At 63.9% G+C, this 57032-nt stretch carries 52 protein-coding genes, 1 tRNA gene and 1 pseudogene (2 of these 54 cut by a window edge); 35 read left to right on the top strand and 19 right to left on the bottom strand.

The window, feature by feature from the left end:
- Positions 1-217, top strand: the 3' portion of a protein-coding gene (locus IVA79_RS15835; RefSeq protein WP_247554193.1) for an amino acid ABC transporter substrate-binding protein. Its footprint begins 692 nt before the window's first position; the window shows 217 of its 909 coding nt (coding positions 693-909); its start codon lies beyond the left edge, outside the window; it ends in the stop codon at positions 215-217.
- A gap of 40 nt (positions 218-257) precedes the next feature.
- Here IVA79_RS15835 and IVA79_RS15830 read toward each other — a convergent pair whose 3' ends face one another.
- The 3 genes from IVA79_RS15830 to IVA79_RS15820 form a co-directional block, all read right to left on the bottom strand.
- A complete protein-coding gene (locus IVA79_RS15830; protein ID WP_247554192.1) occupies positions 258-1469 on the bottom strand; it encodes an acyl-CoA dehydrogenase family protein in 1212 nt (403 codons plus the stop codon).
- A gap of 31 nt (positions 1470-1500) precedes the next feature.
- Positions 1501-2610, bottom strand: a complete 1110-nt coding sequence (locus tag IVA79_RS15825; RefSeq protein ID WP_247554191.1) for a glycoside hydrolase family 172 protein — start codon at positions 2608-2610, stop codon at positions 1501-1503.
- 104 nt (positions 2611-2714) lie between these two features.
- Complete coding sequence (locus IVA79_RS15820; protein WP_247554190.1) at positions 2715-4340, bottom strand: long-chain fatty acid--CoA ligase; 1626 nt, start codon at positions 4338-4340, stop codon at positions 2715-2717.
- A 176-nt stretch (positions 4341-4516) separates the two neighbouring features.
- Here IVA79_RS15820 and IVA79_RS15815 point away from each other — a divergent pair, with 176 nt between their 5' ends.
- The 5 genes from IVA79_RS15815 (at position 4517) to IVA79_RS15795 (ending at position 9008) form a co-directional block, all read left to right on the top strand.
- Positions 4517-6370, top strand: a complete 1854-nt coding sequence (locus IVA79_RS15815) for an NAD(P)/FAD-dependent oxidoreductase (protein WP_247554189.1) — start codon at positions 4517-4519, stop codon at positions 6368-6370.
- Between the two features lie 35 nt (positions 6371-6405).
- Positions 6406-7224, top strand: a complete 819-nt coding sequence (locus IVA79_RS15810; RefSeq protein ID WP_247554188.1) for a lytic murein transglycosylase — start codon at positions 6406-6408, stop codon at positions 7222-7224.
- Between the two features lie 198 nt (positions 7225-7422).
- On the top strand, positions 7423-7644 hold the full coding sequence (locus IVA79_RS15805; RefSeq protein WP_247554187.1) for a hypothetical protein: 222 nt from the start codon (positions 7423-7425) through the stop codon (positions 7642-7644).
- Positions 7645-7656: 12 nt separating this feature from the next.
- The gene (locus tag IVA79_RS15800; RefSeq protein ID WP_247554186.1) at positions 7657-8079 is read left to right on the top strand and encodes a hypothetical protein; all 423 of its coding nucleotides are present in this window, start codon (positions 7657-7659) and stop codon (positions 8077-8079) included.
- 431 nt (positions 8080-8510) lie between these two features.
- A complete protein-coding gene (locus tag IVA79_RS15795) occupies positions 8511-9008 on the top strand; it encodes a hypothetical protein (protein ID WP_247554185.1) in 498 nt (165 codons plus the stop codon).
- Positions 9009-9052: 44 nt separating this feature from the next.
- Here the strand turns inward: IVA79_RS15795 and IVA79_RS15790 are convergent, their stop codons facing one another.
- Together IVA79_RS15790 and IVA79_RS15785 are read right to left on the bottom strand one after the other, a co-directional pair.
- A complete protein-coding gene (locus IVA79_RS15790) occupies positions 9053-12241 on the bottom strand; it encodes a multidrug efflux RND transporter permease subunit (protein WP_247554183.1) in 3189 nt (1062 codons plus the stop codon).
- Between the two features lie 178 nt (positions 12242-12419).
- Positions 12420-13664, bottom strand: coding sequence for an efflux RND transporter periplasmic adaptor subunit (locus IVA79_RS15785; RefSeq protein ID WP_247554181.1), 1245 nt, complete (start codon positions 13662-13664; stop codon positions 12420-12422).
- Positions 13665-13860: 196 nt separating this feature from the next.
- Here IVA79_RS15785 and IVA79_RS15780 point away from each other — a divergent pair, with 196 nt between their 5' ends.
- Positions 13861-14463, top strand: coding sequence for a TetR/AcrR family transcriptional regulator (locus IVA79_RS15780; RefSeq protein ID WP_247554179.1), 603 nt, complete (start codon positions 13861-13863; stop codon positions 14461-14463).
- Positions 14464-14524: 61 nt separating this feature from the next.
- Here IVA79_RS15780 and IVA79_RS15775 read toward each other — a convergent pair whose 3' ends face one another.
- Positions 14525-15472, bottom strand: coding sequence for a LysR family transcriptional regulator (locus IVA79_RS15775; RefSeq protein WP_247554178.1), 948 nt, complete (start codon positions 15470-15472; stop codon positions 14525-14527).
- Between the two features lie 113 nt (positions 15473-15585).
- Between IVA79_RS15775 and IVA79_RS15770 the strand changes: the two genes are divergently transcribed.
- Positions 15586-16548, top strand: a complete 963-nt coding sequence (locus IVA79_RS15770) for an MBL fold metallo-hydrolase (protein WP_247554177.1) — start codon at positions 15586-15588, stop codon at positions 16546-16548.
- 14 nt (positions 16549-16562) lie between these two features.
- Here IVA79_RS15770 and IVA79_RS15765 read toward each other — a convergent pair whose 3' ends face one another.
- Positions 16563-18053 (bottom strand): amidase, encoded by a 1491-nt coding sequence (locus tag IVA79_RS15765; protein ID WP_247554176.1) that lies wholly within the window; start codon positions 18051-18053, stop codon positions 16563-16565.
- A 373-nt stretch (positions 18054-18426) separates the two neighbouring features.
- Here IVA79_RS15765 and IVA79_RS15760 point away from each other — a divergent pair, with 373 nt between their 5' ends.
- The 6 genes from IVA79_RS15760 (at position 18427) to IVA79_RS15735 (ending at position 23841) form a co-directional block, all read left to right on the top strand.
- Positions 18427-19644 (top strand): multidrug effflux MFS transporter, encoded by a 1218-nt coding sequence (locus IVA79_RS15760; protein WP_247554175.1) that lies wholly within the window; start codon positions 18427-18429, stop codon positions 19642-19644.
- A 14-nt stretch (positions 19645-19658) separates the two neighbouring features.
- The gene (guaD, locus tag IVA79_RS15755; protein WP_247554174.1) at positions 19659-21056 is read left to right on the top strand and encodes a guanine deaminase; all 1398 of its coding nucleotides are present in this window, start codon (positions 19659-19661) and stop codon (positions 21054-21056) included.
- 15 nt (positions 21057-21071) lie between these two features.
- Positions 21072-22055 (top strand): antibiotic biosynthesis monooxygenase, encoded by a 984-nt coding sequence (locus IVA79_RS15750; RefSeq protein WP_247554173.1) that lies wholly within the window; start codon positions 21072-21074, stop codon positions 22053-22055.
- Between the two features lie 24 nt (positions 22056-22079).
- Positions 22080-22982, top strand: a complete 903-nt coding sequence (locus IVA79_RS15745; protein WP_247554172.1) for a ribonuclease Z — start codon at positions 22080-22082, stop codon at positions 22980-22982.
- 251 nt (positions 22983-23233) lie between these two features.
- A tRNA-Gln gene (locus IVA79_RS15740) sits at positions 23234-23307 on the top strand.
- A gap of 171 nt (positions 23308-23478) precedes the next feature.
- On the top strand, positions 23479-23841 hold the full coding sequence (locus IVA79_RS15735) for a DUF1428 family protein (protein ID WP_247554171.1): 363 nt from the start codon (positions 23479-23481) through the stop codon (positions 23839-23841).
- Positions 23842-23950: 109 nt separating this feature from the next.
- On the opposite strand, the gene IVA79_RS15730 is transcribed toward IVA79_RS15735, so the two are convergent.
- The 3 genes from IVA79_RS15730 to IVA79_RS15720 form a co-directional block, all read right to left on the bottom strand.
- A complete protein-coding gene (locus IVA79_RS15730) occupies positions 23951-24517 on the bottom strand; it encodes an invasion associated locus B family protein (protein WP_247554170.1) in 567 nt (188 codons plus the stop codon).
- A gap of 65 nt (positions 24518-24582) precedes the next feature.
- Entirely contained in the window at positions 24583-27729 is a 3147-nt protein-coding gene (locus tag IVA79_RS15725; RefSeq protein WP_247554168.1) for a multidrug efflux RND transporter permease subunit, read from the bottom strand.
- Positions 27726-28895: an efflux RND transporter periplasmic adaptor subunit gene (locus IVA79_RS15720; protein ID WP_247554166.1), complete on the bottom strand. Its 1170-nt coding sequence runs from the start codon at positions 28893-28895 to the stop codon at positions 27726-27728. Before IVA79_RS15720 ends, IVA79_RS15725 begins: the two co-directional genes overlap by 4 nt.
- A 387-nt stretch (positions 28896-29282) precedes the next feature.
- On the opposite strand from IVA79_RS15720, the gene IVA79_RS15715 reads away from it, so the two are divergent.
- The 6 genes from IVA79_RS15715 (at position 29283) to IVA79_RS15690 (ending at position 35112) form a co-directional block, all read left to right on the top strand.
- Positions 29283-29522, top strand: coding sequence for a hypothetical protein (locus IVA79_RS15715; protein WP_018319817.1), 240 nt, complete (start codon positions 29283-29285; stop codon positions 29520-29522).
- Positions 29523-29745: 223 nt separating this feature from the next.
- Positions 29746-32145 (top strand): TonB-dependent receptor, encoded by a 2400-nt coding sequence (locus IVA79_RS15710; RefSeq protein ID WP_247554724.1) that lies wholly within the window; start codon positions 29746-29748, stop codon positions 32143-32145.
- A gap of 2 nt (positions 32146-32147) precedes the next feature.
- Complete coding sequence (locus IVA79_RS15705) at positions 32148-32837, top strand: Fe2+-dependent dioxygenase (RefSeq protein WP_247554164.1); 690 nt, start codon at positions 32148-32150, stop codon at positions 32835-32837.
- 5 nt (positions 32838-32842) lie between these two features.
- Positions 32843-33823, top strand: coding sequence for a tonB-system energizer ExbB (gene exbB / locus IVA79_RS15700; protein WP_247554162.1), 981 nt, complete (start codon positions 32843-32845; stop codon positions 33821-33823).
- 3 nt (positions 33824-33826) lie between these two features.
- Positions 33827-34282, top strand: coding sequence for a TonB system transport protein ExbD (gene exbD / locus IVA79_RS15695; protein WP_247554160.1), 456 nt, complete (start codon positions 33827-33829; stop codon positions 34280-34282).
- 11 nt (positions 34283-34293) lie between these two features.
- Positions 34294-35112, top strand: coding sequence for a TonB family protein (locus tag IVA79_RS15690; RefSeq protein WP_247554158.1), 819 nt, complete (start codon positions 34294-34296; stop codon positions 35110-35112).
- Here IVA79_RS15690 and IVA79_RS15685 read toward each other — a convergent pair.
- The 3 genes from IVA79_RS15685 to IVA79_RS15675 all read right to left on the bottom strand — a co-directional run bounded on the left by IVA79_RS15685 (position 35100) and on the right by IVA79_RS15675 (position 37202).
- On the bottom strand, positions 35100-35522 hold the full coding sequence (locus IVA79_RS15685; RefSeq protein WP_247554720.1) for a hypothetical protein: 423 nt from the start codon (positions 35520-35522) through the stop codon (positions 35100-35102). The genes IVA79_RS15690 and IVA79_RS15685 overlap by 13 nt on opposite strands.
- Before the next feature lie 62 nt (positions 35523-35584).
- Positions 35585-36265, bottom strand: a complete 681-nt coding sequence (locus tag IVA79_RS15680) for a site-2 protease family protein (protein WP_247554717.1) — start codon at positions 36263-36265, stop codon at positions 35585-35587.
- A 73-nt stretch (positions 36266-36338) separates the two neighbouring features.
- On the bottom strand, positions 36339-37202 hold the full coding sequence (locus IVA79_RS15675) for a LysR family transcriptional regulator (protein WP_247554156.1): 864 nt from the start codon (positions 37200-37202) through the stop codon (positions 36339-36341).
- A gap of 89 nt (positions 37203-37291) precedes the next feature.
- Between IVA79_RS15675 and IVA79_RS15670 the strand changes: the two genes are divergently transcribed.
- A complete protein-coding gene (locus IVA79_RS15670; protein WP_247554153.1) occupies positions 37292-38197 on the top strand; it encodes a DMT family transporter in 906 nt (301 codons plus the stop codon).
- A 2-nt stretch (positions 38198-38199) separates the two neighbouring features.
- Here the strand turns inward: IVA79_RS15670 and IVA79_RS15665 are convergent, their stop codons facing one another.
- The 5 genes from IVA79_RS15665 to IVA79_RS15645 all read right to left on the bottom strand — a co-directional run bounded on the left by IVA79_RS15665 (position 38200) and on the right by IVA79_RS15645 (position 43305).
- The gene (locus tag IVA79_RS15665) at positions 38200-38592 is read right to left on the bottom strand and encodes a GFA family protein (protein ID WP_247554151.1); all 393 of its coding nucleotides are present in this window, start codon (positions 38590-38592) and stop codon (positions 38200-38202) included.
- A gap of 7 nt (positions 38593-38599) precedes the next feature.
- Positions 38600-39346, bottom strand: coding sequence for an SDR family NAD(P)-dependent oxidoreductase (locus tag IVA79_RS15660; protein ID WP_247554150.1), 747 nt, complete (start codon positions 39344-39346; stop codon positions 38600-38602).
- A gap of 19 nt (positions 39347-39365) precedes the next feature.
- Entirely contained in the window at positions 39366-40097 is a 732-nt protein-coding gene (locus IVA79_RS15655; protein WP_247554149.1) for an SDR family oxidoreductase, read from the bottom strand.
- Between the two features lie 137 nt (positions 40098-40234).
- Positions 40235-42064, bottom strand: a complete 1830-nt coding sequence (locus tag IVA79_RS15650) for an IlvD/Edd family dehydratase (protein WP_247554148.1) — start codon at positions 42062-42064, stop codon at positions 40235-40237.
- Positions 42065-42201: 137 nt separating this feature from the next.
- Positions 42202-43305, bottom strand: coding sequence for a LacI family DNA-binding transcriptional regulator (locus tag IVA79_RS15645; protein ID WP_247554147.1), 1104 nt, complete (start codon positions 43303-43305; stop codon positions 42202-42204).
- 201 nt (positions 43306-43506) lie between these two features.
- Between IVA79_RS15645 and ugpC the strand changes: the two genes are divergently transcribed.
- From ugpC to IVA79_RS15575, 14 genes are all read left to right on the top strand, one after another.
- On the top strand, positions 43507-44574 hold the full coding sequence (ugpC, locus tag IVA79_RS15640) for a sn-glycerol-3-phosphate ABC transporter ATP-binding protein UgpC (RefSeq protein ID WP_247554146.1): 1068 nt from the start codon (positions 43507-43509) through the stop codon (positions 44572-44574).
- A 47-nt stretch (positions 44575-44621) separates the two neighbouring features.
- Positions 44622-45941: an ABC transporter substrate-binding protein gene (locus IVA79_RS15635; RefSeq protein ID WP_247554145.1), complete on the top strand. Its 1320-nt coding sequence runs from the start codon at positions 44622-44624 to the stop codon at positions 45939-45941.
- Positions 45942-46005: 64 nt separating this feature from the next.
- Complete coding sequence (locus IVA79_RS15630; protein WP_247554144.1) at positions 46006-46959, top strand: sugar ABC transporter permease; 954 nt, start codon at positions 46006-46008, stop codon at positions 46957-46959.
- Positions 46952-47878, top strand: coding sequence for a carbohydrate ABC transporter permease (locus tag IVA79_RS15625; protein WP_247554143.1), 927 nt, complete (start codon positions 46952-46954; stop codon positions 47876-47878). Before IVA79_RS15630 ends, IVA79_RS15625 begins: the two co-directional genes overlap by 8 nt.
- Positions 47879-47946: 68 nt before the next feature.
- Positions 47947-48933 carry a D-erythronate dehydrogenase gene (denD, locus tag IVA79_RS15620; protein ID WP_247554142.1) on the top strand — a complete coding sequence of 329 codons (987 nt, stop codon included), beginning with the start codon at positions 47947-47949 and terminating at the stop codon, positions 48931-48933.
- A 24-nt stretch (positions 48934-48957) separates the two neighbouring features.
- Positions 48958-49926 carry a sugar kinase gene (locus tag IVA79_RS15615; RefSeq protein WP_247554140.1) on the top strand — a complete coding sequence of 323 codons (969 nt, stop codon included), beginning with the start codon at positions 48958-48960 and terminating at the stop codon, positions 49924-49926.
- 18 nt (positions 49927-49944) lie between these two features.
- Positions 49945-50595 (top strand): bifunctional 4-hydroxy-2-oxoglutarate aldolase/2-dehydro-3-deoxy-phosphogluconate aldolase, encoded by a 651-nt coding sequence (gene eda / locus IVA79_RS15610; protein ID WP_247554138.1) that lies wholly within the window; start codon positions 49945-49947, stop codon positions 50593-50595.
- A 59-nt stretch (positions 50596-50654) separates the two neighbouring features.
- Positions 50655-51824 carry an acetyl-CoA acetyltransferase gene (locus tag IVA79_RS15605; protein ID WP_247554136.1) on the top strand — a complete coding sequence of 390 codons (1170 nt, stop codon included), beginning with the start codon at positions 50655-50657 and terminating at the stop codon, positions 51822-51824.
- A gap of 171 nt (positions 51825-51995) precedes the next feature.
- Positions 51996-52202: a hypothetical protein gene (locus IVA79_RS15600; RefSeq protein WP_247554134.1), complete on the top strand. Its 207-nt coding sequence runs from the start codon at positions 51996-51998 to the stop codon at positions 52200-52202.
- A 120-nt stretch (positions 52203-52322) separates the two neighbouring features.
- Complete coding sequence (locus IVA79_RS15595) at positions 52323-53522, top strand: CoA transferase (RefSeq protein WP_247554132.1); 1200 nt, start codon at positions 52323-52325, stop codon at positions 53520-53522.
- An 11-nt stretch (positions 53523-53533) separates the two neighbouring features.
- The gene (locus tag IVA79_RS15590; RefSeq protein ID WP_247554131.1) at positions 53534-54670 is read left to right on the top strand and encodes a thiolase family protein; all 1137 of its coding nucleotides are present in this window, start codon (positions 53534-53536) and stop codon (positions 54668-54670) included.
- Positions 54667-55026 (top strand): OB-fold domain-containing protein, encoded by a 360-nt coding sequence (locus IVA79_RS15585; protein WP_247554130.1) that lies wholly within the window; start codon positions 54667-54669, stop codon positions 55024-55026. The genes IVA79_RS15590 and IVA79_RS15585 overlap by 4 nt, the downstream gene beginning before the upstream one ends.
- Before the next feature lie 532 nt (positions 55027-55558).
- Positions 55559-56086, top strand: a complete 528-nt coding sequence (locus IVA79_RS15580; protein WP_247554129.1) for a carboxymuconolactone decarboxylase family protein — start codon at positions 55559-55561, stop codon at positions 56084-56086.
- Between the two features lie 26 nt (positions 56087-56112).
- On the top strand, positions 56113-56415 hold the full coding sequence (locus IVA79_RS15575) for a nucleoside triphosphate pyrophosphohydrolase family protein (protein WP_247554128.1): 303 nt from the start codon (positions 56113-56115) through the stop codon (positions 56413-56415).
- Between the two features lie 64 nt (positions 56416-56479).
- Here the strand turns inward: IVA79_RS15575 and glsA are convergent.
- Positions 56480-57032 (bottom strand): annotated as a pseudogene (gene glsA, locus IVA79_RS15570) (glutaminase A); it runs 1294 nt beyond the window's last position.

Raw genomic sequence — 57032 nt, 5'->3', positions numbered from 1 at the left:
GCTGCGGCGTGAGGACGCGCCGTTCAAGGCGCTGGCCGATCGCGCGACGGCGGAGCTCTACGCGAGCCCTGAGATCGAGGTCCTCTACAAGAAATGGCTGCAATCGCCGACGCCGCCGAACGGCCTCAACTACAACGTCCCGATGTCGCCCGCCTTGCGCAACGCCTTCAAGAAGCCGAGCTCCAGCGCCGATCCGGATGTGTACGTAGTGAACTGAGGCGAGGGGCTCGCCACTATGCGGTTGGCGAGCCCAGCTTCTAAACGTTTGAATATTTCTTCAGCTCGAACCACGCGATCTGGTTCCTGTGAACTTCGTCCGGCCCGTCCGCGAGCCGCAGCAGGCGCGCGGTGGCGTAGGCCTGCGTCAGTCCGAAATCGTTCGAGGTGCCGCCGCCGCCATGGGCCTGGATCGCCCAGTCGATGATCTGGCAGGCCATGTTGGGCACGGCGACCTTGATCATCGCGATCTCGGCCTTCGCCACCTTGTTGCCGACCGTGTCCATCGCGTAGGCCGCGTTCAGCGTCAGCAGCCGGGCCTGCTCGATCATGATGCGGGCTTCCGCGATGCGCTCCTGCGTCACCGTCTGCTCGGAGACCGGCTTGCCGAAGGCGACGCGGCTGCGCACCCGGCGGCACATCTTCTCGAGCGTGCGTTCGGATAGCCCGATCAGCCGCATGCAGTGATGGATGCGGCCGGGGCCGAGCCGGCCCTGCGCAATCTCGAAGCCGCGGCCCTCGCCGAGCAGCATGTTTTCCCGGGGCACGCGCACATTGGTGAAGACGACCTCGGAGGCGCGGTCGGGCACGCCGTAGAAGCCGAACACGGGCAGGGGGCGCTTCACCTCGATGCCTGATGTCTCCATCGGCACCAGGATCATGGATTGCTGCTTGTGCCGGTCCGGATTATCGGGATCGGTCTTGCCCATGAAGATGCAGATCTTGCAGCGGGGATCTGTCGCATTGGTCGTGTACCATTTGCGCCCGTTGATGACGTAGTGGTCGCCGTCGCGCACGATCAAGCTCTCGATGTTGGTCGCATCGGATGAGGCAACCGCAGGCTCCGTCATGGCGAAGCAGGAGCGGATCTCGCCCGCGAGCAACGGCTTCAGCCAACGCTCCTTGTCCTTCTCCGAGCCATAGCGCTCTAGTACCTCCATGTTGCCGGTGTCGGGTGCCGAACAGTTGAAGACTTCAGGTGCGAGATGCGAGCGGCCCATCACCTCGCAGAGCGGGGCATATTCGAGATTGGTGAGGCCCGCGCCATGGCTGGATTCCGGCAGGAACAGATTCCAGAGACCTTCCGCGCGCGCCAGCGGCTTCAACTCTTCGACGACGGGATACACTTTCCACGGCCCGAGCTCCTCCGCCTCGCGATAAAACCGCTCCTCGTTCGGATAGATGTGCCGGTCCATGAAGCTTTCGAGCCTGCGCTTGAGCTCGACGACTTTGGGCGACATCGGGTAGAGCATCTCTGGTCTCCTTGATCGATCGGCGACAGGATCAGCCGATTTCGAGATAGTTCGGGCCGGGCAGTTTCGGGAATGGGGCCGTCGGCAGCGTCTGGTACCAGAACGCGACCGAGGCGATGTCGTCCTGCAAGGGAAGGTATTTTCCGTCCTTCGCGCCGGGCAGCCAGCCCAGCGCCTGGATCGTCACCCGCAAATCGGAGCGGAAACGCACGGGATCGGGGATGTGCCAGCGGTACAGGCCGAAGCGCTGCTGCGATTTGTAGACGCCGTCGGGGCGGATCACCTGCGGGAGGCCGGCATAGGGCGTGGTGAATTCCTGGTAGCGCGATTGTCCCTGGCCGCCGTGCGCGACATGGGGATCGAAATTGTAAGCGCCGCAAAAATAGTCCTCGGTGCCGGTGCCGCAAATCGTCGGGAATTCGCCATCGCCGTCGATGAAGAATTTGATCTCGCCTTCGCCCCACCAGCCGTTGTTGTTGACGCCCCAGGCCATGTAGGTGCCGACATAGTGGCCGGCGCCGCTGATGCCGTCGAGGATGGTGTAGACCTCCTTGTAAGGCAGCGGATTGGTGCGACGGAACTGCGCATGGAAATAGCCGCAGTCTTCGGGCACGTCGGTCAGCGCATAGTTGATCTGGTAATAGACCGTGAGCTGCTCCTCGCTGCGGTTCTCCAGCGTAAACCGCGCACGCTTGCGAAACGGCATTTCCCAATAGCAGTTGAAGGCGCGGCCGGGATTGACGCAGACGGCGAGCGAGGACACCTGAGCGAACTCTTCCCATCCGCAGGCGAAGAAATCGCCGGCCGGGCATTCGACGCTCGGCTGTTCCTGGTCGTCCCAGTAGATGCGCAGGATCGAATGGCGAAGCCGTCCGCGCGCCAGCGTCATCCAGATCTGCTGGATCGCGCCCTGCCCCTGAATGTCGGCGAGGGTGAAAGTTGTGCCGGGATCGATGACGACATAAGGCGAGACCTTCCATCCCTGTCCGAGATCGCGCGCCTGGCGCGCGGCGGGGCCGTCGACGGACATGCCGCCCTTGCCCTTCTCGCCGGTGAAGTTCTCCGGGCTGATCGAGCGCGTCTGCGCATTTGACAGGCGCGAGAGATTGCCGAGATGCAGGCCCAATCCGGAAAACGCCATGGTGTCCTCGATAAGGGATTAGCGAGGTCTCGCTATATCGCCTCCAAATCTACCAAAAGATGAAGACGATTGCGCACGGACAGCCCTTGCGCGATCGCAGAGGGTCACGCGACGCGGTATTCCCTGAACTTCTCGCGCAGGGCCGACTTCAGCACCTTGCCGGTCCCCGTCATCGGAAATTCGTCGAGGAATTCGACGGCGTCCGGCATCCACCAACTCGCGATCCTGGGGCGCATGTGGTCGAGCAGCGTCTTGCCGTCGACCGTTGCACCCTTCTTGCGGACGACGAGGAGCAGGGGGCGCTCCTGCCATTTCTCGTGGTTGATGGCGACCACGGCGGCCTGAAGCACATCGGGATGCGACAAGGCAACGTCCTCGAGCTGAATCGAGGAGATCCATTCGCCGCCGGACTTGATCACGTCCTTGGAGCGGTCGGTCAGCGTGACGTGGCCTTGAGGATCGATCACGGCCATGTCGCCGGTGATCAGCCAGCCGTCGCGGTCGAGGCCCTCCTCTAACTTCATATAGCCGGAGGCGACCCACGGTCCGCGGGCGCGCAGATGACCGACGGTCTTGCCGTCGCGCGGCAGCTCGACGCCGGCGTCATCGACGATGCGCAAGGCGGTACCGAAACAGGCGCGGCCCGAGACCTGGCGCCGGTCGAATTTCTCCTTCTCGCCGAGGTGCTCCGAGCCGGGCCGCAGGCCCGGCATCGAGCAGCCCAGGGCCTCGGTCATGCCCCAGGCCTGGATGTAGTCGATGCCGTACTCGCGCTTCAGCTTCTCGACCATGGCGCGTGGCGGCGCCGAGCCTGACGACAACGTTGCGCGCAGCGTCGAGAACCTGTTGCCGGTGCGGCCCAGCCAGTCGAGCAGGATCAGCCAGAAGCTCGGCACACCCGCCGACAACGTCACCTTCTCGCCTTCGAGCAGTTCATAGAGCTTGTCGGGCTCGTAATTGCGCCCGGGCAGCACCAGCTTTGAGCCGGTATAGGGCGCCGTGAACGGCATGTTCCAGCCATTGCCGTGGAAGAGAGGCGCCATCGGCATCATCACCTCACGCACGCCTTCGAGATGCCCGGGCAGGAAGTCGAAGTTGCAGCAGGTCATGGTCTGCAGGATCGCGGCGCGGTGTGAATAGATCACGCCCTTGGGATTGCCCGTCGTGCCCGAGGTGTAGCAGATGGTGGAGGCGGATTTTTCGTCGAACTCGGGCCAAGTGAAGCCGTCGTCGTTTTCCTTGTCCAGCAGCTCCTCGTAGCAATGCAAATTGGCAAGCTTCGTCTCGGGCATCCGCTCGCGCGAGGACATCACGACGTAAGCCTCGATCGTCCTCAGCTGCGGCGCGATCGCCTCGACGATCGGCAACGTGGCGCGATCGATGAACAGCAGGCGATCTTCCGCATGGTTGATGATGTAGACGAGTTGCTCGGGAAACAGCCGCGGGTTGACGGTGTGCAGCACATAGCCCATGCCCGGCGCGGCATAGAACATCTCGAAATGGCGGTGGGTGTTCCAGGCCAGCGTGCCGACGCGATCGCCTTTTGTCATGCCGAGCCGCTTCAACGCCAGCGCCATCCGCTTGATGCGCGGATGGGCGTCCGCATAGGTGTAGCGATGAATGTCGCCCTCGATCTCGCGCGCGACGATTTCCGCCTCGCCGTGATAGTCCGCGGCATACTGGATCAGACCGCTGATCAGAAGCGGCATGTCCATCATCAATCCCTGCATGGTCTCCTCCAGAGCCACGTCGTTGCGTGGCACACGCTTGTGGTTTGCGCTTGAGGTTAGCGGAACGTGGTGCGGCGTTCACGCAAAAAACATTCGACGTGATTGCACGGGTCACTTTTTCAGGGCTAACGTGAGGTGAGCTGTCGGCGAAGCAGCGCTCTCCGTGGAGAAAATGCATGTCAGCGGAAAGACACAAGACCGGTGCAGCCGGCGAGCCTACGCTCGATATTGCGGCTCTCCGTGCGCGCTATCGTGACGAGCGCGATCGCCGTTTGCGTGCCGAAGGCAAGGCGCAGTATGTCGAGGCATCAGGCGATTTCGGCCGCTACCTCGACGACCCCTGGGCCGATCCCGGATTTGCGCGTGCACCCATCAGTGAAGAGACTGAAGTGCTGGTCGTCGGCGGCGGCTTTGGCGGGCTTCTCTGCGGCGCGCGCTTGCGCGAGGCCGGCATCGATGATTTCCGTATCGTGGAAAAGGCTGCCGACTTCGGCGGCACCTGGTACTGGAATCGTTATCCGGGCGCGGCCTGCGATACCGAGAGCTACATCTATCTGCCGCTCCTGGAAGAGACCGGCTACATGCCGGTGCGCAAATACGCTAGGGCGCCGGAGATCTACGAGCACTCGCGCCGCATCGGCCGTCATTTCCATCTCTACGAGCGCGCGCTGTTTCAGACCGTCATCTCGCGGATGCTGTGGCAGGAGCAGTCAGCGCGTTGGCTGGTCGAGACCGATCGCGGCGACCAAATCCGCGCACGCTTCGTCATTCTCGCCGGCGGTCCGCTCAGCCGGCCGAAGCTGCCGGGCATCCCCGGCATCGAGACCTTCAAAGGCCACCGCTTTCATACCAGCCGTTGGGACTACGGCTACACCGGCGGTAGCGCCGATGGTGGCCTGACCGGCCTTGCTGACAAACGCGTCGGCATCATCGGTACCGGCGCCACCGCCGTGCAATGCGTGCCGCATCTCGGCCGTTCCGCGAAGGAGCTCTATGTCTTCCAGCGTACGCCGTCGGCGATCGGCGTGCGCGACGATCGGCCGACGGATCAGGGCTGGGCGCAGAGCCTCGCGCCGGGCTGGCAGCGCGAGCGCATGGACAATTTTACGTCCGTGATTTCAGGCGAGCCGTTCGAACGGGATTTGGTGCAGGACGGCTGGACCGGCCTGCTCGGCGAGATCCTGCTGGCGCCGCGTCGCCAGCCGCAACCGGTGACCTCGATGGAGGAGGCGCTGAAGGTGATCGAGCAGGCCGACTATCGCAAGATGGAGGAGATCCGCGCCCGCGTCGATGCTATCGTCAAGGACGACGCGACGGCGGACGCGCTCAAGCCCTGGTACAAGGCGTTTTGCAAGCGGCCGTGCTTCCACGACGAATATCTCGACACCTTCAATCGTCCCAACGTGCATCTCGTCGACACCAACGGGCAGGGTGTCGAACGCATCACCGAGAACGCCGTCGTGGCCGGCGGCAAGGCCTACGAGCTCGACTGCCTGATCTACGCCAGCGGTTTTGAGGTCGGCACCGATTATGCCCGTCGCATGGGCTTTGAGGTCTATGGCCGTGACGGCATGAGCCTGACCGAGCGCTGGCAGGGCGGCGTCAAGACCATGCATGGCTTCTACAGCCGCGGCTTCCCGAACTGCTTCCTGATCGTCATGGTGCAGGCCGGCCAGAGCGCCAACTTCCCGCACATCATCGACGAGCAGTCGCAGCACATCGCCTATGTCATCGATCAGGCACGCAAGCGCGGCGCCAGAACGCTGGAGCCGACGCTCACCGCCGAGAACGCCTGGGTCGACGAAGTCGTCAAGGCCGCGCTCGGCCGCCAGACCTATCTCGCCGAATGCACGCCCGGCTACTACAACAACGAAGGCGTGTTCGATCCGATCGCGGCAAGAAACAGCCAATATTGGCGCGGGCCGGTGGCGTTCCTGCGGCTGCTCGACAAATGGCGGAAGGAAGGCAATCTGGAAGGCCTCGAATTGTCCTATGATCAGGCCATGGAGTCGGCGTCTTCGCGTAGGTAAGATTGCCGGTCGGTACAGGACGGGAGATAGTGGGTATGATCAGGGGCAGGGCAGTTGCGGGGGCGGTTTTTGGCGCAGTGGCGCTGCTTGGGTGCCTGGCGCCTGCCGCAGAGGCCGCGCAATGCGGCAGCTCGCCGGCCGGCTTTGAAGCCTGGAAGCGCGAATTCAGTGCGGAGACACAAGGCAAGGGCATCGGCCAGACCGCGCTCGCGGCCTTGATGCAGACCAACTATGCCAGCGCCACCATCGCGGCCGACCGCGGCCAGCGCAGCTTCCAGCTGACGCTCGACCAGTTCCTGGCCAAGCGCGGCGCCACCACCATCGTCGCCAAGGGGCGGCAGCTCAAGCAGTCGCAGGCTGCCTTGTTCGCCTCGATCCAGCAGCGTTATGGTGTCCCGCCGGGACCCTTGATCGCGATCTGGGGCATGGAGACCGGCTTCGGCAGCCAGCGCGGCAACCAGAACATGCTGTCGTCGATCGCGACCCTTGCCTATGACTGCCGCCGTCCCGAATTCTTCACCGACCAGCTCTATGCCGCCCTGAAGCTGATCGACCGCGGCACGCTGTCGGGATCGACGCGCGGCTCCATGCATGGCGAGGTCGGCCAGACCCAGTTCATGCCCAAGAACATCCTGGCCTACGGCACCGGCAATCTCGAAGTGGCGGCCAACGCGCTGAACTCGACGGCGAATTTCCTTAGGGCTCATGGTTGGAAAGCCGGAGCCGGGTACCAGCCGGGCGAGCCGAATTTCGCCGCCATCGAGGCCTGGAATGCCGCCGGCGTCTATCAGAAGGCGATCGCGCTGATGGGCCGGCAGATCGACGAGGGCGGAGGGGCGGCGGCCTCGCGCTAACGAGAGCCCCGTTTCGAACGGGCCCTTGAGTCTCGTTTTGGCGCGTTTTCGTTACGCGAACCGGCATCCACGTCGCCCGAAAACGCTCTTGCTCAGCAAGGCGTGATGCGCCGGCACGAGAAAGTTGTTGCCATCTGGAACTGACGGCACGACGTTTGCTTTGATCAAAGTTCGGGGCTGGGCATGAGGAGACTCACCATGGCAACCCAGATCGTGATGGACCAGACTGGCGATACGCGCCACGAGTTTGATCCTGGCAATGCCCAAGCGCTGGCGCGGGCCGAACGGCGCTTTCGGGAGCTGACCGGAGCCGGCTTCACTGCCGCGCTGCGGACCGGGCCCGGCGAGGTCACCCGTATCAAATCGTTCGATCCGACCGCGCAGGAAACGCTGTTCTATCCCCGCCTGGTCGGCGGTTGATCTGAGCTGCTCATGTTCGCGGCAGTTTGGCTCCGGGCGCCGGCGCGTGCGCGTCTGCATGCGCTGCGCGAACTCTATCGGCGGTTCTTCGGCGAGAACACGCCGGATGCCCGCGGTCGCCGGCTGCTCTTCGACTGGCTCTCGCCCGCACAACGCGCGCAGTTCGAGGAGCACCGGTATTTCGACGTCGTCGGCTGCGATACCGGCAAGACCTATCGCATTCACTACGGCACCGCCGCCAACGTCCACGAGATCGACGGTGAAGGCCGGGCGACGATGGGATGGTGCTTCGTCCCGTCAGGCTTCCTGGTGCCGGGCGACGTGATGCTGGCGCAAAAGATTGCGCTCGAGACCGACGAAAGGGGCGCGCTTACGCTCGCCAACCGGTTTCCGCCGGCCACGCATTCGGAGCATTTTTACCGGCGGCCGTTCTAGCGGCGGAAATGGCGGGGCGGTGAGTAGTGCGTCGTGCGGTAGGCATCCAACGCATGCGCCGCGAAGACGCCGACGCTGCAAAGGGCGAGCAGGGCGGAGATCAGCTCGATCATAGCGCGTCCTCCCTTGCTGGTTGGGCAACGAGGCTTTGGCAGCAGGAATAGTCGTAGATCAGGTCGAGGAGGAATTGCATGGTGGCCGTCCCTGTATTTATTTTGACAACCACTTAGACGGCGATCTGTTTCAGGCGTGTTTCGTCGCATCGGGAATGCGGTTTCGCGGGGGAGCCAAGGGGTCGGTTTTGTGCGCTGCGGTCCAGCCAAATGGCGCGGCGCGTTAAGGATACCGGCAGGGCCTGCGGCCGGCGCCGGCCCTTGCGGGGCTCCCGCACAGGTGGTCATCTCAGCCCGGGGAAGACGCTGGAGGCTGACATGAAACGATTCCTTCTCGCCGTTTTGCTGGCGGCGGGCGCCGCAAGCGCCGGGCCGGCGCTTGCGCAACAATCCAAGGTCGGCGACTGGACCATCGAAAAGCGGACGCAGGATACGCATTGCAATGCGAGCCGCGGCTACAAGGACAGGGATGACGAGAACCGCGACTACGTCATCGTGATCACCTATTCCGAGAAGGCGATCGTGATCGTGCTGATCTACGATGGCTGGGAATGGGAGAAGGTCGGCGAGATCCTTCGCGCCGATGTCGGCACCGACGATGCGGACATCATGAAGAAGGCGAAGTGGGAGGTCATGGACAAGACCACCGTGCGCGGCATCTTCGAATACGACCAGTCGATGATGGACCGCCTGTCGAAGGCCAAGCGCCTCACGCTCGATTTCGAGGATGATGACGACGACAGTATCGAGATGCAGATGCCGCGTGCCGGCGAAGCGCTGGCGGCGTTGAAGTTCTGCGAGGAGAACCGGAAATAATCGCTCCGATGTTGGTCCCGCCGCGTGCCGCGGCGGGACGCTGTTCACTCGGCAGGCCCGTGGACCGGCGCCGCGCTGACGTCGCTGCCGTGATGCGTCAGCGGCTTCATGCCGGTGACGGTCCGCAGCAGCACGTAGAACACCGGCGTCAGGAACAGTCCGAACACGGTGACGCCGATCATGCCGGAGAACACGGCAACGCCCATGGCGCGCCGCATCTCCGAGCCCGCGCCGGTCGAGAGCACCAGCGGCAGCACGCCCATGATGAAGGCCATCGACGTCATCAGGATCGGCCGCAGCCGCAAGCGGCTCGCCTCGATCGCGGCCCGGATCGGCGTGCGTCCTGCGAATTCGAGCTCGCGCGCGAATTCGACGATCAGGATCGCGTTCTTGGCGGAGAGTCCCACGAGAACGATCAGCCCGATCTGGGTGAAGACGTTGTTGTCTCCCTTCGAGATCCAAACGCCGAACATCGCAGCGAGCAGGCCCATCGGCACGATCATGATGATCGAGAGCGGCAGGGTCAGGCTCTCATAGAGCGCCGCCAGCACCAGGAACACCAGGAGGATCGCCAGCGGGAACACCCAGAGGCCGGAATTGCCGGCGATGAATTCCTGATAGGTCAGGTCGGTCCATTCGAAGGCAAAGCCCGGCGGCAGCACCTCCGCCGCGATCCGCGTCGCCGCCTCCTGCGCCTGGCCCGATGAAAAACCAGGTGCCGCTGCCGCGTTGATGTCGGAGGACAGGAACCCGTTGTAGCGGATCGCGCGTTCCGGCCCCGCGCTCTGGCGGATATTGAGCAGCGCCGACAACGGCACCATGTCGCCGGAGGACGAGCGCACCTTGAGCTGCCGGATGTCGTCGGCGCGCGCGCGGAACGGTGCGTCGGCCTGGACGCGGACGGAATAGGTCCGGCCAAACTTGTTGAAGTCGTTGACGTAGTAGGACCCGAGGTAGATCTGCAGCGTGTTGAACACTTCGGGCACGGGCACGCCAAGCTGCAGCGCCTTGGTACGGTCGATGTCGGCGAACAGCTGGGGCACGTTGACCTGGAAGCTCGAGAACACGCCGGCGATCTCCGGCGCCTTCTGCATCGCCGCCATGAACGCCTTGGTCGCTTCGTTCAGCGCAGCGTAGCCGAGGCCGGCGCGGTCCTCGATCTGCAGCTTGAAGCCGCCGATGGTGCCGAGGCCGTTGACTGGCGGCGGCGGGAACATGGCGATGAAGGCTTCCTGGATACCGGCATATTTCTTGTTCAGCTCCGCCGCAATTGCATTCCCGTTCAGGGCCGCATCCTTGCGCTCGTCGAACGGCTTCAATGTCGAGAACACGATGCCGGCATTGGACGAGTTGGTGAAGCCGGAGATCGACAGGCCGGGGAAGGCGACCGAGCTCTCGACACCAGGCTGGGTCAGCGCGATGTCGCTCATCTTGCGGATCACTTCCTCGCTGCGGTCGAGCGTGGCACCATCGGGCAGGCGGGCGAAGCCGACCAGATATTGCTTGTCCTGGCCCGGCACGAAGCCGCTCGGCACCTGCTGGAACAGAAGCGCGGTGAGACCGACCAGGACCGCGTAGAGCCCCATCACCGCGGACTTGCCCGAGATCACTCTGGTGACGCTGCCGCCGTAATTTTCCGAGGAGCGCGTAAAGGCCTTGTTGAAGCCGCGGAAGAACCAGCCAAGGCTCTTTTCCATGATGAGCGTCAGCCTGTCCTTCGGCTCGTTATGGCCCTTGAGCAATAGCGCCGACAGCGCCGGCGACAGCGTCAGCGAGTTGACGGCGGAGATCACGGTCGAGATCGCGATCGTCAGCGCGAACTGCTTGTAGAACTGCCCGGTGAGGCCGGAGATGAAGGCGAGCGGCACGAACACCGCGACGAGTACCAAAGCGATCGCGATGATCGGTCCCGACACCTCGCGCATCGCCTGATAAGTGGCATCGCGCGGTGACAGCCCGGCCTCGATGTTGCGCTCGACGTTCTCGACCACGACGATGGCGTCGTCGACGACGATGCCGATTGCGAGCACCAGGCCGAACAGGCTGAGCGCGTTGATGGAGAAGCCGAACATGTGCATTACGGCAAAGGTGCCGACGATCGACACCGGCACGGCCAAGAGCGGGATGATCGAGGCGCGCCAGGTCTGCAGGAACAGGATCACGACCAGCACGACCAGCGCGATCGCCTCCAGGAGCGTGTGGATCACCGCCTCGATCGAGGAGCGCACGAACTGGGTGGGGTCGTAGACGATCTGGTAGGACACGCCCTCGGGCATGTTCTTCCTGATCTCGGCCATTGTGGCGCGGACATTGTCGGAGATCTGAAGCGCGTTGGAGCCGGGGGCCTGGAAGATCGGGATCGCCACCGCCTGCTTGTTGTCGAGCAGCGACCGCAGGCCATATTCGGAGGCGCCGAGCTCGATGCGCGCGACATCGCGCAGGCGCACCACTTCACCGCGCGCGCCGGTCTTGACCACGATGTCGCCGAACTGTTCCTCGTTAGCAAGCCGCCCTTCCGCGTTGACGGACAGTTGCAAGTCGATACCCGCAACGTTCGGGGAGGAGCCGACGACGCCTGCGGCGGCCTCGACGTTCTGCGCCTGGATCGCCCGCACGATGTCGCTCGCTGTCAGTCCATGCTCGGCGGCCTTCTGTGGATCGACCCAGACCCGCATCGAATAGTCGCCGGCACCGTAGAGCTGCACGTCGCCGACGCCGTCGATCCGTGCGAGGCGATCCTTGACGTTGAGCACGGCGTAGTTCCGCAGATACGTCATATCGTAACGGCCGTTCGGCGACAGCAGGTGAACGACCATGGTGAGATCGGGCGACGACTTCTTGGTGATGATGCCGAGCTGACGCACTACGGCGGGCAGGCGCGGCTCGGCCTGCTGCACGCGGTTCTGCACCAGCTGGGTTGCCTTGTCAGGATCGGTGCCGAGCCGGAACGTCACCGTCAGCGTCATGGCGCCGTCGGTGGTCGCCTGGCTCGACATGTAGAGCATGTTCTCGACGCCGTTGATCTGCTCCTCGATTGGCGTCGCCACCGTTTCCGCGATCACCTTGGGATTGGCACCGGGATAGGTCGCGCGCACCACGACGGAGGGCGGCACGACGTCGGGATATTCCGAGATCGGCATCGCGAACAGCGAGATCAGGCCGGCAAGGAAGATCAGGACCGACAGCACGCCGGCAAAGATCGGACGATCGATGAAGAACTTTGAGAGATTCATGGTCTTGCCCCTGGGCAATATCGTTCGTGTCTCCGACAACCCCGTCATTCCGGGGCGCGCGCAGCGCGAACCCGGAATCCCGAGGTGAGTGGTCGGAGCTTCCAAAACTTCTAGAGTCTCAGATGCGCAGTTTGCGCATCTGAGTTCGCGACTTTGTCGCCCCCCGGAATGGCGTGGCCTAGCGTTGCACCACGTCCTGGTTGCTGTGGTTAGAAGCGGCCTGCTGCCCACGCGCACCCATTGCGGCGACCTCCGTCTTCAGGAGGGCGCCGGGACGGACGCGCTGCAGGCCGTTGACGACGATGCGGTCGCCAGACTTCAGGCCCGCAGTGACGATGCGAAGCCCATCCACCGCACCGCCGAGCATGACCGGTCGGTAGACCGCGCGGCTGTCGTCGCCGACCGCCATCACGAACTTCTTGTCCTGGTCGGTGCCAATCGCGCGCTCGTCGATCATCACCAGCGACTGCTGCTTCGGCTGACCCATGCGCACGCGGGCGAACTGGCCGGGGATGAGACGCCCGTCCTCGTTCCGGAACACCGCACGGACACGGATGGTGCCGCTCTGGCCGTTGACCTGATTGTCGATCAGCTGGATGTGGCCTTTCGCCGAGAGACCGCCGGAGGTCGTCATCTCCACCGGAATCTGGTCGAGCTTGCCGCGCTGGCCTGCGGCATCCGCGATCGAGTTCAACGCACGCAGCACGACCTCCTCATCCGCATCGAACGACGCATAGATCGGATTGATCGAGACCAGCGAGGTCAGCACCGGGGAGGCGGTGCCGGCGGCGACGAGATTGCCGACGGTGACCTCGATCTTGCCGACGCGGCCGTCTACGGGTGCGCGCACCTCGGTGTAGTCGAGATTGAGCTTTGCGGTCTGGAGCGTTGCCTCGGCCGCCTTCACGTTGGCGATCGCTTCGCGGTGGGCGTTCTCGCGCTGATCGAAGTCGCGCCGCGTCACCACGGCATTGCCGACCAGCTGTGCGCCGCGCTCGAGCTCGCTCTGGGTAAAGACGACGCGCGCCTTCGCCGCCTCGAGCTGCGCGTTGGCCTTGTCGACCTCCGCCGCATAAGGCGCGGGGTCGATCTTGAACAGCACGTCACCGGCTTTCACCAGCGCGCCTTCGGTGAAGTTGGTCGACATGATCGCACCCGCCACGCGCGGACGAAGCTCGACGCGGTTGATGGCCTCGAGCCGGCCGGAGAAATCGTCCCACAGCACGGTCTGCCGCGGCTCGATCATCGCGACGGTGACGGAAACGGCTTGTTCGGCCGCGGCGGCCGGCGCGGTCGCTTGCGCCGCGTGGAAGTAGCGGCCGGTCGCGATCGTACCGGCGACGGCAAGGGTGCCCACGACGGCCACGCCGCCGAGGAGGCGGCGAAAGCGGCCGGCACGGGAGGTATTTTGGGTGGGGGGCATTTGCGCGCTCCAGATATGTAGTGTTCACTACAGATGTGGAGCTGGATCTCGCAGTGCAAGATACTTATGTATCATTCACTAGGAAAATTGTACGCCGATACCGCGACAATGGGAAGACACAAGAAAAAGAAAGCTAGAACAAATAGATAGGATCTGGCGTTAGGCTAGGGGCCGCCGATTCCAAGGAGACAGGCACATGGGCATGGGACGCCCCCGCGAATTCGATGCCGACATTGCGTTGGACCAGGCGATGGAAGTGTTTTGGCGCCATGGCTATGAGGGCGCCACCATCGCGCAGCTGACCGAGGCCATGGGCATCAATCCCCCCAGCCTCTATGCCTGTTTCGGCAACAAGGAAGGCCTGCTCAAGGCCGCGCTCGACCGCTACACCAAGCTGCGCGGCTTCTGGATGGATGAGGTGGTCGCCGCCCCCACCGCCCGCGCCGTGGCCGAGCGGATGCTGATGGGCATCGCCGACAAGCAGACCGATCCCGCCAATCCGCCCGGCTGCCTGCTGGTGCAGGGCGGCATTGCCTGCGGCACCGGCTCCGAGAATGTCCCGTTCGAGCTCGCCGCACGCCGCGCCCAGAACGAAGACCAGCTCCGCGACCGCTTCATCCGCGCCAAGGCCGAAGGCGATCTGAAACCGAGCTCCGACCCCGCCGCGCTCGCGCGCTATGTCTCGGCGGTGTCGGTCGGCATGGGCGTCATGGCCTCATCGGGCGCGGATCGTGAAGCATTGCGACAGGTGGCTGATGTCGCCGTGCAGGCGGTCGAGGCGCAGTCGGCGAAAGGGTAGGTTACGGTAAGGTCGGACAAGGAGTGTTGCGGCAAGCGGCGCGTTTGGCGGAGTCTTCCTCTTAGTCCCTTGCCTGCCTTGGGACTGCGGTGGACTTGATCCGAGTATCCTTCGTGACTTTGTTCTTCCTCAGTTCGGCAAACTCTTGCCTGAGCAGGTCCAGGACGGTTCGGACCTTGGGGAGATCCGCCATGCGCTTGTGGCAGATGATCGTGAGTTCTGCGCGGAGCGAGGTTGGAGGCTCGAGCTTGAGCTCCACGAGCTCGCCCGGCCGTTTGAGCCGATGGGTGGTCTTCAGAAGGATCATTGCGCCGACGCCGGCCTGGCAGGCCGCGACCTGCACACTGTAGTCGTCGGATGTGAAGGCGGGACGAAAGTCGGGAATCTTGGCCGCGAGCTCCGGATTCGGGCTCAGCATCTCGCGCTCGCCCGCCCAGGCGATCCAGTCGAGGTCCCGGAAATCGTACCTCGCGGGCAGCCGCCGAGAGTAGTCCCTGCTCGCGTAGACCCCGATCGGAACGACGACTTCATCGACTGTGATCAGGTCGGAATCATCGGACGGATATCTCCTAAGCGCGATGTCCGCTTCGCCGCGCGAGAGATTCAGGCGTTCCGTGCTGGCCAAAACTTCGAGGGTGATCTGCGGATGCTTTTTCCTGAGCTTTTCGGAGATCGGAGCCAGGAAATCAAAGGCATACGACGGTGCTGCCGTGATGCGCACGCGGCCGCTCACGGGCGAGTCCTTCGCGTCGAGTGAGCGATTGGCTTCCGTCGCCCATTGCGCCATGCCCTGGGCGGCGGGAAGCAATCTTTTTCCGGTCTTGGTCAAGGCGATGCCCTGGTTCTTGCGGACGAAGAGCGGCTCGCCCAGCTCGTACTCCATCTCCGCGATCCTCCGGCTCAAGGTGGGCTGGCTCACCTTGAGGCGCCGCGCGGCGCCGCTCAGGCTGCCAGCATCCGCAACCGCGAGAAAAATCCGGAGATCATCCCATTGCAGGTCCACGTTCACTCCTCGGCCTCGTCCCAAGGCCATCCATTTATGTATGGCGACATAGGAATTTAGACGATTGCTATTCTCTCGGTCCAGGGCAAAAGCGTGATCAGAAATGAGGAACACCGATCATGCTCCGTCGATCCCGATACCTTGCTGTTGCTGGATTCGTTGTCATTGCGCTGTCTGGCGCTGCCTTCATCGCATTTCCCGGCTGGTCGCAGACAACCCATCAAACCGTGACAGCCAGCCTCGGCAAGCCGATCAGCTCGTCGGCCATGGAGGCCCTGATCGATCAACCCGGGTCAATCGCAGTCCGAACGGTCGCGAGCTCAGACTGGAAAGCTGATCTATCGGGACTGATCAATCTGAAAGATCCGAAAGCCGTTCAGGCGGGGCTCGTCGATCACGAGGAGCCGATCCAGATCTATACGCATCTCGTGCGGCACCCCACGCAGGGATTCTTCATGATCGATACGGGTGTCTCAAGGCAGTTTGCCGAGCACCCAGAGAGCGTCGGTGTGCCGTGGCTACTGAGAAATTTTGCAAAGATGGACAAGCTTCAGGTCCGAGAAGATGCCTTGTCGGCCATCACATCGGAAGGCGTCCCGCTCAAAGGCGTCTTCATGACCCATCTCCATTTCGATCATATCTCCGGAATGCCGGACGTTCCGAAAGACATTCCGTTTTGCACAGGCCCCGGCGAGGCTGCGGAGGAGAAGTTCGAGAACGTTGTCGTTCAGGGGATGGAGAATCGCTTCTTTGATGGCAGACCCGCAATTCAGGAGTTTCAGTTCACGACGGACCCAGACGGGAAATTGGAAGGCGTGATTGATGTCTTCGGCGACAGTTCGTTGTTTGCGATCCTGACGCCGGGACATACTGCGGGTCATGTCTCCTATCTGGCCCGCACGCCTACGGGGCCGGTTCTCTTGACGGGCGACGCTTGCCACACGCGCTGGGGCTGGGAGCATGGCGTCGAGCCCGGAAGTTTCACGTTCGAACGGGACAGCGAACGAAAGAGTTTGCTCCAGCTGAAGGCCTTGAGTGAACGTCACCCGAAGATGATCGTGAGGCTCGGCCATCAGCCTTAGCCCACCGCGGCGTATTATATCGCACCCAGCCCCGGCGGCGGCACGAAACCACCGAACTCGCGCTCGATCAGCCCGGCCAGCGCGATCGTCGTGCGGTCCTCCAGATACGGCCCGATGATCTGGACACCGACCGGCAGGCCCGAAGCCGTGCGCTCGATCGGAATGGCAGTTGCGGGAAGTCCGCAGGTCGAGGCGGGGTCGGCCCAGATGAAGCACGCATCGGCGTAATTGTGGAGCTTGCCGTCGATGTCGAGCTGCCGCGCGTCGAACGGCTCGGACTGGTCCTGCGGAAAGGCCGGCACCGCTGCGGCTGGATAGATCACTGCATCGAACTCACGGAACAGCTGATGCCACCTTTGTTGCAGCTGCAGGCGGGCCGCATCAGTCGCCAGCCATTCGCGATGGAGCATGCCCCAACCGCGCGCACGCTCGGCCTGCAGGCTGCGGTCGTCAGGCGAAAGGGCTGCGGCAACTTCTTGTGCCTCTGCGAGCGCGGCCGGTGTCAGGCGCGGACTGCGCGCTCCGTTCAACAGTTTCATGTAGAGCCGCGCGGACTCGGCGAGATCGGGCAGCGCCGCGCTTGCGCGCGCGACCCGTGCGCCCGATCTGCCGAGCCGGTCGGCCAATCGTCCGATCGCGGAACGCACGGCATCACCCGTCGGCATCAGCGGATGGGTATCGATCACGAGGATCCTGAAATCCCTGAGCTGATCATGTCGCGGGGCGGGCAGCGCGAGGCGATAGCCGATCCCGTCGCGCGTCTCGTCGGGGCCGGCGATCACGTCGAGCGCCAGAGCAAGATCAGAGGCGGTGCGCGCCATCGGCCCAACGACAGCGAGATCGCCCTGGCCGGGGACGGGTGGTGCCGGCGGCAGGCTGTATCCGCGCAGCGGGACCAGGCCGAGGCTCGGCTTGTGTCCGAACACGCCGCAGAAATGCGCAGGGACCCGGATCGAGCCGCCGATATCCGAGCCGATCGAGAGCGGACCGAAGCCTGCGGCCAGCGCCGCGCCCGATCCGCCCGAGGAGCCGCCGGGCGATCGGCCGAAGTCCCAAGGATTGTTGGTCGTCCCGTAGAGTTCGTTGTAGCTCTGGAAATCCCGCAAGCCGATCGGGATGTTGGTCTTGCCGATGATGACGGCGCCCGCCGCCTTCAGCCGCCAGACGACAAGGGCATCCTCCGCGGGCCGGAAATCTCTGAAATGCGGAAAGCCCCAAGTCGTCGGCAAGCCGGCGACGTTGAACGGCTCTTTCAAGGTCACGGGGATGCCGAGCAACGGTTGCCGTTCGCCGCGGCCAAGCGTGGCATCGGCAGCGCGCGCGGCATCCCTCGCGCGATCGAAATCGCGGACGATGATGGCGTTGATCTTGCCGTCCAGCGCCTCGATGCGCGCGATCGTGTGTTCGAGCAACTCCGACGCCGAGAGCTTGCGCGCCTGCAGGGCGCCCAGCAGTGCGCTAATCGAACCGTAATCCAAGTCAGTAGCGCTCGCGGCCTTCTGCATCAAGACCTCCACCTCGCGATCCGAAACAGCCATGCCTTCCGAATTGTTAATGGCCTCGGCGTGGAGGCGAACTCGGGATGGCGATCATGCGATCGTGCCGCTGTTTTGCCCGACGTGTCAAACGTCCGCGCTGCCAGACTTGGCGATGTGCGGCGCGAAATTCTTCAATGATTTGTACTTTGCATGGGGTTGTTTTCGCATTTTTTGTTTGGAGGTTCCCAGGAGCCAGAGCATCAGCGTATCGATCCGGCGCCCTAAGAATTCCTACACACAGTTCTGGCACGTTGCGCGCGTCAATGTCCGCAACCTGCATCGTCGCCTCTCATTGCGCGCACGAAAAGACGGGGCCCGCGGGAATCGAGGGGCGTAATCCATGACTGCACTCACTTCGGACGCCGGTCGCGCCAGGAGCGGGATCGTGCCGATCCTGTTGTGCGTCGTGCCGTTCAGCCAGATTCCGCTCGATGCCTACACGCCCGGCCTGCCGCAGATGGTGGGGGATCTCGCCACTGATGCAGCCTCGATGCAGAACACCGTCACCGCCTATATGCTCGGCATGAGTCTGGCGCTGGTGCCGGTCGGCATCGCCTCCGACACGCTCGGCCGCCGCAACGTTCTGCTCGCAGGCCTGTCGGTGCTGATCGCGATGAGCATTGCCTGCGCGCTCGCCACCAGCGCCTCGCTGCTGCTTGGCCTGCGCTTCCTGCAAGGTGTCGGCGGCTGCACCTGTCTCGTCGTCCCCTATGCCGTTGCGGCCGACTGCTTTCGCGGCCGGGAGCTGACGGCGATCTCCGGCCTGCTTGGCGCCGCGTGGGGGCTCGCGCCCGTGCTTGCGCCCGCGGCCGGCGGCTTCATCGTCGAGCTGACATCGTGGCGCGGCGTCTTCGTCACCATCGCCGTCGCCGCGGCGATCGTTGCCGCGATCGTCGTTTGTCTTCTGCCCGAGACGCTGCCCGCAGATCGGCGGGCACCGTTCGATCCCCGCCGCACGGCCGGCATCCTGCGCGATGCGCTGCTACGTCCGGGGTTCCTGGCTTTCGTCCTGGTGTTTGCCGCGGCGGCCAGTGCGCAGCTCGCGTTCGGCGTCGTCGCGCCGTTCTTCTACCAGACCGGTCTTGGTTATTCCGCGGCGATCTACGGCCTGGTCGCGCTCGGCCTTGGCGGCGTCAATCTCGCCGGCGAGCTCGGCTGCGCGCATTTCGCGCGGTTCATGCCGGCGCGCATGCTGGGCTTCGGCGCCTTCGCGTTGTTTCTTGCCGGCTCGGTGGTCCTGACCGCAACAGGCATGATCTTCGGTCTCGACTTTGCGTCGATCACGATCGGCGGTGCGCTGGTGCTCGGCGGCTGCGGCGTGCTGTGTCCGATGATGTACGGCATGGCGCTCGGCCTGTTCGAGCGCGACCACGGCCTGATCGGCGGTCTCATCAGCGCGCTCTGCTATCTCGCCGTCAGCGGTGCCATGGCGATCACGGCGGTATTGCCCGAGGCGACGCAGGCGCCGATCGGATGGCTCTATCTCGGCCTCTGCGCAATCGCGGGTGGGCTGCTTGCGATCTCGCTGCCGCCAGTGCGCCACGCCACACAGAATTAAGGAAGGAAGCAATCATGACCACTGTTGCTATTCGCGGCACGTTCTTCGATTTCGTCGATGATCCCTGGAAGCACGTCGGCAACGAGCAGGCCGCCGCGCGCTTTCACCAGGACGGCCTCATGGTCGTCACCGACGGTGTCATCAAGGCGTTCGGTCCCTATGACAAGGTTGCGGCCGCGCATCCCGGCGTTGCGATCACTCATATCAAGGATCGCATCATCGTCCCCGGCTTCATCGACGGCCACATCCATCTGCCGCAGACCCGCGTGCTCGGGGCCTATGGCGAGCAGCTGCTGCCGTGGCTGCAGAAATGGGTCTATCCGGAGGAGCTCAAATACCGCGATCGCAACTACGCGCGCGAGGGCGTGAAGCGTTTCCTCGACGCGCTGCTGGCGTCCGGCACCACGACATGCCAGGCCTTCACGAGCTCTTCACCGGTCTCGACCGAGGAATTGTTCGAGGAAGCGGCCCGCCGCAACATGCGCGTCATCGCGGGCCTCACCGGCATCGATCGCAACGCGCCGGCCGATTTCATCGATACGCCCGAGAATTTCTATCGCGACAGCAAGCGGCTGATCGCGCAGTACCACAACAAGGGCCGCAACCTCTACGCCATCACGCCGCGCTTCGCCTTCGGCGCCTCGCCGGAGCTGCTGAAAGCGTGTCAGCGCCTCAAGCACGAGCATCCGGATTGCTGGGTCAACACCCACATCTCCGAGAACCCGGCCGAATGCAGCGGCGTGCTGGTCGAGCACCCGGACTGCGAGGACTATCTCGGCGTCTACGAGAAGTTCGACCTGGTCGGGCCAAAGTTCTCCGGCGGTCATGGCGTCTATCTCTCGAACAACGAGTTTCGCCGCATGTCGAAGAAGGGCGCGGCGGTGGTGTTCTGTCCGTGCTCGAACCTGTTCCTCGGCAGCGGCCTGTTCCGCCTCGGCCGGGCCACCGATCCGGAGCATCGCGTCAAGATGTCGTTCGGCACCGACGTCGGTGGCGGCAACCGCTTCTCGATGATTTCCGTACTCGACGACGCTTACAAGGTCGGCATGTGCAACAACACGCTGCTCGACGGCAGCATTGATCCCACCCGCAAGGACCTCGCCGAGGCCGAGCGCAACAAGCTCTCGCCCTATCGCGGCTTCTGGTCGATCACGCTCGGCGGCGCCGAAGGCCTCTATATCGACGACAAGCTCGGCAATTTCGAGCCCGGCAAGGAAGCCGATTTCATCGCGCTCGATCCGAACGGCGGGCAGATCGCGCAAGCGTGGCACCAGTCGCTGATCGCCGACGGCGGTGGCCCGCGTACGATGGACGAGGCCGCAAGCATGCTGTTCGCCGTCATGATGGTCGGCGACGATCGCTGCGTCGACGAGACCTGGGTGATGGGCAAGCGCCTCTACAAGAAGAACTGAAGCGGACGGCTGCCGATGAGCGCATCTCCTGATATGGCCGGACAGTCGGTCGCCCTCGTCATCCAGCGCCGCATCGCCGATGACGGCTTTGCCGCGTTCGCGCGCTGGAATGGCGAGGTCGGTGAGGTGCTCAAGGCGTGGCCCGGATTCCTGGGCCAGGAGGTGGTGCCGCCGCAGCCGCCGGCCCATGTCGACTGGGTGACAGTCCTGCGTTTCGCAAGCCCGGCCGCAGCGCGCGCCTGGCTTCAGAGCGAAGCGCGGGCGCGGCTGATTGCGGAGGTGCAACGCTTCTTCGTCGGTCCGGAGGACGTCCATATCCTGCCGGACAGCGGCGTCCCGCGTGACAATGCGGTCTCCGCCGTCATCTCCTTCCATGTGCCGGATGGGCTCGAAGAGGCGTTCCTCAAATGGCAGCAGCGCATCCAGGCCGCGGAGGCCGAGTTCAAGGGGTTCTTGCGCCACAAGATCGAGCGACCGATTCCGGGCCTGCACGATGAATGGATCATCATCCTCACGTTCGATACCGATGCCAACCTCAACGCATGGCTCGACTCGCCGTTGCGGCAGACGCTCTTGAAGGAAGGCGAGCGCTTCAACACCGGCATGAACGTGAAGCGGGCGAGCTACGGCTTCAATTTCTGGTTCCCGGCCGGCAAGACGCAGGCTCCGGAGCAGGGCCCGGGCCTGATCTGGAAAAGCAACCTGATCGTGCTTTTGGTGCTCTATCCCGTGGTCTATCTCTGGGGCACTTTCATCAGCGCGCCGCTGATCGACAGAAACGGCGTGCCGGTCTGGCTATCGCTGTTCATCGGCAATCTCGTCAGCACCCAGCTGCTCGGCTGGTGGCTGGTGCCCGCCGCTTTCAAAGCGCTCGACTGGTGGGTCGCACCGAAGGCGGCGATCAGTCGCCAGATCGCGGGCTACGCGCTGCTTGCGATGCTCTACGCGGCATCGATGGGCCTGTACGCGCTGCTGCTCGCGTGGCATTGGGGACGGTGAGACCGTCCACCGCCGGACACGACCATGTTCGCCCTGACATTTCTCGGAACCTCGGCCAGCGTTCCCTCAGGGGAGCGCAACCATCCGGCGCTCCTGGTGGAAGCCGCGGGCAAGCGCGTCCTGGTGGATTGCGGCGAGGGCACGCAGCGCCAGCTCTTGAGGAGCGGTTCGGGCTTTCGGCGGCTCGACCGTATCCTGCTGACGCATGCGCATCTCGATCACGTGCTCGGCATCCCCGGCCTGTTTTCAACCCTGGGCTTGCGGCAGAGTGCCGACGTGATGACCATTCATGGCGGGCAGGGCACGCTCGACATCGTCATCCGAATGCTCGCCGGCCTGTGGGGCGCGGGCAGGGCGCCGATCGCGGTCGAGTTCGCAGCCCTATCCGAAGGACCGGTCATCGACGCCGGTGACTTCACCGTCGCCTGCTTTCCGGTCCGCCACCGCGACACCGACAGCTTTGGCTTCGTGTTTCAAAGCCCCGCACGTCGCCACCTTCGGCCCGATCGCCTTGCGGCCCTTGGCGTCCCGGATGGTCCCGTGCGCGGCGAACTGGCTGCGGGACGGCCGGTCGTCATCGCCGATCGAACGATCGATCCGGAAGACGTCCTAAGCCCGCCGAGCGGCGGCAAGAAGCTTGTCGTGATCGGTGACATCGAAACCACCGACGGACTGTCCAACTCCGTGGCTGACGCCGATATGTTGGTGATCGAGGCGACCTTCCTCGATCGCGACGCCGCAACCGCGCGGGATTACGGCCATCTCACCGCGGCGGAAGCGGCCGCCTTTGCCGCCGCGAACAACGTCCGCCAGCTCGTGCTGACCCATATGTCGGGACGGTACGAGGACGATGAGATCCTGGCCGAGGCGGTGAAGATCTTTCCGAACACCCGCATCGCCGCCGACTTCGATCACATCGTGATCTAGTCGCGGCTTCGACAGCGTTCCGCTGCTGCTGTCCCAGGTGAAGACTCGCAGCGCCTGCTGCGCGCGACGGCTTAAAGGGTTGGGTCCCGCTCCCGCTGTTGAGGAGAGCGGACCCGTGCACTGCAACGCTTGCCAGCCCGGGGGCGAGCGGGTAGAACCCTGCCACGCCTGAGCCGTGATTTGCGCCAACCGCGCTTCCGGCGACAGTCGAGCAAATCAAAGAAGTTATTGAATTTGTTCGACTATTCCGTTGGGGAATGGTGTAACGGTAGCACAACAGACTCTGACTCTGTTTGTCTTGGTTCGAATCCAGGTTCCCCAGCCAGTTCCGGGCGCTTCTCCACGTTCGCAGTTCCCTCCATACGTCGCTTGGCAGGAATGGGCCGTTGGCTGCGTTGCTGCTCGCGACCGTTTGCCTCATCTGAAACTCGCATCTTCGTGTCGGATCGCCGTGCGCTGCATCGTCCTTGGGCCATACAACCCAAGGAGATCCGTGATGCCCTATGTCGATGGTTTCTTGCTCGCCGTGCCGAAGGACAACATCGAGGCCTACAAGACGCTGGCGACGTCCGCCTGCGCCATCTGGATGGAGCACGGTGCGCTCGATTATGTCGAATGCATCGCCGACGACGTTCCCTATGGCGAGCTCACTTCGTTCCCACGCGCGGTGATCGCGAAGGAGGACGAGGTCGTGGTGTTCGCGTGGATCGTCTATCGCGACCGGGAGACCCGCGATGCCGTCAACAAGAAGGTGATGGCAGACCCGCGGCTGAAGTTGGAGGGCATGCCGTTCGATGGCAAGCGCATGATCTATGGCGGCTTCACGACGCTGCTCCGGGCGAGCGACATCGCAACCTGACGACTAAAGCGCGATGCGATTAGGATGCGTCATCGCGCTTTAGGTTGTTGTTTGAGCATGATCTTTTTCGGAAAACCGCCGCGCACTTTTCCGGATCATGATTTAGCCGCTACTTGATCTTGTCGTAGGCGGCGGCGAAGTCGCCGAGCGGCATGGGGATTGCGATGGTCTCCTTGGCCATGTTCTGGAAGGAGACCTTGAGCTGCTTGCCCGACCGCAAGGACGCGAGCAGGTCCGGCGCAACCGGGGTCGAGGCGTAGCAACCGCGATTCTCGCAGGTCTGGATCTGCAGGTCGACCGTCTTGCCCTCGTCGACCTGAAGCTTGGCGCCGACCGGAAGATTGAGGCCGAGCGGCAATTGCAGCAAGGCCACCGGCGTGCGGGTGTCGGGCGCGATGCGGATGTTGACGAGGACGATGGTCTGGCCGGTCTTGGTCAGCACCGCGTTCTGCTCCATCGCGCATTCGAGCGGCGCCTCGCGGCTCACGCTGGTGCAGCGCACGATCCATCCGGGCTGCTGCGCCGGCGCGGCGTCGGCCTGTGGCTGCGTCGGGGCCGGCGCAGGCTGTGCCGCCGGTGCGGGGGCGTTCTTCTTCGCAGCCTGCTGGGCATAGGCAGCGCCCAAGGGCAACAGGACGGCAGCGGCGAGGGCGACAAGTCTGGATTGCATGAGCATGGCGAGACCGCGTTGGCGTGAACCGGGGGTTCTGGCTGTAGCGTCGCGGGCGACGCGGTGCAAGCTTACTCGGCGGCTTCCTTGACGGTGCCGCGCGCGGGCGCCTCGTCGCCTTCGTCGTCACCCGAACGGCCCCAGGTGGAGAACCAGTTGTTGAGCTCGTCGAGATAGAGATAGACCACCGGCGTGGTGAACAGAGTCAGCGCCTGGCTGACGATCAGGCCGCCGACCATGGCGTAGCCGAGCGGCTGGCGGATCTCGGCGCCGGTGCCGTGACCGAGCATCAAGGGCACGCCGCCGAGCAGCGCGGCCATCGTCGTCATCATGATGGGGCGGAAGCGCAGCAGCGCGGCCTGGCGGATCGATTGCTCCGGCGTCTTGTGCTCGTCGCGTTCGGCGGCGATCGCAAAATCGACCATCATGATGCCGTTCTTCTTCACGATGCCGATCAGCAGAATGATGCCGATCAACGCAATCAGGCTGAAGTCGAAGCCGGCCGCCATCAGGATCGCGAGCGCGCCGACGCCGGCCGAGGGCAGCGTCGACAGAATCGTGATCGGATGGATGTAGCTCTCGTAGAGGATGCCGAGGATCAGATAGACCACGACCAGCGCGGCGAGGATCAAGAGCGGTACGGTGCCGAGCGACTGCTGGAACGCCTGCGCTGTGCCCTGGAAGCTCGAATTGAGCGTCGGCGGCGCACCGAGATCGGCCATCGCCTTCTGCACGGCCTCGGTCGCCTGGCCGAGCGCGACGCCCTGGGCGAGGTTGAAGCTGATCGTAATCGCCGGGAACTGGCCTTGGTGGCTGATCGAGAGCGGGCGGACCGGATCGGTGGTCCAGGTCGCGAAAGTCGACAGTGGCACCTGGTCGCCGGTCAACGGCGATTTCAAGTAGAGCTTGTTCAGGCTGTCGAGATTGCCCTGCATCTCCGGCAGGATCTCCAGGATCACCTTGTAGGTGTTGAGCTGGGTGAAATACTGCGTAACCTGCCGCTGTCCGAAGGCATCATACAGCGTGTCGTCGATCACCTGCGGCTGGATGCCGTAGCGTGAGGCGGTATCGCGGTTGATCTTGAGCTGGACCGTGGTGCCCTGGGTCTGCTGGTCGGTCGCAACGTCGCGCAGCTCCGGCAGCGTCTGCATCTTGGCCAGGATCTTTGGCGCCCATTCGTTGAGCTCGTCCAGATTGGCGTCCTGCAATGTGAATTCGAACTGCGTGCGCGTCGGCCGGCCGCCGAGCCGCACGTCCTGGGCCGCCTGCATGTAGACACGGGCGCCCTCGACCTTGTCGAACTGGGGACGCAGTCGCGCGATGATCTGCTGCGCCGAGGCATCGCGCTGGTCGCGAGGCTTCAGCGTGATGAATATGTTGCCATTGTTGCCGGCACGGCCGCTGCCGCCGATCGCCATGGCAACGCTGGCGACGTCGGGATCGGCCAGGATGACCTTGCCGAGCTGTTCCTGGCGCCGGGTCATCTCCTTGAACGAAATGTCTTGCGAGGCTTCGGAGGTGGCGGTGATCAGGCCGACATCCTGCTGCGGGAAGAAGCCCTTTGGGATCAGGACGAACAGATAGATCGACAGGCCGAGCGTGGCGAAGAAGATCGCAAGCGTGGTGCGCCGCCAGGCCAGGGCGTGATCCAGAATGTATTCGTAGCCGCGCAGCATCGCGTCGAAGGCGCGCTCGCTCCATTGATAGAAGCGGCCGTGGCGGACCTCACCATGGGCACGCAGGAAGCGCGAGGCCATCATCGGCGTCAGTGTCAGCGACACGAACATCGAGACGAAGATGGTCATCGCCAGCACCACGGCGAATTCCCGGAACAGCCGCCCGATGATGCCGCCCATCAGCAGCAGCGGGATTAGCACCGCGACCAGCGAGATGCTGATCGACACGATGGTGAAGCCGATTTCCTTGGAGCCACGGAAGGCCGCCGCCATCGGCGCCTCGCCTTCCTCGATGTAGCGCGTGATGTTCTCGAGCATCACGATGGCGTCGTCGACGACGAAACCGACGGCAATGGTGAGCGCCATCAGCGACAGATTGTCGAGCGAATAGCCGACCACCCACATCAAGGCGCACGCGCCCAATAGCGCCAATGGCACCGTCACCGTGGGAATGACGGTGGCCCAGAAGCTGCGCAGGAAGATGAAGATGACCATGACCACGAGTGCGATGGTCAGCAGCAGCGTGAACTGGACGTCCTCGACCGCCGCGCGGATGGTCGTGGTACGGTCGCTGATGAGCTCGATCTTGATCGCGGGCGGGATCGCCGCCACGAGGCGGGGCAGGGTCGCCTTGATCCTGTCGACGGTCTCGATGACGTTGGCGCCGGGCTGCTTGAAGATCACCAGGAACACGCCGCGCTTGCCGTTGGCCCAGGCCGCCTGCTTGGCGTCTTCAGCGGCACTGACCGCCTGGCCGATGTCGCGGATTCGCAGCGGACCGCCGTTGCGATAGGCGATGATGACGTCGTTCCAGTCCTTTGCGTGCGTGAGCTGGTCGTTGGCGTAGATCGTGTAAGCGCGCTTTTCGCCGTCGATATTACCCTTGGGACTGTCGACCGTTGTGATCGCGATCTGGCTGCGGACGTCTTCCATCGACAGGCCCTTGGCGACGAGCTTCGCCGGATCGACCTGGATGCGGATGGAGGGTTTCTGCTGGCCGCCGATGAACACCTGCGCCACGCCCGACAGCTGACTGATCTGCTGGGCGAGCTGGGCATCGACCGCGTCGCTGACACTGGTCAGAGGCAGTGTCTCCGATGTCGCCGACAGCAGGAGGATCGGGGCGTCAGCCGGGTTGACCTTGCGGTAGGTCGGCGGCGAGGGCAGGTTCTTCGGCAGCTGGCCGCTGGCGGCGTTGATGGCGCCCTGCACGTCGTTGGCGGCGCCGTCGATGCTGCGGTTGAGATCGAACTGGATGGTGATTGACGCGGTGCCGAGATAGCTCGTCGACGTCATCTGGGCGATGCCGGGGATCTGGGCGAATTGCCGCTCCAACGGCTGGGCCACCGACGAGGCCATCGTCTCGGGGCTGCCGCCCGGCAAATTGGCCGTGATCTGGATCGTCGGGAAGTCGACCTGCGGCAGCGGCGCGACCGGCAGCAGGGGATAGGCGACGAGGCCGACGAAAAGGATGCCGGCCATCAGCAGCGAGGTGCCGATGGGATAACGGATGAAAGGTGCCGAAATCCCGCCCTCGGTCATTCCCGTCGTACCTTATTCTGCGCCGGATCCGAGCTCGCGACCGCTGTCGAGACGAGGCTTCCGGGCTGTACCTTGAACTGACCGCCGGTGATGACCTGCTGCCCGGGGATCAGGCCTTCATCGACGACCGAGCGTCCATCGATGCTGTAGCTGACCTTGATCTTGTGGTCTTCGGCCTTGTTGTCTTGATTGACGGTATAAGCGTAGAGGCCGTTGGTGGAATGCTGGACCGCGTCATCCGGAACCACGGTCGCATCCTTCAGCGTCCGGACCAGAAGCCGCGTCGAGACCGATTGGCCTGGCCACAGCGTGTGATCCTTGTTGTCGAACACCGCCTTGAGCCGGATCGTCCCGCTGGTCGTGTCCACCTGGTTGTTGATCACTGCAAGCTTGCCCTCGGCCAGCGTTTTCTTGCCGTCGGTGGTGAATGCGATCACCTTGAGCGCGTCCGTCTTCTGGCCCTCGCTGATATAGGGAAGCTGGTCTTCCGGCGCCGTGAAGATCACGGAGATCGGTTCGACCTGCGAGATCGTGACGATGCCCGTCTGCGTCGAGGCGTTGACGATGTTGCCGATGTCGACCTGGCGCAGGCCGGCGACGCCGGTGATCGGCGCCTTGACCTGGGTGTAGTCGAGCTGAGTCTGGGCGTTGGCGATCGCGGCTTCGTCGGCGGCGATCTGGGCGGTGAGCTGGGCGACGGTCGAACGCTGAGTGTCGACCCGCTGTGCGGTCGCGAATTCGCCGAGCTTCATCGCGCGCTGAAGTTCGAGATTGGCGTTGGCGAGGCTCGCCTCGTCCTGCGCCTTCTTGGCCTTGGCCTGGTCGAGCGTGGCTTGATAGGGGCGGGGATCAATCGAGACCAAAAGCTCGCCCTGCTGGACGATCTGGCCTTCCCTGAAGGTGAGCTTGTCGATCTGACCATCGACCCGGCTGCGGACCTGGACGGTGTTGAAGCCCTGAACCGTGCCGAGACCCGTCAGGTAGACCGGGAAGTCGAGCTTCTGGACCGGCGCAACGCTCACCGGGACGGCAAGCGGGCGGGGTGGACCCTTCTGGGCGGTCTGGGTTTTTCCGGCCTCAGGCCCAAATTTCTGCCAACCATAGTAACCCGCGGAGGCCACGGCCGCGATGATCAGAAGCCAGAGGATCGGCCGGGACTTTTTCATGTCGTCTCGTGTCGGCTCGTATGCCCTCAGCTAGGAATTATAGGGCAATCGCAGGGTTCCAGCGCGTTGTATAATACACGCCAAGTTCCAGTGTAAACAGCACTATCAGTTGAGAATCCTAAACAATTGGAAAGCTTTGCACCGTCTGGGCAGTGCTCTGCCGCGGCGATGTGCAGCGCTGCATTTTCCCCGTTGGGCGATCGCCGGGCAAGACTTGTGCGGCGCTCGCAGAGGGGGTGCGCAATCCAATGACGCTGCACCGGGCCACAGCTCGGTGCGGGCAACTCGGTGCGGGCAACAAGAATGGTTCTAAATCGTGCGGGCGCCGTTTCGGTTGTCAGGAATTTCGGCATCGTCCATATCGGCGCCGCCACAAAGGAGCGCAGCATGGACGAATTGAACGGTAAGCTGATCGCGTGTCAGATTTTGATCACGGGATTGATCGCGCGTGTGGCCAATGAGCAGCGCGATCCCTTGCGTTTCCTCACCGACTTCCGAGACGAGATCAAGGCCGTCGTGAACGGCGTCAATATCGCCGGCATGGACAGCACCGATCGCGTGCGCGCCGTCGCGCTGAAGACCGTCGACGAATTGTTCTCGCTGATGAAGCCACCGAGCAGCGACTGACGCTGAACGCAAGACGGCCAATTGCGCGGATTTGGCGTTGTCTTTAGAACGAGTCCAGTCTTCGCTTAGAACGATTTCAAACTGCAGTTTAGAATTGTTTTGATCTGGACCGATTCAAGGGTTCTTGCGAAGCGCTCGCATTGACCCACTATTTTGCGGCCGATACCAACAGCCCATCGTTCGTCGAAGTGAGTGAGCGAACAAGAAGATGGGGCGTTTGGTAATGGGGCAGGTGGTCGCACCGAAGTCGTTGCGTTCGGTCGCAGCATTCGATCTGGTGGAAGAAAAGTTCGCGGGCGTTTCCGGCAAGAAGGTTTCGGCGGTTGCGAGCTTGATCGCAGTGGCGTCCGTGTCCAGCGGGGCGCAGGCGCAGCAGTCGAACCTGCCGCCGGTGACGGTCGACGCTCCCGTTCAGCGGCCGCGTCCGACGGCCTCGAAGCCTTCGCCGGAGCAAGTCCGCGCCCGCAACGCGCTTCGTCGCGCCGCGCAACGCGAGCAGGCGGCCCAGCAGGCGGCGCCGACTGCCCCGTCAGGCGCTCCCGACGGCAATCCCTATGCCGATCCGGCCGCGCCCTACAAGGTCGACCACGTCCAGGCCTCGGGCAAGTTTCCCGAGAAGATGCTGAACACGCCCAAGTCCATCACGGTGCTCAGCAAGGAAGTGCTCGAGGACAAGAACGCCACGACGCTGAAGGAGATCGGGCGCTCGACTGCAGGCGTGACGCTGGGCTCGGGCGAGGGCGGCAACGCGTTCGGCGACCGCTTCTTCATCCGCGGCTTCGACGCGCGCAACGACGTGTTCATCGACGGTATCCGCGATCCCGCCGTTTCCATCCGCGAGAACTTCTTCACCGAGCAGATCGAGATTCTGCGCGGGCCGGCATCCTCCTATGCCGGCCGCGGCACCGCCGGCGGCGCCATCAACATCGTCACCAAGCAGGCCGGCGACGTCAACTTCAAGCGGATCGACAGCGAGTTTGGTACCGATATGACCAAGCGCGTCACGCTCGACGTCAACCAGGTCATCGATCCGACTTTCTCGGTGCGCACCGGCGGCCTGTTCCAGGAGGCCAACGTGGCCGGCCGCAATTACGTCACCGACAATCGCTGGGGCAGCTTCATCTCGACCAAGTACACCCCGACCAACGACATCAAGATCACCACGAACTACGTCCACACCGACCTCAGCGGTCTGCCGGATTTCGGCGTACCCTATTACAAGCAGGGCAATGTTCCGGTGACCTCGGCCGGCATTCCGCGCGGCAACTGGTACGGCTTCCTCAACCGCGACTTCCAGACTGCGCGGCAGGATTTTGGCACCGGCACGATTGAGTACAAGGTCAACGAGGCCATCACGCTGACCAGCAAGGTGCGCGGCGAGCATTCGCTGCTCAACTACATCGGCACGCTGCCGCAGAACCCGAACACGACCAGTCCCAACCCGATGCTCTGGACCACGACGGCGAGCGCGCAGAGCCGCTTGCAGAACGTGGACGTGTGGGCCAACCAGAACGAGGCCACGTTCAAGCTCGACACCGGTGGGGTCAAGCACACCGCGGTGTTCGGCGTCGAATATTCGAACGAGAACATCTCGATTGATCGTTATGCGGGCCTTGCGTCGGAACTGTCCGGCTCCGCTTTCACGAGCACCGGTGCCGTGACAGGGGTCAATCTCTATTACCCCCAGTATACCAACATCCCCTTCGGCATTCCGGGGATCGTCGGAAATCCGACGCGCTATGGCGTCAACACCACCAGCGTCTATGCCATGGACACCGCGAACTGGCAGGACACGATCATCGTCAACGGCGGCGTGCGCTATGACGGCTACAGCCAGAGCGCATCGAACAATGCGAACTATGTGAAGCAGAACTCCGATCTGGTGAACTACAACGTCGGTCTGGTCTACAAGCCGATGTCGATCGGCAGCATCTATGCGGCCTACGCCACCTCGGCCAATCCGTTCGGTTCTGAGCTGGACGCGACCGGCACCGAATACGGCGGTGTTCCCCCCAACTCGACCATCCTGCTCGGGCCCGAGCGCAACAAGGCGATCGAGCTCGGCACCAAATGGGAGCTTGCCGATCGCCACCTGCTGGTGACCGGTGCGCTGTTCCAGACCACCAAGGACAACGCGCGCGAGACCGTCGGCGGCCTGCTGACGTCGGGTGCCGCCTACAGGATCCAGGGCATCGACATCGAAGCCGAGGGCAAGATCACCGATCGCTGGAGCATCTTCGGCGGCCTGGTGCTGATGCAGTCCAAGGTCACGCAGAGCGGCGTTGCCTCGAATCTCGGCCTGCAGCTCGCCAACATCGCACATCAGTCGTTCAGCATGCTGACCAAGTACAAGTTCGATGGCGGCTGGGAGCTCGGCGGGCAGGCGGTGTACCGCTCGAAGGTTTACGGCGGTACGTTTGCGGCCAACACCAACGAACTGCCGAGCTATTGGCGCTTCGATGCCTTCGTCGAGAAGAAGATCGACCAGAACTGGACCATGAAGTTCTACGCGCAGAACCTGACCAACAAGCTCTATTACGACTCGTTCTATCGCAGCAACGTGCCGTTCGTGGCGGTGGCGCCGGGCCGGGCGTTCTATGTCGTGACCACAGCGAAGTTCTGATCATGTTGACGTGCCTGCCAGGCGTTCTCAGCAAGGATGATGTGGCGGATTTCCGCCGCATCATGGATGCCAGCCAATGGGAGGACGGCCGCTCCACCGCCGGCGCGCAGTCGGCGATGGTCAAGCGCAACGAGCAACTGCCGCCCGATAGCGAAGTCGCGCGAAAGCTCGGCAACCGCATCATCTCGGCGCTGACGTCGAATCCGCGTTTCATCGCGGCGGCGATCCCGCTCCAGATCTTCCCGCCATTGTTCAACCGCTATGCGGCGAGCAGTGGCCACCATTTCGGCCTGCATGTCGACAATGCAATCCGCGGCGACCGTCTGACCGGCCTTCGCATCCGCACAGACCTGTCGGTCACGCTGTTCCTCGCCGAGCCGGAAGAGTACGACGGTGGCGAACTTGTGATCGAGGACACTTACGGCTCGCACGAAGTGAAGTTGCCAGCCGGCGACTGCGTGCTCTATCCCTCGACCAGCCTCCATCTCGTCACCCCCGTGACGAGGGGAACACGGGTTGCGTCTTTCTTCTGGCTTCAGAGCATGATACGGGACGATCAAGCCCGGAGCATGATCTTTGACCTCGACACCGCGATACAGGCGCTGGTGGAACGGCTCGGGCGTGACGATCCCGAAACGGTCAAATTGACGGGTATCTATCACAACCTCATTCGCTACTGGGCCGAAGTATGAAGACCATGACCTCAAAAGCAAGCCTTGCCGCAGCAAAAGCAAGCCTTGCCGCAGCCGCGATGCTGGCAGCCGCCTGGCTCGCATCCCCTGTTTCCGCCCAGACCCAGACCCCGCCGGCACCGGCGCAATCGGCGGCTCAGCCGGCCCCGGCCAATCCTGCTCCGACAGCGCCAGCGGCCACCGCGCCCAGTGCCCCGGCGCCTTCGGCTTCGACGGTAACCGCTCCGGCGGCGTCTCCCGCGGCCGCCGTTTCGACCACCGCCAAGCCCGATGCGGCGACCGCCGTCGCGCCGGCGATGAAGGAACTGTCGCCCTGGGTCATGTTCATGTCGGCCGACGTCATCGTGAAGGCGGTGATGATCGGGCTCGCCTTCGCATCGCTGGTGACCTGGACCGTCTTCATCGCCAAATCGGTCGAACTGTCGGTCGCGTCCACCAAGCTTCGTTCGGCACTGAAGAAGATTGCGGAGACGCGCTCCCTTGCCGAAGCGCAGATGGCCCTCGGAGCCAAGGAGGGGATTCTGCCGTCCTTCCTGGCGGCGGCCCTGCGCGAGGCGCGGATGTCGGCCGGCCTGTCCAGCGATGCCGGCATCAAGGAGCGCGCGGCCTCCAGCTTTTCCGAGATCGTGCGTGCCGAGGCGCGGCGCATCCGGATCGGCATGGGCGTGCTCGCGACCATCGGCTCGACGTCCCCCTTCGTCGGCCTGTTCGGCACGGTCTGGGGCATCATGAACAGCTTCATCGGCATCTCGAAGTCGCAGACCACGAACCTTGCCGTCGTCGCGCCCGGCATCGCCGAGGCGCTGCTCGCCACCGCGATCGGCCTCGTCGCCGCGATCCCTGCCGTCATCATCTACAACCACTTCTCGCGCGTGACGAAGGGCTATCTCGAGCTCGTCAACCGCGCCTCGGGTGCCGCGGCGCGGCTGCTCTCGCGTGATCTCGACCGCAGCCACGGCAGCATGCATTCGCGCGCAGCGGAGTGAACCATGGCCGTTTCGCTCGCAGACAACGATGACGACGACGATTTCTCGGAAACGCATGAGATCAACGTCACGCCGTTCATCGACGTCATCCTGGTGCTGCTGATCATCTTCATGGTCGCAGCTCCGCTCTCCACGGTCGACCTGCCGATCGATCTGCCGACCTCTAGCGCGATGCCGCAGAAGAAGCCGGACAAGCCGACCTATCTCAGCATCAAGCCGGATCTGACGCTTGCCATCGGAGAAAACACGGTCCACCGGGCCGAATTGATCGGGACGCTCGACGGATTGTCCGACATGAGCAAGGACAAGTACGTGTTCCTGCGTGCCGACAAGTCGGTGCCGTATGGGGAGTTGATGGGCATCATGGAGCTCTTGCGCTCAGGCGGCTATACGCGGGTGAAACTGGTGGCGCTGGAAGGCGCTCCGGGCGCGCCTGCGGCAGGCGCCGCTCAGCCTTAAGAAGGCCTGTTATGTCGGACGAACTCAGACCATCCCGGAAGCTCTGGATCCTGGCGGCGGTGGCGGCGCTCGTGCTCCATCTGGGCGGCGCCGCGCTCGCACTGGCGCACCTGCGCGCCGATGTGGACGGCGACGGTCTGGGCGCAGCCGGCGCGGAGTTCGCGGTGGAGATGACGTCGCCTCCGGTTCAGGAGTCCAATCTGCCCGTCGCGCCGTCGGAATCGGACGAGTCCGAAGAGCGCCCGGCACTGCCCGAGCAAAAGACCGAGACGAAGGAGACCGACCTTCCTCAGGATCGGCCGCAACAGGTCGAGGATGCCGATCGCATCGTCACCGAGAACAAGCCGAAGAAGGAACAGGACGACGATCCGAAGGTGGCCGCGATTGAAACGCCGGCCATGGAGGCATCCCAGAAGTCGGTTGCAGCGGACCGGCAGACTTTCGAAGAGGCAACGCGCGAGGCCGAGAAGGCCATGGCGCCGGTGCTCGGCATCGGCAAAGACCTGCTGAAGCTGACGGCCGATTGGAACCGCAAGATCAGCGCACATCTGGCAGCACACAAGGTCAATCCGGAGGGCAAGGAGCCCAAGGACCAGACGGCCAAGGTGAGCTTCGCACTCAACCGCAGAGGCAATGTGGTTTCGGTCGATGTCGTGGAATCCTCAGGAGACGCGGCTTACGATGCCGCCGCGATCTCCATGGTCCACAAATCCGATCCTTTCCCGGTCCCGCCGACAGAGCTGACCGAGGACCGGTTCGAGCGCACCGTCGAGATCAAGTTCAAGCCGCGGGAAGAGAAGAAAAAGAAGACGGCGGCTCAGCGCCAGTAGAGCCGGATGCCGACATAGACCACGACCAGGCAGGCGAAGATCAGCGCCACCGGCAGCGGCCGTTTCTGAGGTCCAGCAAAAGCCGCCGCTCCGAAGGAAGCGACTTTCTTCGGCTTCGGTGCCGGGCGGCGGAAAGCGGTAACATTGTCCGCTGCCGGCTCGGTCGGGCGTGGGCGGACGTCGGGCGGGGTCCCCGCGCCACCCATCTCGGCATAATAGGCCTTGTAAATCGCGCCGATGGTCGCCTCGGTGGCCTCACCCTCGCTCATTTGCGCCAGCAGGTTCTGGTAGCTCGCGAGGAATTCCTGGGCCTCCGGCGGCAGCGCGGACGATCCGTTGAGCTTGGCCATCATCTTCCAGGTGGCGAAATCGGCGCGGGCGCGGGTGTCCGCGCGTCGCGCGATCAGCATATCGGCAGCTTTGACCAAGTCGGCCTCTGGCCCTTCGGCTTGTGTTCGGGTGTCGCGTTCAACTACGCATTGCCGGTCAGGAAGAGAACAGCCTGAATCACATAACCGGTCAACGTTCGCAGTATTGCTGAAATAACATCAAGATTTAGACCGAACCGGGAACCTGCCAGCGGTAGCAGGATCAGGAGCCCGATCAGGATCAGCATCCCAAACGGCTCGAGCCGGGCCAAGGGCGCGGCGAGGGGGCGCGGCAACAGCCCGACCGCGACGCGCCCGCCGTCGAGCGGCGGAATCGGCATCATGTTGAACACCGCAAGGACCGCGTTGATCACGAGGGCATTCTTGAGATTGTCCGCGACCCATTTCGCCGAGCTCGCGGGCACCAGGGGCAGGGCATGGAAGGCGAGGGCCGCGGCCAGCGCCAGCAGGATGTTGGTGACGGGCCCGGCGAGGGCCACCCAGACCATGTCGAGCCTGGGGTTGCCAAGCTTGCGGAAATTCACCGGCACCGGCTTGGCGTAGCCAAACAGGAACGGCGAATGCGCAAACAGCAGCATCGCAGGGAGGATCACGGTCCCGAAGGGATCGATATGCCGGAACGGGTTGAAGCTGACGCGGCCGAGCTGTGCGGCCGTGCTGTCCCCGAGCCGGTCCGCGACAAAGGCATGCGCGGCCTCGTGGAAGGTGATGGCGAGCACGAGGGGCAGCACCCAGACGGAGAGGTCATAAAGGGAAATATTCACGGCTAGTTCGTCCCGGTTTACTAGCGGCCTTGCAGCCGTCCCAGCCAAACCGGCGGTGCAGCAACGCTTCGCGTCAACATAGGGAGACCGGCTCCGAAATGCCACGCTGCAAATGATCTGCCAACAGTGCCGCCGGACGCGACAGATTGCGCGCGCGGTGGAGGCGGATGTCCGCAGCCGGCAGCGGCGGCAGGCCGTCGCGTTCGGACAGGATGCGCAGAGTAGGCGGCAGGGTGCCGGCTTTGACGACCGTGATCGCGAGGCCCTGTGCCGCGATCGCCTCCACCGCTGTCAGCGTTCGGCTGACAAAGGCGAGGCGCCAGGGGCGGCCTGCGGCATCGAGAGCATCGGTGGCCCATTGCCTGAACAGGCAGCCCGGCGGGTAGAGCGCGACGGGCAGCGTGTCCTGCAGCGCCTCGACTGAGTATGACGCGGCTGCAGCCCAGACCGCCTGCTCGCGCCGCAGCAGCTCGCCATCGCCGCGTCCCGCCGGATGCATGGCAATGACAAGGTCGTAGGCCTCGCCGAGCTGGGCCGGCATCGTTGCGGTCAGCCCGGTCTCGATCTCGACCCGGATCTCCGGATGGCTTTTGGCGAATTGCGCCAGCAATGGCGGAATGAGGATCGTGCCGTAGTCGTCCATCACGCCGAGCCGGACCATTGCCTCGCGCTTGCGCGTACGCAGCGCCTCGATCGCCTCTGCATTCAGATCCAGAAGCCGCCTTGCATAGACAAGGAGTTCGTCGCCTGCTGCCGTCAGTGCTACGCCGGCCCTGGTGCGTCGAAACAGTGTTGCGCCGAGCCCTTGTTCCAGACGTCTGATCTGGACGCTCACCGCCGATTGGGTGCGGTTGAGCGCCGCGGCTGCGCGCGTGAAGGAGCGATGCTTGGCAACGGCGGCAAAGGCCTTCAGCAGATCTGGATCGAGGGCGGTCATGACGTAACGTTATCCCAGCATGACGGAAATTCCATTCCCTGTTTCCGCGCGCCGCCTATGCTGCTTTCAAAGCAGCAACGGGAGCAATCGTGACCGATATCTCCGGTGTTCTGGCGGCCATGCTCTCCAGCGGACTCGGCGGCAGCTCGATCGGCGCGACGCGCTATCTGGTGGGCAGCATCGATCCGCTGGCGATCGGCTCGTTCCGGTTCGGCATCGGCTTTCTCCTGCTATTGCCGTTGACGCTGCTGCGCGGCCATCGGTGGCCGGGGCGAGCGGACTGGGCCGCCGCAATCGGGCTCGGCCTTCTGTTCTTCGCCCTGTTCCCGATCCTGTTCAATGCATCGCTGATCTTTACGACCGCTGCGCGCGGCGCGCTCGCACTGTCGACGCTTCCTCTGCTGTCGCTCGTGATCGGGGCCGCTCTGGGTGCGGAAGCCCTGACTTGGCGCAAATCGGTCGGTGTCTTGATCGCGACGTTTGGCGTTGCGGTAGCGCTTCTCTCCGACCTGACCTCGGCCCCGTCGGGCGCCTGGCGCGGCGATCTCCTGATGATGGCCGCTGCGCTGTGCATGGCGCTCTACGGCATCTGGTCAAAGCCGCTGATCCGGCGCTCCAGTCCAATCGCCTTTACGACCATGAGCATGGCGGCGGGTGCGGCGTGCCTCATCCTGCTCTCCTGCATCCGGGGGAGTTTTGCGCCCGTCGCCGGCTTCGGCATGCCGCAATGGCTGGCGGCTCTCTATCTCGGCGCCTTCGGCGCGGCGCTGACCTTCTATCTCTGGGCCTTCGCGCTGGAGCGGACGACGCCGACGCGCGTCGCGATCTCGGTCACGGTCAATCCAATCGCGGCATCGCTGGTCGGGGCCTGGCTGCTGCACGAACCGCTGCGCTGGAATCTGGCGGCCGGCATCGTCGCGGTGTTTGCCGGAATCTGGATTGCGACGACGGCGGGCCGGAGTGCGGATGCGGCGAGCGCGTCAAGCCAAGCCTGATATCAGGACGGGATCGTCGTCGGGTATTGTGTCAGACCGTCGTCGAGCTTCAGCCACGCCAGCTTTTCCGACACCCAGATGTGCTCGGTCGGCGCAAAGGCGTTGCGGTCATCGAAGGTGGTCAGTGCAACGCCCGCCAGCGTGCCATTGCGCCGCCAGGCGAACAGCCGCGTGCCGCAGCGCCCGCAGAACACCCGGTCGATATTCTCCGAGGACGCATAGCGGGCGGTGTCGCCTTCGACGGTCAGCGCGCGCTGGTCGAACTGCGCGCGGGCGAAGTAGGGCGAGCCCATCGCCTTCTGGCAGATGCGGCAATGGCAGACACGGACGTTGAGCGGCTCGCCCTCCGCCTTGAACCGAACCGCGCCGCACAGGCATCCGCCTTCCCGGATCATGGTGTCCTCAATAGGTTGCGCGTCCGCCCGAGATGTCGAACACCGCGCCGGTCGAGAAGGCACAATCTTCCGACGCAAGCCAGCTCACCATCGCGGCGAGCTCTTCGACCAGCACGAAGCGCCCCTTCGGGATCTTTGACAGCATGAAGTCGATATGCTGCTGCGTCATCTGGTCGAAGATCGCGGTCTTGGCGGCCGCCGGCGTCACTGCATTGACGAGGATGTCGTGGGCGGCGAGCTCCTTGCCGAGCGATTTCGTCAGCGCGATCAGGCCGGCCTTGGAGGCCGAATAATGCGCCGCATTCGGATTGCCTTCCTTGCCGGCGATCGAGGCGATGTTGACGATGCGGCCATATTTCTGCTTGAGCATTGCCGGCACGATGGCCTTGCAGACGATGAAGGGGCCGTCGAGATTGATGCGCAGCACCTTGCGCCATTCCTCGAGGTCGGTCTCCCAGACCGGCTTGTTGATGCCGGCGATGCCGGCATTGTTGACGAGGATGTCGATCTTGCCGAAGGCCTTGAGCGTGGCGTCACGGGCCTGCTCAACGGCGGCGGTGTCGGTGACGTCGACCTTGAACACGCGGGCGCCGTCGCCGATCTCCTTGGCGGTCTTCTCGGCCAGCGCCGCATCGAAATCCCAGATCGCGACCTTGGCGCCCGAGGCGACGAAACGCTCGGTGATCGCGCGGCCAAAGCCCTGCGCGCCGCCGGTGACGATGGCGATGCGGCCGTTGAGATCGATCTTGTTCATGAGATGCGATCTCCGAGCATCAAAGCATGTAGCCGCCATCGACGACGAGGTCGACGCCGGTGGTGAAGGCGCTCTCGTCGCTGCCGAGATAGACCGCCATGTTGGCGATTTCCTCGGCGGTACCGAGCCGGCCCATCTTCTGGCGGGAGATGAACATCTCCTTGCCTTGCGGGCCTTGCGCGGCGGCGCGGTCGAGCATCGAAGGCGTCTCGACGGTGCCGGGGCAGATCGAGTTGCAGCGGATGCCCTTGGTGATGAAATCGAGCGCAACCGCGCGCGACAGCAGCGACACTGCGGCCTTCGACGAGCTGTAGACGTAGCGGTTAGCGGGCGGCCTCAAGGCCGCGCAGGACGAGATGTTGACGATGCTGCCGCCGCCGCCGGCGATCATGTCGGGCAGGAAGGCCCTGATGGTCCGGTGCATCGACTTGACGTTGAGGTCGAACGAGAAATCAAAATCCTCTTCCGAGCATTCCAGGATGGTGCCGTGGTGCACGAAGCCCGCCGCATTGAGCAGGATGTCGATCTTGCCGACCCGCTTGGCAAAGGCGTTGACGTCGGCGCTGTTGCGGACGTCGAGCTTTGCGACCTCGGCGATGCCTTCCTTGGTCAAGCCAGCGATGCCGGCTTCATTGATGTCGGTGGCGATGACGGTTGCACCCTCGCGCGCGAATGCGATGGCGCAGGCGCGGCCGATGCCGGCGGCTGCAGCCGTGATGACGGCGCGTTTGGCCTTGAGGCGGTCTGCCATGTTGTTGTTCTCCTTGGTATAGTTTCAATGCCAGCCCCACGTCATTGCGAGGAGCTCTTGCGACGAAGCAATCCAGGCAATCTCCGCGGAGACGTCTCTGGATTGCTTCGCTTCGCTCGCAATGACGAACGTGGCTGCTAGTGATTGTCCCGCGCCACGCCAAACGTGCCAGCGACGTTCTGGTACCTTGTGGCGAGCTCCATGCAGGCGCCGGTCGATTGCTGGCCGACGGTGTTGCGATAGATCTCCTGCCACGGGGTCTGGTTTTCGGGATGCTTGAAGCCGCCGCTGGCCTTCAGCTCGGCGTGACGCTTCTTCAGCTCCTCGTCCGAGATCAGGATGTTGGCGCTGCCCTTGTTGAGGTCGATGCGCACCTTGTCGCCGGTCTTCAGGATCGCGAGTCCGCCATTGGCGGCGGCTTCCGGCGAAGCATTCAGGATCGAGGGCGAGCCCGAGGTGCCGGACTGGCGGCCGTCGCCGATGCAGGGCAGGGACAGGATACCGCGCTTGATCAGCGCCGCCGGCGGCTGCATGTTCACGACCTCGGCGCCACCGGGGTAGCCGATCGGGCCGGTGCCGCGAATGAACAGCACGCAGCGTTCGTCGATGTCGAGCGAGGCATCGTCGATTCGCGCGTGATAGTCCTCCGGACCCTCGAACACGATGGCGCGGCCCTCGAAGGCGTTGAGGTCCTTCGGGTTGCTGAGGTAGCGATCGCGGAATTCCTTGGAGATCACGGAGGTCTTCATGATCGCGGAATCGAACAGATTGCCCTTCAGCACCAGGAAGCCGGCGTCCTTCACCAGCGGCTTGTCGTAAGCCCAGATCACGTCATTGTCGGGCTTCGGCGCATCCTTGCAGTTCTCGCCGATGCCGCGGCCATTGACGGTGACCGCGTCTTCATGGATGCGCTTGTGCTTCATCAATTCGCGCACCACGGCTGGCACGCCACCGGCGCGGTGGAATTCCTCGCCGAGATAGAAGCCCGCCGGCTGCATGTTGACCAGCAGCGGTACGTCGTGGCCGAATTTCTGCCAGTCCTCGATCGAGAGCTCGACGCCGATGTGGCGGGCCAGGGCGTTGATGTGGATCGGCGCGTTGGTCGAGCCGCCGATCGCCGAATTGATCACGATGCAGTTCTCGAACGCCTTGCGGGTCAGGATGTCCGAGGGCTTGAGGTCTTCCCAGACCATCTCGACGGCGCGTTTTCCCGTCTCATAGGCGATCTGGCCGCGCTCGCGATAAGGTGCGGGGATCGCCGCGCAGCCCGGCAGCGAGAAGCCGAGTGCTTCGGCAAGCCCGTTCATGGTCGAAGCGGTGCCCATGGTGTTGCAATGGCCGACCGACGGTGCCGACGAGGCCACGATCTCCATGAACTCTTCATAGTCGATCTCGCCGGCGGCGAGCCGCTCGCGCGACTTCCAGACGATGGTGCCGGAGCCGGTGCGCTCGCCGGCATGCCAGCCGTTGAGCATCGGGCCGCCCGACAGCACGATTGCGGGCAGGTTCACGGTCGCCGCCGCCATCATGCAGGCCGGCGTGGTCTTGTCGCAGCCGGTGGTGAGCACGACGCCGTCGAGCGGGTAGCCGTAGAGGATCTCGACCAGGCCAAGATAGGCGAGGTTGCGGTCGAGCGCTGCGGTCGGCCGCTTGCCGGTCTCCTGGATCGGATGGGTCGGGAATTCCATCGCAATGCCGCCGGCCTCGCGGATGCCCTCGCGGACGCGATGAGCCAGCTCGAGATGGTGGCGGTTGCAGGGGGAAAGGTCGTTGCCGGTCTGGGCGATGCCGATGATCGGCTTGCCGGACTGCAGCTCGGCGCGGGTGAGACCGAAATTGAGGTAGCGCTCCATATAGAGCGCGGTCATCCCCGGATTATGCGGGTTATTGAACCATTCCTGCGAGCGAAGGTGGCGTCGCGAGCCGTTGCCGGCGGGCACATGCCCATTGGTTGGTTTTTTTGTCATTGGTTTCTCCTGCAATGCAAACGCACTGGCGTCCATCCTACTGGCGTCCGTCCTGGGGTGTCGGCTTGTGCGATGCCCAACGGCGCGAATGATGGATCGCTGGCCCGCTGGCGGGTCGTTTCCTCACAAATCCGATACTAGTCATGGCCACTTGGTAACGCTACCATTTTGTTCGCTGTCGCACCCGCGCCTGAAGCCGCAGGCCTGCTCTCCGAATGGCGCGGCATTGAGCTTTGCCGCTCGATGATCTTGAAGCCCAGATCGAGCACCGGCTGTTCCGGACGCCGTCCGTCGATCGCCTCGATCAGCATGGTCGCGGCCGTCTTGCCCATCTCGTAGCGGTTGGTGCGCACGCTGGTGAGGGTGGGGACGGCGGACGCCATGAATTCGAGGTCGTTGAAGCCGACGATCGCAATCTGGTCGGGGACCCCGATCTCGCGGCGCCGGCATTCGAACAGAACGCCGAGCGCGAGGTCGTCATTGGCGCAGAACACCGCATCGAGGCCGGGCTCTCGCGCCAAGAGATCGGCGAACAGGGCGCCGCCGAGCGTCACCGAGGTCGGTGTCGCGGTCGTGACGACGAGGCGCTGCTCGAACAACGCGGCGTCTTTCATAGCCGAGACATATCCGTCCAGCCGCCGCTGCACCCGCGGATCCATGCGCGCCCCGACGAAGCCGATTCTGCGGCGGCCCTGGTCGAATAGGTGCGCAACCGCTGCGCGGGCTGCATCGTAGTGCGAAAAGCCGATCATCATGTCGACCGGATCGGGGCCGATCTCCATGATCTGCACGATCGGGCAGTCGGCGGCCTCCAGCATCGCGCGCGATTCCGCGGTCTGGTCGATCCCGGTGACGATCAGCCCGGCCGGCTTCTGCGCGAGAAACAGGCGCAGCAGCTTCTCCTCCTGGAGAATGCTGTAGCGTGTGTTGGACAATTGGATCGAGTAACGGTTGCCTTCGGACGCATCGTAGATGCCGCGCAGCACGTCCGAGAACACGTTGTTGGTGAGAGAGGGAATCAAGACACCGATGACCTCGGTGCGTTGCGAGGCCAGCGCGCGTGCCGCAAGGTTCGGGACATAGCCGAGCTCCTTGGCCGCGCTCTCGACCCGCGTCCGCTTGGCGAGCGACAGGGCCTCCGGATTGCGAAAGAAACGGGACGCCGTAATCGGGCTGACGCCGGCAAGTTCGGCGACTTCCGCCAGCCGGATCTTGCCTGACTTGGTGCGTTTTCGACCCATTTGTTGCTCATAACACAGTCGGTCCCGCAAACAAAGGAACGTTGACAGCGCTACCAGCACCGACTAACCAAAGACAAATTGCCAAAACCGCACAAACTGCCGACAATGTTGCCCGCTAAGGTCGGGCTTGGTTCGGTGAAGTCTGAAAAACAAGACGGTCGCGGCGCTAGAAGCGTCGTGGACTTTCGAGGAGGGAGCTAGATGTCGTCTGTGCAAATCCGCGACGTGCGGAAATCGTTCGGCAATTTTGAAGTCCTGCACGGCGTGACCGTACCGATCGAGGACGGCCAGTTCGTCGTTCTGGTCGGCCCCTCCGGCTGCGGCAAGTCGACGCTTCTACGCATGCTCGCCGGTCTCGAGAACATCACGTCCGGCACGATCTCGATCGGCGACCGCGTCGTCAACAATGTCCAGCCCAAGGAGCGGGACATTGCGATGGTCTTCCAGAACTATGCGCTCTATCCGCACATGACGGTGGCCGACAATATGGGCTTCTCGCTCAAGCTGCGGAATGCCGGCGCCGACGAGATCAACAAGCGCGTCAAGCGGGCTGCCGAAATTCTCGCGCTGTCGCCGCTGCTCGATCGCTATCCGCGCCAGCTCTCGGGTGGTCAGCGCCAGCGCGTCGCGATGGGCCGCGCCATCGTGCGCGATCCCCAGGTCTTCCTGTTCGACGAGCCCTTGTCCAACCTCGACGCCAAGCTGCGCGTCGCCATGCGCACCGAGATCAAGGAGCTGCACCAGCGGCTGAAGACGACGACCGTCTACGTCACCCACGACCAGATCGAGGCCATGACCATGGCCGACAAGATCGTCGTCATGCATGACGGCATCGTCGAGCAGATGGGCACGCCGCTCGAGCTCTACGACAAGCCGGACAACCAGTTCGTCGCCGGCTTCATCGGTTCGCCCGCGATGAACTTCCTGAAGGGGCATGTGCGCGTCAACGGCGTCGCGACCTTCGAAGGGCCGAACGGCGTCAAGCTGCCGCTCAAGACCGCGCCCGCGGCGTCCGACGGCCGTCCCGCCGTCTACGGCGTGCGGCCCGAGCACTTCACCATCGCCGACGACGGCGCCGAGGCCGAGATCGTCGTGGTCGAGCCGACCGGCTCGGAGACGCAAGTGTTCGCCAAGATCGGCGGCGAGCAGGTCGTCGCGGTCTTCCGCGAACGCCACCAGTTCAACCCGGGCGATAAGGTCCGGCTGAAGCCCGACCCGTCACTGGTGCATTTGTTCGACGAGGCGACGGGGAAGCGCCTGAACGCATAGCGTAAGTTCAAGTTAAGACAATAAAAAAGCATCACAGGGAGGACGATATGCAAGACTTTACCCGCCGGACTCTGCTTCAAGGCGGAACGGCACTGGCTGCAACCGGCATGCTCACCGGGCCGGCACTGTTCGATTTCGCCAAGGCTTGGGCGCAGAGCGCGCCCTGGAAGGCCGAGCCCGGCGCCAAGCTGACCGTGATGCGGTGGAAGCGCTTCGTGCCGGCGGAAGACGATGCGTTCAACGCGATGGTCGCGGCGTTCAAGGCTGCCACCGGCACCGAGATGAACGTGTTCAGCGAGTCCTTCGAGGACGTGCAGCCGAAGGCGTCGGTTGCGGCCAATACCGGCTCCGGCCTCGATCTCGCCTGGGGCCTGCACACGCTGCCGCAGCTGTTCCCCACCAAAGTGCTGAAGATGAACGACGTCGCCGATTATCTCGGCAAGAAGTATGGTGGCTGGACCGATGCGGCCGCCAAGACCTGCAAGCAGGGCAACGACTGGCTCGGCGTTCCCGTCGCCACCAATGGCGGCTACATGACCTACCGCAAGTCGGCGCTCGACAAGGCCGGCTTCAAGGAATTCCCGAAGGACTTCCCCGGCTTCCTCGAGATGTGCAAGGCCCTGAAGGCGAACAACACGCCGGCCGGCTTCGCGCTCGGCCATGCCTCGGGTGACGGCAATTCGTGGCTGCACTGGGTGCTGTGGGGCCACGGCGCTTACACGGTCGACCAGAACGACAAGATCATCATCAACTCGCCGGAGACGGCGAAGGCGCTGGAGTACTGCAAGGCGCTGTATGACAATTTCATCCCGGGCACGGCGTCCTGGAACGATTCCTCCAACAACAAGGCCTACCTCGCTGGCGAGCTCTATTGCACGGCAAACGGCATCTCGATCTACGTCGCCGCCAAGACCGATGCGAGCAAGAAGGAGCTGACCGAAGACACCTATCATGCGCTCTGGCCGGTCGGGCCGGTCGGCAAGCCGACCGAGCTGCAGCTGGCGCTGCCGATCCTCGCCTTCAACTTCACCAAATATCCGAATGCGGCGAAGGCTTTCGTCGCCTTCATGCTGGAGAAGGAGAACTACGAGAAGTGGCTGGACGGCGCGCAGGGCTATCTGACGCAGACCTTGAACGCCTACGAGTCGGCGCCGATCTGGAAGGCCGACCCCAAGAACGAGGTGTTCTCGCAGGCCTCCAAGCGCACGCTGCCGGCGTCGGGTATCGGCACGGTCGGCGAGAAGGCGGCAACGGCCATCGCCGACTTCATCGTCGTCGATATGTTCGCCAACTACTGCACGGGCACCAAGGATGCGAAGGGCGCGATGGCGGAAGCCGAGCGCCAGCTGAAGCGCATCTATCGCTGAGAGTCACGGAGCGGGCGGCCATACGGTCGCCCGCTCGTCAACATTTCGATCAGGGATATCGGGCATGGCTGATGTCGCAATTCCCCGGGCCAAGCCTCAGATGAGCGAGGACAACGCCTGGACCCAGCTCAAACACAATCGCAACTGGCTCGGCTTCTGGTTCATGGTGCCGGCCATGGCGTTCCTGATCTTCTTCCTGGCCTATCCGCTGGGGCTCGGCATCTGGCTGTCCTTCACGGACACCCGCATCGGCAGGGTCGGGCACTTCGTCGCCACCGAGAACTATGAGTGGCTGTGGGACGACTCCATCTTCTGGCTGTCGGTGTTCAACACGCTGCTCTACACCTTCATCGCCAGCGCCCTCAAATTCGCCATCGGACTCTATCTCGCGCTGCTGCTGAACGAGAATATGCCGTTCAAGGCCATGCTGCGCGCGATGGTCCTGATCCCCTTCATCGTGCCGACGGTGCTCTCGGCCTTGGCGTTCTGGTGGATCTTCGACTCGCAATTCTCGATCATCTCCTGGTCGCTGAAGCATCTCGGTGTGATCAATCAGAACATCAACTTCCTCGGCGACACGACCTGGGCGCGCATTTGCGTGATCTTCGCCAATATCTGGCGCGGCGTGCCGTTCGTGGCGATCACGCTGCTCGCGGGCCTGCAGACGGTGTCGCCGTCGCTCTATGAGGCCGCAACCCTCGACGGCGCCACGCGCTGGCAGAACTTCCGGTTCATCACCTATCCGCTGCTGACGCCGATCATCGCGGTCGTGATGACCTTCTCGGTGCTGTTCACCTTCACCGACTTCCAGCTGATCTGGGCGATGACGCGCGGCGGCCCGGTCAACGCCACCCATCTGATGGCGACGCTGTCCTATCAGCGCGCCATCATCGCCGGGCAGCTCGGCGAGGGCGCGGCGATCTCCAGTGCCATGATTCCGTTCCTGCTCGCTGCGATCATGGTGTCCTGGTTCGGCCTGCAGCGCCGCAAGTGGCAGCAGGGAGAGAACAATGACTGACCTGCCCACCAGATCCATCGACCTCAAGAATGTGCTGTCGGGCTCGGCGCCTACGGCCGATCACAGCGAGGGCATGAGCTATCTGCAGTCGGTGCCGCGCCGGATGGTGACGCTGTACCTGCCGCTCGCGATCATCGTCGTGGTGCTCTTGTTTCCGTTCTACTGGATGGCGCTGACCTCGGTGAAGCCGGACGAGCAGCTGCTCGATCTCGACAGGTACAACCCGTTCTGGACCTGGAATCCGACCTTCAAGCATTTCCACAAGCTGCTGTTCGAGAGCTACTATCCGTACTGGCTCTGGAACACGATGTACGTGGCGGTTTGCGCCACGGTGCTGTCGATCATCGCATCGGTGCTCGCTGCCTACGCCATCGTGCGCTTGCGCTACAAGGGTGCCAACCTCGTCGGCGGGCTGATCTTCCTCGCCTATCTGGTGCCGCCGTCGATCCTGTTCATTCCGCTCGCCACCGTCGTGTTTCAGTACGGCCTGTTCGACTCGCCGCTGGCGTTGATCCTGACCTATCCGACCATCCTGATCCCATTCTCGACCTGGCTCTTGATGGGCTATTTCAAGACCATCCCGTTCGAGCTCGAGGAATGCGCGTTGATCGACGGGGCGAGCCGCTGGCAGATCCTGATCAAGATCGTCCTGCCGCTCGCCATCCCCGGCCTGATCTCTGCCTTCATCTTCTGCTTCACGCTGTGCTGGAACGAGTTCATCTACGCGTTGACGTTCCTGCAGTCGACCAGCAACAAGACGGTGCCGGTCGCGATCGTCAACGAGTTCGTGGATGGTGACATTTACCGCTGGGGTTCGCTGATGGCGGGAGCCCTGGCCGGCTCGCTGCCGCTCGTCATCCTTTACGCCTTCTTCGTGGAGCATTATGTGTCCGCGATGACCGGCGCCGTGAAGGAGTGATCGCGGGGTCTGCCATTGGAGCGCGCGAGGGGCTTGCGCGTTCCGGCCAATAAGAAGGAGTTAGGCTCTTGCACGTTCTGGTTCTCGGTGCCGCCGGCATGGTCGGCCGCAAATTGTGTGAACGGCTGCTCGGCGACGGCCGGCTCGGCAAGAGCGACATCACGAAACTGACCATGCATGACGTGGTCGAGCCGAAGAAGCCGGAGAAAGCCGGCTTCCCCGTCGAGACCGTCTCGGGCGATTTCGCAGTCGCCGGCGCTGCCGAAAAGCTCATCGCCGGCCGCCCCGACGTGATCTTCCATCTCGCCGCCATCGTCTCCGGCGAAGCCGAGCTCGATTTCGACAAGGGTTACCGCATCAATCTCGACGGCACGCGGATGCTGCTCGATGCCATCAGGCTGGTTGGCGGCGGCTACAAGCCGCGCGTGGTGTTCACGTCCTCGATCGCGGTGTTCGGCGCGCCGTTCCCGGACGCGATCGGCGATGAATTCTTCCACACCCCGCTGCTCAGCTACGGCGCCCAGAAGGCAATCGGCGAGCTCCTGCTGGCCGACTATTCGCGCCGCGGCTTCCTCGACGGCATCGGCATCCGCCTGCCGACCATCTGCATCCGGCCAGGCCTGCCCAACAAGGCGGCATCGGGCTTCTTCTCCAACATCTTGCGCGAGCCGCTCGCCGGCAAGGAAGCGGTTCTTCCCGTCTCCGAGGACGTCCGCCACTGGCACGCCACACCGCGCTCCGCCGTCGGCTTCCTGCTCCACGCCGGCACCATGGACCTTGCCGCCGTCGGCCCGCGCCGCAATTTGACCATGCCGGGCTTGTCGGCCACGGTCGGCGAGCAGATCGCCGCCTTGAAGCGGGTTGCGGGTGAGAAGGTCGCTGCGCGCATCAAGCGTGAACCCGATCCCTTCATCGTCGGAATCGTCGGCGGCTGGCCGCGCAATTTCAATGCAAAGCGGTCGCTCGAACTCGGCTTCACCACGGCCGAGAAGACCTTCGACGACATCATCCGCATTCACATCGAAGACGAGCTCGGCGGCAATTTCGTCGCCTGATCTCTGACTGAGCGGGCCCAAGTGATGGCGAGCGTTGCTTGCATCGGCGAATGCATGGTCGAGCTCCGGCAGGCCCAGGGCGGCGCGTCTGCCGGGCAGGGCGGCGGCCTTTACTCACGCGGCTTCGGCGGCGACACCCTCAACACCGCCGTCTATCTGGCGCGGCTTGAGGTCAAGGTCGATTATCTCACCGCTCTCGGCGACGATGCCCTCAGCGATGAGATGATCGCGGCCTGGACTACGGAGAACGTCGGCACCCGGCGTGTCGTGCGTATAGCGGGCAAGCTGCCCGGTCTCTACATGATCCAGTTAGACGCGAAGGGCGAGCGCCAGTTCTTCCACTGGCGCGACAGCGCGGCGGCGCGGCAACTGATGAGCCTGCCGGAGACCGACGAGCTGCTCAACTCGCTGATGAGCTACGACATCGTCTATCTTTCCGCGATCACGCTCTCGATCTACGATGCGGCCGGGCGCGAGCGCCTGTTCGCTGCGATCAAGCGGGCGCGCCTGCTCGGCACCCGCTTCGTGTTCGACACCAATTTCCGCGCGCGGGGATGGCCGGATCGCGACGTCGCGCGCGAGGTGTTTGCTTCAGCGTTTGCGGCCGCCGATATCGTGCTGACCTCGACCGAGGATCTGCTCGCGCTCTATCCCGGCGAGAGCCACGATCAGCTGATGGCGCGCATTCCCACGCCCGAGCTGGTGTTCCGCCTTGCCGAGCCGGTGAGCCTCTTGCGCTTCCCCGGGGGCACGAGCGAAGTCCACGCCGAACCCATGACAAAACCCGTCGTCGACACCACAGCGGCCGGCGACAGCTTTGCCGCCGCCTATATTGCCGCCCGGCTCGCCGGTTCCGATCCGGTCGAGGCCGCCCAGGCCGGGCATCGCCTCGCGAGCCTCGTGATCTGCTATCCTGGCGCCATCATTCCGGGCTATGCCATGCCCCCGAAGAAACGGCACCGGCCGGCGACCTCTCGCCAGGCCACCAAGTAAAACGAAAAGATCCACGAGATGCCCACGACTGCCCAACAGAACCACCTCGTCGCGCTGTTCAAAGCCGCGACCGTCATTCCCGTCCTCACCATCGAGCGCATCCAGGACGCCGTGCCGCTGGCGCGTGCGCTGGTCGCCGGCGGCGTCCGTACGCTGGAGGTGACGCTGCGCACCCCCGTTGCGATCGAGGCGGCGCGGGCGATGATGGCCGAGGTGCCCGAGGCTGTCGTCGGCATCGGCACGATCCTCAATCCGGCCGATTTTACCCGTGTCGAGAAGCTCGGCGTCGCGTTCGGCATCAGCCCGGGCCTGACCCCCGACCTTCTCAAGGCCGCCACCCACAGCTCCCTGCCGTTCGCGCCGGGCATTGCCACGGCGTCCGAGCTGATGATGGCGCTGTCGCACGGCTTCGACGTGGCGAAATTCTTTCCGGCCGAGCAGGCCGGCGGCATCAAGGGCCTGCGCGCCCTCGGCGGCCCATTCCCGGGCGTGCGATTCTGCCCGACCGGCGGGGTTGGCGAGGCCAATGCGGCGAGCTGGCTCGCCGAGCCCAACGTGGTCGCGGTCGGCGGGTCCTGGCTGTGCCCGACGGCGGAGATCAGGGCCGGGAACTGGGCCGGCATAACTGCCATCTGCCAGCGCACCCTCAAGGCCCTGAAAGCTGGGTGAAGTCTTGCCATCCCTGGGCTAAGACTTAGCTCAGGAAGAGACCCCAGGGAGAAACCACCATGACCGCCAGCATCGTCGGATGGGCGCATACGCCGTTCGGCAAGTTCGACACCGAAACCGTCGAAAGCCTCGTCACCCGCGTGGCCAATGAGGCGCTGGCCGATGCCGGCATTTCGGCCGGCGATGTCGACGAGATCGTGCTTGGCCATTTCAACGCCGGCTTCTCGCCGCAGGATTTTACCGCCTCCCTGGTGCTCCAGGCCGACCCGAAACTGCGCTTCAAGCCCGCAACCCGGGTCGAGAACGCCTGCGCCACGGGATCTGCCGCCGTGCACCAGGGCCTGCGCGCGATTGCCGCAGGGGCTGCCAAGATCGTCCTGGTCGTCGGCGTCGAGCAGATGACCCGCACGCCTGGACCCGAGATCGGCAAGAACCTGCTCAAGGCGTCCTACCTGCCCGAGGACGGCGACACCGTCGGCGGCTTCGCCGGCGTGTTCGGCAAGATCGCCAGCTCCTATTTCCAGAAATATGGCGACCAGTCCGATGCGCTGGCGCTGATCGCGGCCAAGAACCACAAGAACGGCGTCGCCAATCCCTTCGCCCAGATGCGCAAGGACTTTGGTTTCGATTTCTGCCGCGCCGAGAGCGAGAAGAACCCTTATGTCGCCGGTCCCCTGAAGCGCACCGACTGCTCGCTGGTGTCCGACGGCGCAGCGGCCCTGGTGCTGGCCGATGCCGAGACTGCCAAGGCCATGAGCAAGTCGATCGGCTTCCGCGCCACCGCGCATGCCCAGGACTTCCTGCCGATGAGCAAGCGCGACATCCTGCAGTTCGAGGGCTGCACGGTGGCCTGGCAGCGCGCGCTGGAGAAGGCTGGCGTGACCCTATCCGATCTCTCCTTCGTCGAGACCCATGACTGCTTCACCGTCGCCGAGCTGATCGAGTACGAAGCGATGGGCCTGACGCCGCGGGGGCAGGGCGCCCGCGCCATCAAGGAAGGCTGGACGCTCAAGGACGGCAAGCTGCCGGTCAATCCGTCCGGCGGTCTCAAAGCCAAGGGCCATCCGATCGGCGCCACCGGCGTCTCCATGCATGTGATGACCGCGATGCAGCTCGCAGGCCAGGCGCCCGAGGGCATGCAGCTCAAGAACGCCAAGCTCGGCGGCATCTTCAACATGGGCGGTGCTGCCGTCGCCAATTACGTTTCCGTGCTCGAGCCGCTGAAGTAGGATTGCGTAGGGTGGGTTAGCCGTAGGCGTAACCCACCTCTTTTGTCTCCCTGGAGACAGAGTTGGTGGATTACGCCGGCGGCTAATTCACCCTACGACCTTTGCGTTGGATCATGGTGGGCCTGCCTCGGCCGGCCTTAATGCTCTTGATTGACTTGCAGGGAATGCATCATGAGCAATAACTACGAAGACTCACTGTCGATGGACGCACTCAACGAACGCATCGCGATCCTCGAGGACAATATCCGCCAGCTCATCGAGCAGGCCGCGGCCGCCTCGGGCGAGCAGAACGAGTCGCGCATCGCCGACCGGATCAGCCAGCAGAACGACGAACTCGACCGGCTCCTCAATATCCGCGAATCCCGCCAGAAGAAATAGCGGCCGAAATCGCCGCGCGGCGCATGCGGCCATACGCCGGCCGCCCTTGCGCGCGCGGCATCGCTGCCTTTAGCTGGACCGAAACCGCGGGGCCGCGCCTTGCGCAATCGGGAGCGAACGATGGGGCCGCTGAAGGGCATCAAGGTCATCGACATGACCACCGTGCTGATGGGGCCCTATGCGACCCAGATGCTCGGCGACTACGGCGCGGATGTCATCAAGGTGGAATCGCTCGACGGCGACGTCACCCGCCTGATCGGCCCGATGCGGCACGCCGGCATGGGCCCGGTGTTTCTCAACACCAACCGCAGCAAGCGCTCGATCTGTCTCGATCTGAAAAAGCCTGTGGGACGCGAGGCCGTGCTGCGGCTGATCAAGGACGCCGACGTCCTCGTCTACAACGTCCGCCCGCAGGCGATGGCGCGGCTGCAGCTCGGCTATGACGTCGTCTCCGCCATCAATCCGCGCCTCGTCTATGCCGGCGTGTTCGGTTTCGGCCAGGACGGGCCCTATGCGGCAAAGCCCGCCTATGACGATCTGATCCAGGGCGCCACGGCGCTGCCGGCGCTGATGGCGCAGACCGGCGACGGCGTGCCGCGTTACGTGCCGAACGCGCTGGTCGATCGCATCGTCGGCCTCACCGCGGTCGGCGCGATCTGCGCCAGCCTGGTGCACCGCGACCGCACCGGCCGCGGCCAGCGCGTCGACATCCCCATGTTCGAGACCATGGCCGGCTTCGTCATGGGCGATCACATGGGCGGGCTCACCTATGAGCCGCCGCTCGACAAGGGCGGCTATGCCCGCCACCTCTCGCGCGACCGCAGGCCCTACAAGACCTCGGACGGCTATCTCAGCGTCATCGTCTACAACGACAAGCAGTGGGAGAATTTCTTCAAGGCGACCGCACGCGACGATTTGCGCGCCGATCCCAAATTCGCAACCTTCGCGGGGCGCGCCGCCAATATCGATGTCGTCTATGCCGAGCTCGCGCGCATCTTCGAGACGCGCACCACGGCCGAGTGGATCGACCTGCTGACCAAGGCCGACGTGCCCGTCATGCCGATGCACGACCTTGCCTCGATCCTGCACGATCAGCATCTGGAGGCGACGAATTTCTTCCCGGTCGTGAACCATCCGACCGAAGGGCCGATCCGCAGCATGAAGGTGACGGCGACCTGGTCCGAGACCGAGGCCGAACCGGTACGGCTCGCGCCGCGCCTCAACGAGCACGGCGCGGAGATTCTTCGCGAGGTCGGCTATTCCGCCGATGAAATCGCCGCCATGGTTCGCGATGGCGTCACGCGTTCGGTGCCGGAGTAGGGAGGGGAGCCATGAGCTTCATCACCGGTGTCGGCCTCACATCTTTCGGCAAGCATGAAGGATCATCGTCGCTCGACCTGATGAGCAAGGCCGCGCAAGCCGCGCTCGATGATGCCGGGCTGAAGCGTTCGGACATCGACGGCATTCTTTGCGGCTATTCCACCGTCTCGCCGCACATCATGCTGGCGACCGTGTTCGCCGAGCACTTTGGCATTCGTCCTGCTTACGCCCATGCCGTGCAGGTCGGCGGCGCCACGGGGCTCGCGATGACGATGCTGGCCCATCATCTCGTCGAAGCCAGTGTCTGCCGCAACGTGCTCGTCGTCGCCGGCGAGAACCGCCTCACCGGGCAGAGCCGCGATGCCTCGATCCAGGCGCTGGCGCAAGTCGGCCATCCCGACTACGAGGTGCCGTTAGGGCCGACCATTCCCGCCTATTACGGCCTCGTCGCGAGCAGGTACATGCACGAATACGGCGTGACCGAAGAAGATCTCGCCGAGTTCGCCGTGCTGATGCGCAAGCACGCCTGCAGCCATCCCGGCGCGCAATTCCACGATCCGATCACGGTTGCCGACGTCATGGCCTCGAAGCCGGTGGCGATGCCGCTCAAGCTGCTCGACTGCTGCCCGGTGTCCGACGGCGGCGCGGCCTTCATCATCAGCCGCGAGCGGACCGGCGAGGCAGGCGTGCGCATCCGCGGCTGCGCGCAGGCGCATACCCATCAGCATGTCACGGCCGCACCCGCGCTCCGTGAGCTCGGCGCAGAAATCTCGATCGCGCGCGCCAAGGAGGCTTGCGGCCTTGCGATCTCCGACGTGCGCTATGCCGCGATCTACGACAGCTTTACGATCACGCTCGCGATGCTGCTCGAAGACCTCGGCCTCGCCGGTCGCGGGGAGGCGGCGGCCCGTGTGCGATCAGGTCATTTCGGCCGCGATGGCGCGATGCCGCTGAACACCCATGGCGGCCTGCTCAGCTACGGCCATTGCGGCGTCGGCGGCGCCATGGCGCATCTGGTCGAAGCGCATTTGCAGATGACGGGGCGGGCGGCTTGCCGCCAGGTGCGCGAGGCCTCGATCGCGCTCTTGCACGGCGACGGCGGTGTGTTGTCGTCGCATGTCAGCATGTTCCTGGAGCGGGTGCGATGAGCGAGCGTCTGGCGGATTGGACGATGGGCGAACAGGCCATCATTTACCAGGTCTGCGCCGCGTGCGGTCATGTGCAGTATTTCCACCGGGCCTTCTGCGCGGCGTGCGGCGCCCCCGGTCCGCGTGAGCAGCGCGCCAGCGGCAAGGGCAGGGTCTACGCGACCTCGCTGGTCTGCCGTGCCGCCACACCAGAGATGCGCACGCACGTGCCCTACAACATCCTGCTGGTCGATTGCGCCGAGGGTTTTCGCATGATGGCCCACGGCGAGAATGACTTGGCCATCGGCGATTCGGTCGTTGCGAGCTTCAAGCCGTTTGCCGGCAAGCTCGTGCCGTTTTTTGCGAAGAAAATCTGACGGGATTTCGTCATTCGGGGGCGGTCAAGGACCGAGCCTGGAACGGGTATTCTGGGCCTGGCCTGTGCGAGGGCCACCCCGGAATGACGAAAACTCTGCGCGCATGATCCGGAAAAGTGTGAAGCGGTTTTCCGGGAAGATCATGCGCAAACCAAGACTCTAGCGCCCGTAGAACAAGATGCTGGCGATGACGAGCATCGCCGTCACCGCCAGCATATGCGCGAGCGCTCCCGAGGCAGCCCCCTTGGTGGCTTCCTTCATGCACTTTCTCCCTAGACTTGGGCGTGACTCATCGTTGTGCGGCTAGCGCACCCGACGGCCAATTGTTTTACTCGGAACACCCCATTTGCGAGTACTCACCGCGATTTGTCCCCACGCGGCGAATATCGACTGTGTCAGGGTCGATCAGCAATGCGGCGGCAATTTGACTCGATCATGTTGCTCCTGCGTCCACGCGCGCATAGAGTCTTTGGGAATTTGCGCGGACGACAACAAAAAGCATCAAAAACTCAGGGAAAACTTCAGGAAAATCATGGCCCGCATCAACTACAGCGACCCCTCCAAGGCATCCGACCGCACCCGCGAAATCCTCGACAAGAATCGCAACGCCAACATCTTCCGCATGATGGCGCACTCCCCCAGCTATTTCGAGCAGTACTGCCGCCTGGGGGGCGCGATTCGCCACAAGGGCGAGCTTGATCCTGTTGTCCGCGAGCTCGCGATCACCCGCACCGGAATTTTGTGTGAGGCGCCGTACGAGATCGTCGCGCACAAGCGCATCGGAAAGAATGTCGGCGTCACCGACGCGCAGAACGAGGCGCTCGAGAACTGGCAGGCCGCAAGCTGCTTCAACGAGGTGCAGCGCGCCGCGCTCGCCTTCACCGATGAGATCGTGAAGCTCAAGAAGCCGACCGATGCGACCTTCAAGGCGATCGCATCAAAGTTAACGCCGGCCGCGCTGGTCGAGCTGCAGCTCTCGGTCGGCTTCTACATCATGACCTCGAAATTCCTGGAAACCTTCGAGATCGACCTTCAGCCGGTCACGGAAGTGGTAGGCTGAATCGATGCAAGCGGCGAGGGATGCCGATGACGATCGACGAATATGCGGCCTGGGCCGCGAGCATTGCGAAGGTCGATGAGCGTCCGTCCAACGAGCTTCTGTCCTATCTCGGCCTCGGTCTCGCCGGTGAATCCGGCGAGGTCGCCGACCATATCAAGAAGCTGCTGCGGGACGACTGGCTCGACAAGGCGGGTCTGGTCGATGAGCTGGGCGATGTCATCTATTACTGGGCCTGCCTCTGCGCGGCGACAGGCCAGCAGCCATCCGAGCTGCTGGAGAAAAGCGCGGCGAAGATCAAGCGGCGGCTGAGCGAGGCCGCGAGCCGCTGAGGCAGAATGAGGATCGAGCGCGCTGTTTACCTCTCCCTACGGGAGAGGTGAGCGCTCGGCGCACTCACGTCGCCGTCAAGATATCCACCTTCGCGTTCGCGACGATCAGACGGTCGGCGAGGAGCTGCGCGAGATTGCGCATGATGCGCTCGCTGGCGTGCGGGTGCTGCTTGCGGAAGCGTTCGAACGCCTTCAGCGGCACTTCGAACGCGGTCGCCGCCATGTCGGCGAAGACGTCGGCCGAGCGCGTCGTCTCCAGCAGCGCCATCTCGCCGAAGGCCATGCCGGCGGTCAGCGTCGCCAGCCGCACGCCGTCGGGCAACGTAACGTGCACCGCGCCGCTGCGCAGGAAGAACAGCGAGGAGGCCGGATTGCCCGTGGTGATGATCTTGGCGCCGGCCTGAAACGTTCGGATGGTGCAGATCGAGGCGAGATCCATCAGCTCTTCCTCGCTCAGCCGCGCCAGCAGCGGCTGCTCGGCAAGCTCGGTGGTCTCGTGGAAATCGATCGAGCCGCCATAGCGGTAGACGATCTGGTCCTCCGCCCATTCGATCGCGGTATCGAGTAGATAGAAGTCACGGACGTTCTTCAGCTCGGCGGTCCATTCCCGCAAAGAG

Source organism: Bradyrhizobium sp. 138 (assembly GCF_023074075.1).
Taxonomy (GTDB): Bacteria; Pseudomonadota; Alphaproteobacteria; order Rhizobiales; family Xanthobacteraceae; genus Bradyrhizobium.
This window is presented reverse-complemented; position numbering and strand designations above follow the sequence as displayed.

What these genes read in the sequence shown, in the direction of transcription:
- IVA79_RS15830 (WP_247554192.1), bottom strand. Translation starts at nt 1,469, where the DNA reads ATGCTCTACCCGATGTCGCCCAAAGTCGTCGAGCTCAAGCGCAGGCTC.
- IVA79_RS15825 (WP_247554191.1), bottom strand. Translation starts at nt 2,610, where the DNA reads ATGGCGTTTTCCGGATTGGGCCTGCATCTCGGCAATCTCTCGCGCCTG.
- IVA79_RS15820 (WP_247554190.1), bottom strand. Translation starts at nt 4,340, where the DNA reads ATGCAGGGATTGATGATGGACATGCCGCTTCTGATCAGCGGTCTGATC.
- IVA79_RS15815 (WP_247554189.1), top strand. Translation starts at nt 4,517, where the DNA reads ATGTCAGCGGAAAGACACAAGACCGGTGCAGCCGGCGAGCCTACGCTC.
- IVA79_RS15810 (WP_247554188.1), top strand. Translation starts at nt 6,406, where the DNA reads ATGATCAGGGGCAGGGCAGTTGCGGGGGCGGTTTTTGGCGCAGTGGCG.
- IVA79_RS15805 (WP_247554187.1), top strand. Translation starts at nt 7,423, where the DNA reads ATGGCAACCCAGATCGTGATGGACCAGACTGGCGATACGCGCCACGAG.
- IVA79_RS15800 (WP_247554186.1), top strand. Translation starts at nt 7,657, where the DNA reads ATGTTCGCGGCAGTTTGGCTCCGGGCGCCGGCGCGTGCGCGTCTGCAT.
- IVA79_RS15795 (WP_247554185.1), top strand. Translation starts at nt 8,511, where the DNA reads ATGAAACGATTCCTTCTCGCCGTTTTGCTGGCGGCGGGCGCCGCAAGC.
- IVA79_RS15790 (WP_247554183.1), bottom strand. Translation starts at nt 12,241, where the DNA reads ATGAATCTCTCAAAGTTCTTCATCGATCGTCCGATCTTTGCCGGCGTG.
- IVA79_RS15785 (WP_247554181.1), bottom strand. Translation starts at nt 13,664, where the DNA reads ATGCCCCCCACCCAAAATACCTCCCGTGCCGGCCGCTTTCGCCGCCTC.
- IVA79_RS15780 (WP_247554179.1), top strand. Translation starts at nt 13,861, where the DNA reads ATGGGCATGGGACGCCCCCGCGAATTCGATGCCGACATTGCGTTGGAC.
- IVA79_RS15770 (WP_247554177.1), top strand. Translation starts at nt 15,586, where the DNA reads ATGCTCCGTCGATCCCGATACCTTGCTGTTGCTGGATTCGTTGTCATT.
- IVA79_RS15765 (WP_247554176.1), bottom strand. Translation starts at nt 18,053, where the DNA reads ATGCAGAAGGCCGCGAGCGCTACTGACTTGGATTACGGTTCGATTAGC.
- IVA79_RS15760 (WP_247554175.1), top strand. Translation starts at nt 18,427, where the DNA reads ATGACTGCACTCACTTCGGACGCCGGTCGCGCCAGGAGCGGGATCGTG.
- guaD (WP_247554174.1), top strand. Translation starts at nt 19,659, where the DNA reads ATGACCACTGTTGCTATTCGCGGCACGTTCTTCGATTTCGTCGATGAT.
- IVA79_RS15750 (WP_247554173.1), top strand. Translation starts at nt 21,072, where the DNA reads ATGAGCGCATCTCCTGATATGGCCGGACAGTCGGTCGCCCTCGTCATC.
- IVA79_RS15745 (WP_247554172.1), top strand. Translation starts at nt 22,080, where the DNA reads ATGTTCGCCCTGACATTTCTCGGAACCTCGGCCAGCGTTCCCTCAGGG.
- IVA79_RS15735 (WP_247554171.1), top strand. Translation starts at nt 23,479, where the DNA reads ATGCCCTATGTCGATGGTTTCTTGCTCGCCGTGCCGAAGGACAACATC.
- IVA79_RS15730 (WP_247554170.1), bottom strand. Translation starts at nt 24,517, where the DNA reads ATGCTCATGCAATCCAGACTTGTCGCCCTCGCCGCTGCCGTCCTGTTG.
- IVA79_RS15725 (WP_247554168.1), bottom strand. Translation starts at nt 27,729, where the DNA reads ATGACCGAGGGCGGGATTTCGGCACCTTTCATCCGTTATCCCATCGGC.
- IVA79_RS15720 (WP_247554166.1), bottom strand. Translation starts at nt 28,895, where the DNA reads ATGAAAAAGTCCCGGCCGATCCTCTGGCTTCTGATCATCGCGGCCGTG.
- IVA79_RS15715 (WP_018319817.1), top strand. Translation starts at nt 29,283, where the DNA reads ATGGACGAATTGAACGGTAAGCTGATCGCGTGTCAGATTTTGATCACG.
- IVA79_RS15710 (WP_247554724.1), top strand. Translation starts at nt 29,746, where the DNA reads ATGGGGCAGGTGGTCGCACCGAAGTCGTTGCGTTCGGTCGCAGCATTC.
- IVA79_RS15705 (WP_247554164.1), top strand. Translation starts at nt 32,148, where the DNA reads ATGTTGACGTGCCTGCCAGGCGTTCTCAGCAAGGATGATGTGGCGGAT.
- exbB (WP_247554162.1), top strand. Translation starts at nt 32,843, where the DNA reads ATGACCTCAAAAGCAAGCCTTGCCGCAGCAAAAGCAAGCCTTGCCGCA.
- exbD (WP_247554160.1), top strand. Translation starts at nt 33,827, where the DNA reads ATGGCCGTTTCGCTCGCAGACAACGATGACGACGACGATTTCTCGGAA.
- IVA79_RS15690 (WP_247554158.1), top strand. Translation starts at nt 34,294, where the DNA reads ATGTCGGACGAACTCAGACCATCCCGGAAGCTCTGGATCCTGGCGGCG.
- IVA79_RS15685 (WP_247554720.1), bottom strand. Translation starts at nt 35,522, where the DNA reads ATGCTGATCGCGCGACGCGCGGACACCCGCGCCCGCGCCGATTTCGCC.
- IVA79_RS15675 (WP_247554156.1), bottom strand. Translation starts at nt 37,202, where the DNA reads ATGACCGCCCTCGATCCAGATCTGCTGAAGGCCTTTGCCGCCGTTGCC.
- IVA79_RS15665 (WP_247554151.1), bottom strand. Translation starts at nt 38,592, where the DNA reads ATGATCCGGGAAGGCGGATGCCTGTGCGGCGCGGTTCGGTTCAAGGCG.
- IVA79_RS15660 (WP_247554150.1), bottom strand. Translation starts at nt 39,346, where the DNA reads ATGAACAAGATCGATCTCAACGGCCGCATCGCCATCGTCACCGGCGGC.
- IVA79_RS15655 (WP_247554149.1), bottom strand. Translation starts at nt 40,097, where the DNA reads ATGGCAGACCGCCTCAAGGCCAAACGCGCCGTCATCACGGCTGCAGCC.
- IVA79_RS15650 (WP_247554148.1), bottom strand. Translation starts at nt 42,064, where the DNA reads ATGACAAAAAAACCAACCAATGGGCATGTGCCCGCCGGCAACGGCTCG.
- IVA79_RS15645 (WP_247554147.1), bottom strand. Translation starts at nt 43,305, where the DNA reads ATGGGTCGAAAACGCACCAAGTCAGGCAAGATCCGGCTGGCGGAAGTC.
- ugpC (WP_247554146.1), top strand. Translation starts at nt 43,507, where the DNA reads ATGTCGTCTGTGCAAATCCGCGACGTGCGGAAATCGTTCGGCAATTTT.
- IVA79_RS15635 (WP_247554145.1), top strand. Translation starts at nt 44,622, where the DNA reads ATGCAAGACTTTACCCGCCGGACTCTGCTTCAAGGCGGAACGGCACTG.
- IVA79_RS15630 (WP_247554144.1), top strand. Translation starts at nt 46,006, where the DNA reads ATGGCTGATGTCGCAATTCCCCGGGCCAAGCCTCAGATGAGCGAGGAC.
- IVA79_RS15625 (WP_247554143.1), top strand. Translation starts at nt 46,952, where the DNA reads ATGACTGACCTGCCCACCAGATCCATCGACCTCAAGAATGTGCTGTCG.
- IVA79_RS15615 (WP_247554140.1), top strand. Translation starts at nt 48,958, where the DNA reads ATGGCGAGCGTTGCTTGCATCGGCGAATGCATGGTCGAGCTCCGGCAG.
- eda (WP_247554138.1), top strand. Translation starts at nt 49,945, where the DNA reads ATGCCCACGACTGCCCAACAGAACCACCTCGTCGCGCTGTTCAAAGCC.
- IVA79_RS15605 (WP_247554136.1), top strand. Translation starts at nt 50,655, where the DNA reads ATGACCGCCAGCATCGTCGGATGGGCGCATACGCCGTTCGGCAAGTTC.
- IVA79_RS15600 (WP_247554134.1), top strand. Translation starts at nt 51,996, where the DNA reads ATGAGCAATAACTACGAAGACTCACTGTCGATGGACGCACTCAACGAA.
- IVA79_RS15595 (WP_247554132.1), top strand. Translation starts at nt 52,323, where the DNA reads ATGGGGCCGCTGAAGGGCATCAAGGTCATCGACATGACCACCGTGCTG.
- IVA79_RS15590 (WP_247554131.1), top strand. Translation starts at nt 53,534, where the DNA reads ATGAGCTTCATCACCGGTGTCGGCCTCACATCTTTCGGCAAGCATGAA.
- IVA79_RS15585 (WP_247554130.1), top strand. Translation starts at nt 54,667, where the DNA reads ATGAGCGAGCGTCTGGCGGATTGGACGATGGGCGAACAGGCCATCATT.
- IVA79_RS15580 (WP_247554129.1), top strand. Translation starts at nt 55,559, where the DNA reads ATGGCCCGCATCAACTACAGCGACCCCTCCAAGGCATCCGACCGCACC.
- IVA79_RS15575 (WP_247554128.1), top strand. Translation starts at nt 56,113, where the DNA reads ATGACGATCGACGAATATGCGGCCTGGGCCGCGAGCATTGCGAAGGTC.